This window comes from Actinospineispora eucalypti (assembly GCF_039543365.1).
Classification (GTDB): domain Bacteria; phylum Actinomycetota; class Actinomycetes; order Mycobacteriales; family Pseudonocardiaceae; genus Pseudonocardia; species Pseudonocardia eucalypti.
Window position 1 is genome coordinate 173,015 of record NZ_BAABJP010000052.1, and the last position, 57,671, is coordinate 230,685.

At 72.9% G+C, this 57,671-nt stretch carries 1 protein-coding gene (cut by both window edges); it reads left to right on the forward strand.

This entire window lies inside a single protein-coding gene on the forward strand: locus ABEB12_RS35890, encoding a rhomboid family intramembrane serine protease (protein WP_185063161.1). The 122,763-nt coding sequence extends 45,456 nt beyond the window's left edge and 19,636 nt beyond its right edge, so the window shows coding positions 45,457–103,127, spanning codon 15,153 (complete) through codon 34,376 (partial); the first codon wholly inside the window starts at nucleotide 1. The start codon and the stop codon both lie outside this window.

Here is a 57,671-nt window from a genome sequence, read left to right on the forward strand (position 1 = left end):
TACGGCGAGTACGCGGTGCTCGACCGTAGCGCGCTGTTCGTCGAGCGCGCCCCGGAGTTCCCGGCTGAGGTCGCCGAGTCCCGGTTGGCGCTGGTCGAGCGGTTGTTCTTCGAGTTGAGCCTGATCACCGATAACGAGCGGTCGATAGCCGACTGGCTCGACTGGATCGCCGCGCGGCTCGGCGAGGCCGGGATGGCTCTGGCCGAGGTTCCGGCTGGGGAACTGCACTCCCGGTTCACCGCCGCCACCGCCCAGCTCGCGCAGGCTCGAGCAGCCGACAGTGCTGGCTTGGGCGACTCCGGGCGCGGGGTGAACGGGCCGCTGGAGCTCTACCCGGACAGCGACCCGCTGACCCGTGAAGAGCGGCAGTGGGTGGAGGAGGCACTGCTCGAGCTGGAGCTCACCCCGTTGGGTGCCGGGCTAACCGGCGCGCCCGCCGATGTGCCGGTGGTCCGGTTCGACACCGAGGAGCTGGCCGCAAAGGTCGGCGCCCGTACCGCCACCAAGATCGCCGCCTACACGGTGAACGGGGTGGTGTACCTGCCCGAGACCGCGACCCGGCTCGACCCGGCGCTGCTGCGCGCCCTGGTCGCCTATGAGGTCACCCACCGGGTGCGCGGCCCGACCGACGAGGCAACCCGTGAACTGGAAGCGGCCGCGCTGCGCGCGCAGCTGATCCCCCTCTGGCGACCGGCGAGGGCGCCGCCGATCGGGCTGCCACTCACGGTGCTGGGTGAGCTGACCGTCGTCGAGGTGTTCGACGCGCAGAAGAGAGTCCGCGACCGCCGGGACAAGATCGTGCTGGCGCGTCTCGAGGACGGTCGGCTGGCGGTGCTGCGGCAGTGGGAGCGGTCGCCGAACGACGTGATCCTCTCCACCACTGGGACCGCGCTGTGGCGGGCCGGCGGCGGGCGGGCGCAGGCCTCCGAGCTGGCCATCGCCTCGCGCGAGGCGTACGGACCCGATGGGCGGTTGGTGCTCGCGGTCGGCGACCTGGTCGAGGCGGTGGAGCTGGGACCCCGTAGGCACCCGGGCGGGTTCGCGCGGTGGCGGGCCCGCCAGCAGATGCGCGACGTGCTCGCGCTGATCGCGCTGATCCACGACGGGGACGGGGTGAATCCGAGGAACATGCTGCTGGGTGAAGGCGGTGCGCTCATCCGCATCGACTTCGACTCGGCGCTGTGGCGCATCGACCGCACGTACCTGGCGAGCCTGCTGGAGTTCGTGCGGTGGTACCCGACGTTCCGGAAGGTGAGCCGGGCGCGGCTGCTTGCCCAGCTGGCCGACCTGGTCAGGCGGCGTGACGCGCTGCTCGCCGCGATGCCCAGCGACGAGCTGCACCTGTGGCTCGCGCTGCGTCTGGACTGGGCCAAGCGAGTCGTGGCGAAGAACCAGCTGCCCAGGCAGTTGGCCTCTCGGCTGGCCCGGTTCGGCCGCAACGGCGCCCCGCTGGGTCCGGCGCCGCCGACGGCCCCGGCCGTACCGACGACCGGGCTGGTGCGAACCGAGGTCACCCACCAGGAACTGATCGAGCTGGCGTTGTCCGGCGCCCCGCTGTGGCTGCGCGAATACCTGCCGGCGCTCGACGACCGGCCGGGCTCGGTTCCCGCCGGACTCTATGAGATCACCACGACGACGGATGGCGCACAGGAACCGCCCGGCTCGAGCACCGGCGGGGTGTCCGGCGCGCTGTCGGAGCGCCCTCGCCTGATCAACGGGCCGCGAGCTCCGTCACCGGACGACGCGACCGCCGAGCAGCCGACCCGAGGTTCTCCGTTGGTGCGCCTGGTCCGGTGGGGCGCGGTGACCTTCGGCCTGGCGGTGGGTGCACTGGTGCTGACCGCTGCGCCGGCAAATGCGTATGCATCCGGGGCGCATGCGGCGACGGCCAGTGGGGTGACTCTCGCGCTGGTCGGGGTGGCGGCCGTTGCGGTCGAGGTCTATGGCCTCCGCCGGCTGGTCAAGCGGGTGACGGGCATGTCACGGTCGGAGTGGGGGACCGGCGGCGCTCAGGACGAGGCCTCCATCGTCGAGCAGGAGGAAAGCCCGACACCGACCTCGGAGCCCCTGGACACCCATGACGACGCCGGTGGCGAGGCGCGGAACCGGAGCTGGACGCCACTGGTCGGGGGCGCGTTGGGCACGCATGAATGGCTCGGCGGCCACCTCTGGCTGGCGGCGTCGGCCGCGGTCGTGGTGCTGGTCGGCATCGCGCTGGTGAAGCTGGCGGGACCGGTGTGGCGGGCGCTGGTCGGCACCCCGGACGCGCCCAAGGCGCTGCGCATGGTCGGCCTGGGCCGGCGGGATCCGGGACTGCTGCGGAACGTGATGGCGTTCCGGGAGCGCGTGTGGACCACGGGCGTCGATCCGATCGAGGTCATCGCCGGCCTGGTCTGGTCGGCCCGGGGGAAGGGCGGGCCGCCCCGGGTGCTGGACGTGGGCATCACCGGGCACCTGATGGACGTGGGGCACACCCCGATGCACCGATGGTTCGAGGGCGAGCGCACGGTCCGGGAGTTCACCGAGTCCCAGGCGTATGTGGAGCTGGGCGCGCCCGGCTTCGGGTACTTCTTCTCGACCGGGTACCCGCACAAGCACGAGCGGATGTCAGGGGTGCCGCTGGTCGCGTACCTGGACCGGGACGCGGTGGTCATCACCGCCGCCGAGGCCCACGAGCGGCAGGCCCGCGACATCGAGACGGCGCAGCGGCGGGGCCTCGACGGGCTGGCCGAGTTGTTGCGCGACCTGCGCATCTGGATGGCGTGGCGCGATGTCGACGCGGTCGCGTTCGGCGACGGCCACACCCTGTTCGTGGGCAACCGCGCCGCGGTGCTCATCGAGGAACCGACCGAGATCTACGACTGGCCGCACTTCGAGGTCGAGCCGGAGATCCCCGCCCAGGCCACCGTGCGGTCGCCGTGGCGACGGGTGCTGACCGACTCGATGTTCACGCTGGTCATCGTCGCGCTGGCGATACTGATCAATGTCATCCCTGCGGTGGCGGCGACCACCGGCGAGGCGGTCAGCACGCACGGGCCGGGGGCCGGCGCGATGGGCGTGGCGGCGGTGTTCAGCCTGCGCAAGCTGTTGGCCGCGATCCGGCCCCGGACCAGCGTCGACGAGCTGGCCGAGCGGCTGCGCGCCGACGGCATCGAGGCCGATCCGGTGGAGATCAACGCAGCGCTGATCTTCCTCCGCCGCCTGGGTTTGATCAACGGCGACGTGCGGATCGGCTACGAGCGCAACGACGAGGGCAGGGCGCTGCTGTGGCTGCCCTCCGGTCGGGTCCGGCCTCGGGACCCGGATCTACACAACGCGATCATGATCGCGCAGAACGTGCTCGGGGACGAGCCGGTCATGCGGGCGAGGCAGGCGTTGGCCTCCGGGCGCACCGCCGAGGACGGACAGGCGCTCACCATGGTGGTCGACCTGTTGGCCACCCGGCCGCTGCTGCCGACGGGCACAGACCCGGATCGTGGGCTGGGTCGGCTCTTGGAGCTGCTCGCCGCCGAGCGCGGCGCGACGAGCGGTCTCCTGGCCGAGGCGCTCGGCCGGGACGAGGCAGCCGTGCGAACGGTGCTGGACATGCTGGTCGCCGAGCGCTGGGCATTCCACCGCGACGGCCGGTACTACCTCGCCGAGCGGCCCACCGAGCTGCTGGCCAAGCTGGCCGACCCGGAGCTTGCGGCGATCGCCCAGCTGTTCACCCTGTGGCCGGACTGGTCGGACGGCGGCAATATCGAGTTGGCGGTGATGTGGGCTGCCTTGGCCCGATTCACCCAACGGGCCGCGCCATCCCCGCCCCTGGCCGCGACCCCGACGACGACCGCCACGCGGCCCGCACCCACCGACGCCACCAGCGAACACGACCTGCCCCGACCCACCAACGTGCGTGATCTGCTTGCGGCGCTGGTGAACGGACCGGCCCTGATGCGCCAGCTGAGCTACACCATGTGGGACCGGGACAAGGAAGGGCTGCGTCGCAAGCTGCAGGCGCTCACCACGCTCCGCCTGGTGCGCACCGTCAAGCGCGACCGGTACTTCGTCTACCAGCTGACGGACCGGGGCCGTCGGCTGCTGGACACCGTGCCGGCCGATGCCGAGCCGATCGGCGACGCCGAAGCGATTGTCGCCGAACTGCTTGCCGGCTGGCCGGCTTCGGACATCCTCGTCGCGCACGAGAACGCGTTTGACCAGGTGCTCGGGCCGGCGGCGACCGACAGCGCCGAAACGCTCCCCGAGCCCGAGATCACCCTGGCCGTTCGCCGGGCCGAGCCCACGCGCCCCGGCATACGGCAGGTGCTGGAGGCCCTTCGCCTCCGGCCCATGCTGTTGCGCCAGCTGGTCGAGGCAGTGCGGGGGTGGCAGAGGAGCGCATTGCGTCCCCGGCTGGAGGCGCTCGCCGAGCTCAGCCTCGTGCACACCGTCAAGGGCAGCCAAGGCTTCACCCACGAGCTGACCGAACGCGGCCGGAGGCTGCTGGACATCATCCGCCCGGACACCGACCCGGCCACCGAAGCCGAAGCGATCGTCGCCGAACTGCTTGCCGGCCGGCCGCTGGCGGAGGCCCTGGTCGCGCACCGGTACGCGTTCGACCAGGTGCTCGATCCCGACGTGGCCCAGTCGTCCGGCCCGGCGGTAGCGCTCGTCAGCCTACAGCTGCCGATCTTGAACACGGTGGGTTCGGCAACCGGTGGGATCACTCGACAGGAGCTGGGCAGGCGGTTCCCGGATCTGTCCCCCGCCTCGCTCGATCACCGGGTGTGGCAGCTGCGCAGGGCAGGCCTGATCGTCCGCACGGTCGAGGACCTGCCGAGGGGCCGTTCGCGCGTCCGCTACCACGCCGCGGCGCGCCTGCCCGAGCTGCTGGGCTACCTGGAGCACCCCGGCACCTACCCGGCCGATCGTCCTCGGTGGGCGTTGGCCATGGTGCGGCGGTGGCTGGCGCCGGACGTGGCGTTCGCGCCGACCACGGTGCCGATGCACCAGATCGCGGCCGCGGTGCGCGAGGTGTTCGGCCTGGTCGACGAGTCGACGCCGGGGGACTGGGACCTGGTGCCGGCGAACTCGGTCCGGGCCGTGCTGGAGTCGCTCGTCGACTACCCCGACGGGTTGACTCCCAGCGAACTGGCCGCGCTCCTGCCGGCGATCAGCGAGCAGGCGCTTCAGGTGTGGCTGCCCGTGCTGGCCAGGCTGGGTCTGTTGTGGTTGACCTCCGACCGTTATCAGCTGCCGGACTCGGAGCACGTCCTGGACCTGCTGGCCGCGCTCGACGACCCCGCTGACTACCAGGGCGAAGACCTGGCGGTGTTGTGGGTGTTCGGCGCGCTGCTCATGGGACCGGTCACCGACACGTACCTGGTGAATGTCGGGGAAGACCTCGATCGCCTGCTCCAGCGGATCGGCAAGATCGCCGACGGCCCGCTGTCCGGCACGGCCCGGCTGGCGCCTCGCGCCTCGGTCGCGCACATGCTCGACGTGATTCCGGGGGCGGGGACCGACGGCATCGCCCGGCGCGGGCTGATCGACCTTCCGGGAGCGGCGCCGGCGAGACGGCTCAAGTCTCGCTTGCTGGTGCTGGCCAAGGTGGACGTGGACCTGATCCACGCCTCCGGCGGATACGCGCAGCGCTACACCACGACCCGTTTTGCCCAGCGGCTGGCCGAGGCGCTGGACGCGCTGGACGCGCACCTCAACCCGGTCACCTTCGCACGGCTGTGGCGGCTCGCCGGGATGCTTCGGGACGGCGATATGAGCCTGCGCGAGGAGCTGCACACGACGGACGCGTTCATCGCCCTCGTCACCGAGCTGGCCGGGATCCTCAACGCCGAGTTGGCTCCGCTGCCGGCCGGCGTGACCGCCGACTCGGTGTGGGCGCTGCTGCACCGCGTCGCGGCTGCCGACACCGGCTACGCCGCCGAGCGCGGCGGCAACGAAGCGGAGTGGCTCGACCTGCTGACCCGGGCGCGGCTGCTCACCCGCACGGTTGACGCGGACGGCACCCGCTATCACGCCACCGGGTCCACCCGGGAGCTGCTGAACGATCTCGCGAACCCGGCCGGGATCACCCACGACGCCTATCGGGCCGAGATCGAGCGGTTCGCCCTGGTGATCGGTCGGACCGCGACGCCCAGCGAGGTCGTTGCCGCGCTCGCGGGCTTGCGGAACCTGCCCGATCCCCGGCTCACCGGCTTGCTGGCCCCGTCCGCCAAGACGCCGATGAGGTTCTTGCGGACCTTCACCGGCAACGCTCGCGCTGGCATCACCGTCAAGGAACTGGCCGAGCAGCTGGCCGGGCGCCACGAGGCGGTGGTGAGTGGCCAGCTGGTCGTCGTGTGGCACCTGGAGCTCGCCACCCGGGAGAACGATGAAAGCGATCCGGGCGCACACGACTTCCGGCGCTTCCGCCTGCGCTACTTCCCCACCGAAGCGGCCGTCGACGTCGTGGCTGCCCTGGACAACCCGCGCACCATCGCCGATGGCGCGGTCCGGCGACTGCTCGGGCAGGCTCGCGCGCTGCTGAGCATCGAGCAGGCGTTCACCGTCTACAACGAGGGCAGCAACAACTTCGAGGACATCCTCCGAAGCGTCCTCGACGCACTCGGCCATCGCGAGCCTGACCACCAGGATGCGCCGACCCGATCCAGCATGCTCTCCGTGGGCCTGCTCGGCCTTGGCGTGGGTGGCGTGCATGTCGCGTCGTGGGTTGGGTGGCTGGTGCTCGGCGTGGCCGCCGCGGTTGGGCTCGGTTGGGTGCTGGTCGGGGGGCGCGCGGTCGCGCGGATTGCCGTGGTGCTCGGTGGGCCGGTCGCGTTGATGGTGCTGTTCGCCGCGCCCGCGGCCGCGGCGAACGTCGGCGCGGTCATCGCCTCCGTCCCGCCGATGGTGGTCTGGATCGGTGTGACGGTGGTCGGTGTCCTGCTGGGCTGGCTGAGTGTGCGGGCCTTCCGGTTGCTCAAGCGGGGCGTCCAGTGGCTGGCCGAGCGGGTGGTGCTCCGGTGGGCCGCGGCGACCACCTCGGCGTTCTTGCCAGCGGACACCGAGTACGACGGTTCGCTGGTCCTGCGGGACACCGGAGATCGGCGGCGGGCGGGGCCAAGGATCTTGTCGCTGGTCGGGTCGGTGCTGGTGGACGCCCTGTTCATCGTCGGCATGGCCGGGTTGACCTTGTCGAGGTACTTCGCTGGCGCGTCCCCGCTGGACGCCACCTCACCGAAGGTGTTCATGGGCGTACTGGTCGGCGGGGCGGGAGTAGCGGTGGTGGCGTTGACCGCGTACGCGGTTCGGGTCGCCGAGTCGGCCACTTCGCCGAGGGTGGCGCGGGTTCCGGTATGGGTCGCGATGGCGGCGGTGGGCGTGACCGGGCTGGCCGGGTTCGCGGCGGCGGCGCTGGTCAGCGGGATCTGGGTATACGTCAGCGCGCTCGTGGTCGCGGTGGTTGTGGCGGAGGGCGCGCTGCGTCTGGCCGGCCACGCCGCGCTGGCTGGCCTGCCGGCCCCGCCCGGCGCCGCCACCGTCCGCGATGATCCCGCCGACTCGCTCGAGGTCCCGGAGGCGGTGAAGGGCACCCCGCTCGCCAGCCAGTGGCCGCGCATCCAGGCTGCCCGCACCGCCCGTCAGGTGCTCGCCGTGATGGCGGTCGCCGTGCTCACCAGTTACGTGATCGCCAACTTCGCGGCGTTCGAGCGGTTCCACGCCATGTATCCGCCCGGTTCGCTGGTCGGTCACGGGGTGCCGAGGGCAGCGTTGATCGTGTTGAGCGGTGCCGTGGTACCCACGCTGGCCGGCCTGCTCCGAACCGTGGTGATCTCGGTGGGGCCGAGCTATGTGGCGCTCAGCGCGGAGCGGGTGTCCACACCTCGGCTGCTGGCACGGCTGCGGGTGGGCATCGGGGTGACCACCGTGTGGTTGGCCACCGTGTTCACCGGAACCGTGATCGGCTTCGGGCAGCTGCTCACCGGCATCCCCTGGGCGAGTGCCGCAATCGGGGCGGTCGGCCTGGTCGCCAACACGGTCGCCGCCGTGCTCTACCACGTGCACCACAACCTGATGGGGCGTGCCTTGTCCCGGCACGCGGTCGCCGTCACCCTGACCAGTTTCGGCACGGCGGCGGCCGGTGTGGCGGCGCTGGCCGGGGTGCCGCTGCTCGGGCTGTCCGTCGCGGCCGGCGCCGGTGTGCTGGCCATCGGCGTGGGGCTGACCACGATCGCCAGCCTGCCGGTCGAGCCGCGCCACCCGGTGCGCACCCTGGTCCGTCTGGTGCGTGCCCTGCCGGCGTTGCCGGTGATCCTGGCTCGGCGGCTTCTGGAGTTCCCCACGGCGCTCGCGGAGGGGATCATCCTCGTCGGGATCTACCTGCGGTTCGCGTTCACCAGCGAGGTGCGCTTGCCGTTGGTGTCGCGGTTGTTCGGTCACCCGCGGTTCCTGTCCGCCGTCTGGAACAGCGCGCGCTACGTCGTCCGCGGTGGATATCTCGTGGACACCGACCGCATCTGGCTGGACTGGCCGGCCATGCGGTTCTGGGACGTCCTCCCGGACGATCTGACCGACAGCCAGCGCCGGTCCGCGCTCGCCGCCATGCGGGAGGGGCTCACCCACCGCGAGACCGCCCGGCTGGTCGGCGTCAACCGCCGCACCCTGCGCCGTTGGATCGCCGAGGAGCAGGGGGACAAGCGCGGCGGATCGCGCCGGATGACCGTTGAGCAGCAACACGCTCTGCATTGGGCGAGGACGCTGGTGCGGGTCAACCTGTGGACGCTCGAGGCGCTCACGGCTGAGGACCCCGCTGAGCGTGCGGTCCAGCTCGGCCAGCGGATGGAGCTCGTACCCGGTCCGATCGCGGACGAGATGGCCGGGGTGCTCACCCGGCTGGCCGATGCGAAGCTGCCGGAGACCGCCGAGGTACGCCGCCTGACCGAGCTGGCCGAACGGCTGCGCGACGAGTACCAGCGGATGTACGACGCGCTGCCGCCGGTGCCGTCCCAGCGGGTGCTCGGGTCGGGCGCAAAGGCCCCGGCGCGCGTCACGGGCCAGGTGCCGCCGGATCCGGTGCTGGCGATCTTCCACTGGGATGCCGAACCGTGGCATTACCACGATGGGCCGGCAGACACGCTCGCCGGCACCGGCTACCGCACCGGCCGCGCCGCGCTGACCGCGGCGCTCCGCGAGGCCCAGTCGGACGCCGGTGGCGAGACGTCCCGCCGGGGCTGGCCGCCGGGGGTCGGCGGGGCACTCGCGGTGGTCGCGGCGGTGGTCATCGCCGTGACGATCGGCCGGCACCATCCTGAGCTCGCCGCCGCCGTGGTCCCGGCCGGGTTGTTCGGCAGGGGTGCGCCGGCGCGGCGTCTGGCGCTGGCGCTCGAGGGTCTGACCGGTGAGCAGCACGCGGCCGACACACGGTCCTTGAAGATCTCGCTGGGCAAGTACTTCGCCTGGTGGGAGGTTGCCGGGTATCAGCGCCGCATCGAATGGCTGGGGCACCGCGAAGGGCCGCTCTCGGCCAATGACCGGCGCTGGCTCGACGAGCGGCGCCAGGCGGAGCTGCGCGCGATCCTGCGGGCCGGCGACGAACCACCCGCCGAGGCGCCGGAGCGGGCGGTGTTGCTGGCGCACCGCAACCTCGCGCTGATCCGGCTGCTGCGCGGCGGAGAGCTCACCGACCCCCTCGGCGAATTCGACAACGACCTGCTCACCGCCGCCGTGCGTAACTACTGGCTGCTGAGCAAGCAGGCCGAGGATTACTGGGGTGGGCGCGGCTTCGGCGAGCCGGACCTGTTGTTCGATGCGCTCGCGGCCGGGCGCCGCCTGCTCGACCAGCAGGTCGCCTTCGTGGTGGATGACTACCGGGACGACTGGGAGCACGCGGTCGAGCAGTGGCAGGCGCGACAGACCGATCTCGTCCACAGGATCGTTGAGCTGGTCGAACGACTCGCCGACCTGGCCGAGCTGACCACCGGGCGGGTCGACGTGCCGGCGCGGCTGAACCTGGAGATCGAGGCGGCGCGGCTGGCCCGTGACGAACACATGCTGGTGCGCCACGAACTGGACTGGCTGGTCGGCACCGATCTCGACCGGCTGCGCCGGGAACGGCGACAGCAGACCTACATCGAGCTCAACGCGGCGCTCGCCGGCGAGTCGCTGGCCGCTCGCCCCCGGACTCCCGACCAGGTGGTCGCCGGGCTGATCGCGACAACCCGCCGGGAGCTGTTTGCCGCGCTCGACGCGGTGACCAGCCGATCCACTCCCGCGCTCGACGCGGTGCTGGCGGCCTACCGGCAGCTGCCCGGTGGGGGCGGCCACGACGGGGCGCTGGCTTGGTACTTCGACGAGGCTTGGGCGATGCCGCTGGCGTTGGCTCTGCTCGAAGCGGAGCCGGTCCGGGTGGTGCGGCCGGAGGAGTACGGCTGGTCGTCCGAGCGGGGGCCGCCGCCGGATGTGGTGTTGGTGTCCGCCGCCGACCTGGCCCGGCGGCTGGGGCCCGAGATCGGGCTCCATGTGGTGGCAAACGTGATGGCCTACACGGTGACGCTCGCCGGGCGCGTCTATGTGCTGGACACCTGGTGGGAGCGGCTCAGTCCCGCCCAGCGCTCGCGGGTGATCGACCACGAGCACGGGCACCTCACCGGCGAGATCACCGGCCACGCCGCGCACACCCGGCGGACGCTGTCCGCGCTGCGCGCCCTCGATTTCCTCGGTGAGTTGCCGCTCGGCGTGACCGCCGAGGTGATCGCCGACCGGGTCGCCACGTTGGAGCTGTGGAGCATGTCCGGTGAGCTGAGCCGGCGCGTGCCGCCTCGCTCGCCGTTGCTGGGTGTGCTCGACCGGGAGCTCGAGGTACTGGGCACCGAGGCCGGGGTCGAGCTGGTTTCCGTGGCCAGCTATCGACGCAAGGCCCGGGATCCGCTCGACGGCGTGATCGCGTTCAGCACGTCGACCGGCGACCGGTTGGTGAACGAGTCGCTGGTGGCCGAGACCGTCGACATGGTCGAGCTCGCCGGGTTGTTTTCGCCCGCGCTGCGCGACCACGTGCTGGCCGAGGTCCGGGACTTCTGGCACCGGGCGATCGGGCACGCGCCGGAGTCGGCTGAAGCGCACGAGCGGGAGCGGCTGGCCCTGCTTGCCGAGCTTCGGGAGCTGCGCGATGACCACCAGGCGCGGCTGGTCCGGCTGGTCGAGGACCTGCGGCTGGCCGTGCTCGGCCCGCCGGAGTGGCTGCTGGGCGTGTCAGAGGGACTGACCGACTCCGGCTTGGTTCCGGACGGGGACCCGGTGCGGGAGCTGCTGGCTCGCTGGTACGCCGAGGAGCGGGTGGCGCTGGTCCGCTCCGACCACTACATCGAGCCGAGGTTGGTCGCCATCCAGGACTTGCTGGCCTGGTGGTCCGCCAGCGGCGATGGCGGCTGGCTGGCCGTGCAGCTGGCCGCCGCCAGCGGGCTGGCCGAGCGCGTCGACACGGCGGCCATGGTGCTGAAGTCACAGCTCGGCCCGCTGGCCGACCGGAATGAGTCGGTGCGCGCGCTGGAGCGGTTGGCCCCGGTCGTCCGACTTCGTGCCGACCGGCTGTCGGAGCTGGTGGAGGCCCGCCAGTTCGGTACCGCCGCCGTGGACGCGCTGAGCCTGGCCGAGCGGGTCATGGTCGAGGGCTTCGAAACCGTCGGAGTGATCGGGCCGATCCAAGGCAGGGTCAGCCTCCAGGAGGCACTCGACCAGCTCGCAGACTGGGCGCAGCGGGTGGACGGCGCGCTGCGCATGATCCCGGACGTGGGCGGCGCCGGGCGCGCCGAGTCGATCCGTGACGGGTTGCTCGCGCTGCGAGACAAGATCGCCGACAAGCAGCGCTACTTCGGCCAGGACGGCGGCCACAGCGGCCCGCTGGCCTGGTACTTCGAGGCACGGTGGGAGCTGGCGCTGGAGGAGACGCTGCCTCGGCTGGACCCGGTGCGGGCGGTTCGGCCGGACGAGTATGGCTGGTCGTCCGAGCGCGGTCCGCCGCCGGACGTGGTGCTGGTCTCGGCCACCGAGGTGGCCTCGGCGCTAGGCGCCCGGGTCGCGGTGAGCGTGGTCGCGCACACGATCATCGAGCTCAGGCGCGTCTACGTGCTTGAGACTTGGTGGGAGGCGCTGCCCGTCGAGCAGCGGGCACTGATCATCGACCATGAGTACGGCAGCCACCTCACCGGTGAGATCACCGACCATGCCGCGCACACCCGGCGGACGCTGTCCGCGCTGCTCACCTCGCTGGAGGGGAGCCCGGAGTTCTGGCCGATCGCCGGGATGGTGCTTGAGATGACCACCGTCCTGGGCGCCGGGGAGCCGGGCAGCGCGCGCGACACCGCCCTGCGGCAGGTGATCGCAACCTTCGTGCGCGGCGGTCTTTCGCTCGAGGATGAGGAGCTGCCTCGAGCCGCCGATGCGCTCGATCGGGCACACGAGGCGATGGACCAGGCCGAACTCGCGCGGTCGGCCGGTCGGAACAACGAGGCGCTCGTGCTGTGGGCCACCTCGCTGGAGCACCGCGCGCAGGTCGACGACGCCCTCGCCGAAATGGCGGCCGCCGACGTCGCCTCCGCCGACCGGCGAGCGGAGGAGCTGGCCGCTGAGCTCGCCGCCACACCCCCCACCGACGGCCGGCGGCGGGCCTGGCTGCGCTACCAAGCCAGCACAGCCGCGCACGCCTCGGCGGTGGCCCACGCGACCGAGGCCGTCCACCGGGCGAAGAGCCTGCAACTGCGTTCGGACGCGGCCCCCATGCTGGCCCAGGCCGCGGCGCGGGACGCCGACGAGGCCGTGAGGCAGGCGGACAGTGCCCGGATCCGGGCGCTGTTCACCGGCCACGAGCCCGACCGCGCGGACGTCGGCTGGGCGGATATGACCGGCCAGCTGGCCGAGTGGCTGTACCAGCGGGCCGCCGAGCTGGTCGAGGAACGGGACCGCGCCGAGACCGCCGCGCATGAAGCGCGGGAACGCGTCGCCGTGGCCGGCCGGGCCGTGAACGCGGCCAAGGCACCGCTGGACGAGCTGGGCGGCGACAGCACGGTCCGCGACGACGGCCACGACGGGTACCGGCGGCACGCCTCGGTGGGCGCCGGGCTTGCCGGGCTGGGGCTGGCCACCGACGGCCCGCTCGTCTGGCTGCGTGACTGGCTGGCGACGCACCTGGCCGTGGCCGTCGCGGTGGCCGCCGCCGTCATCGCCGTGCTGGTGAACCGGACTCGCTGGCCGAGTAAGCCCGGCGAAGAGAGTGCCGAGCGGCGGCTGGTTCGGGAGGTGGCCGCCGAGCTGGCCGGGTTGCTCGAGCAGACACCCGGGCTGGACACCCATGAGCGCGACCGGCTGATCGGCGAGCTCGCCCAGGTGCACGACCGGATCACCCGCTACACCGTCTCGACGACAGACGAGTTGGACGACCCGTTGCTGTGGCAGGCGGGGCTGCTCGGTGAGCCTGGCGAGCCGCTGGAGCTGCGGCTGCCGAACGGCGGCGTCGAGCGCCTCGTCACGCTGTTCGGCGAGCTCGCCGCCTACCAGGGGGTCGCGTTCGACCGGTGGTCGCGTGCCCGCTGGGCGGTCGGCATGCTCATGTCGTCCGCGTTGGTCGACGTCCTGCACCGGCAATACGGCAAGGACGTGGCCTCGGCGTTCGCCGGGCTGGCCTACACCGGGCTGCTGGCCGCCCTGCCCAGTGCGCTGGTCCTGCCGGTGGACACCTGGCTGCGGATGCACGGCCGGGGGACGCCGACCAGCGCCTCGCGGGCCGGTGGCCAGGGCGCTCGGGACCCGCCGGGTGAGATGTTGCGGAGGTTCTCGGCCTGGTTGGACACCCAGCCGTTGTGGCTGGTGTATCCGGGCCTGTTCGCCGGCGTCCTGCTCACCGTGCTGGTCAAGACCGCCATGGTCGCCGGCGTGCTCGGGGTGACAGTCGCCCTCTCCGCGATGCTCGGGTACCAGGCGGCCGACGGGGCGGCCAAGCCGTGGCTGGCGCGGCTGGCCTGGCTGGGGCTCGCGGCCGCGCTCGGTGCGTTCGGGCTGCTCGCTCTGGTCGGGCCCGGCATCGCCGCGGTGTTCGGGTTCCGGCCCTTCGGGCCGGGCGCCGGTGGTGACGTGTCCAGCGGCGGGATGGACGCCGACGCCCGCGTCCGGTTCGAGTACCAGCTGCCCGAGCTGAAGCAGCGTGCCGGGACTCCCGGGTATCAACCGCTGCCGTTCGGCCTTACCGGGCTGTTGGTGAAGGTGCTGGACACCCAGCGGGCCCGCCCGCTGTTGCCGAGGCGGCTACGGGATCTGCCGGACCGGCTGCTGGGCTACGGCTGGTTGGGCCCCGAGGGCCCGGAGCTGGTGGTGTTCGGCCCGACCTGGGCGCTGTTGATGGAGCTGACCAGCGCGGGCCTGCTGGACGAGCAGTGGTGGCGGGAGTTTGTCGGCCATGAGCTGCGGCACGCCAAGGGGCCGTGGTCCGGCGCCGAGCACGACCGGCACGGCGAGCTGCTGCTGACCGTGGTCCGCGCGGCGACCGAGCTGTTGCTCGCGGCGGGATGGCTGGCCGGCGACCCGGCGGCCGAGCGGCTGGCGCGGGCGGCCGCCGCGCTGGCCCGTGCCGAGCTGGACCTGGCCGAGCTCACCCCCGACGAGCTTGCCGCGGCCGGCTTGCCGACCGACCTTGCTCGCCCGGTCACCGAACGCCTCGCGGCCGCCACCGCCCGGCTGGCCGAGGCGCGGACAGCCCACCCGGACCGGACGGAGCGGCTCGGTCCGCCGCTGGGGGCGGGCTTCGAGGGCGCGACCGCGCACCTGGCAAGCCTGCTGGCCTCGGTCGGTGTGCACGCCGCGATCGCGATCGACGATGCGGAGCTCGCGGCGATCGCCACGGACGCCGAGGACTGGCTGCCCGCCGTGCTGAACCCGGCCGACCGGCTCGGCTGGCTGTTGACCGCGCTGGGCCGGGGCGAGCTGGTCGGCCTCGAATGGACCACCGACGGCGAGCTGCTGGTGAAGATCGCGGACGAGCGTCCGGTCGCGCGCGCCGAGCCGCACACCACCGGGGTGCTCGAAGTCCGGCTGACCCAGCCGGAGACGGACCGCTACCAGCTCGTCGGCGTCCGGCCGCTGCCCGCGACGCTGCCGATCCGGCTGGCCAGCGGTGATCCGATCCGGGCACCGGTCACCTCCACCTGGGATGCCGCCGACCCCACCCGGGTGGAGTTCCTGGTCGCCGGGGATGGGGTAACCGCGGCGCTGGTCAGCGACCGGGGCGATCCGTCCCATGGCGTCAACCACAGCGCCGGCGCGTTCGGCTGGCTGCCCGGCGGCATCTTCGCCGGCACGCTGGCCGACGGCTCCGGCGCGCGACCCAACGAAGCCGCGCACAATGTCGCCGAGACCGGCACCGCGATCCAGCTCGGCTCACCGACGACGGCGCTGGCCGACCCCGCCTGGCTCGCCGGCTACGCCGCGCACGAAGCGAACCGGGCAGTGCTGGCCACCCAGCCGACCGGCGGCACGACCAGCACCTACCTGTCGGTGTTGATCACGCCGGTGGACGGCGGCGGGTGGCACGCCAGCACCGTCGCGTTCGGCGACAGCGTTCTGTACCGGGTCACCCCGGACGGGATCAGCCAGGTCGACGGGGAAGTCCCCGGCGAGCTGATGGGCACCCCGCTGCCGGTCGACGCCATCACCCCGCACGGCTTCCGGCTGGCCGAGGGCGAGTGGCTGCTCGCGGTGAACCGCGGTGTCACCCGCTACCTGGACCCTCGGCTGTTGCACCGGGTGATCACCAGCGCCGCCGACCCGATGTCCGCTGCCCGGGTCATCGTCGCGCTCGCCAAGGCCCGGGGCGGCGGCGATCACCCCACGGTCGCCGTCTACGCCCCGCGCCGCGACAACCATCGGCCGGAGCACTCCCGGCCGGCCCACCCCTCAGCCGGTGCCGGGCTTGCCGGGTTGGGCATGTCCGCCGACGGCCCGCTCGCCTGGCTTCGCGACCTGCTGGCCAGCCACCCCGTCGGGGCCGTCGCAATGGTGTTCGTCGCCGTCACCGGGCTGCTGGTGTGGATCATCATCGCGCGCGGTCCTCCGGCGTGGCTGGCGCGCCTGCTCGGCATCGGCCCGGCCGACCTGGCTGTGGCGGTCACGGCCGTGCTGCGGAACATCCCGGCCGACGGCACGGCCGACACGGAGCGGAAGCGTGCCTTCGCGGTCGGTGATGTGCTGGCCGAGCACCTGAGCCAGCTGCCGGGTCAGGAACGCACGCTGGCCGACCTGCTCGACGATCTGGGTGGTTCGGCGGAGACCGCAACCCTGGCGACCAGGGCGATCCGGCTGCATCCGCGGCTGCGGCCGTCGTTCGACGACACGGCGGTGTGGTACGTGCCGGTCGAGCCGGTGGGTGGGCCGGCCCCAACGGCCGGCGAGGCGCTGCCGGTGACCCTCCAGACGGCCGAACAGGCCGAGCGGATCTCCGCCGAGGACCCGCTCGGTGCCCGCCTGCTCGCGTTGGTCAACGGCTTCCCGGAGCGGGTATCCGGGCTTCCGCTGAACCAGGGCACCCGGGACGCGCTCGCGGCGTGGATCCCGACAGTGGCGGCCAACGCCGCATGGTCGGACACCGGGACGAGCTTCGTGCACGGCAGCGAGTTGCGGATCTCCCGGTCGCTGGTGGCCGACATCGCCGACGACATCGCCGCGGTGTTCGCCGAGCTCGACCACCCGATCACGGCCGAGCAGGCGTTCGATCTCGCGTTGCGGCTGGTCGGCTGGCACGAGCTGGGCCACGTGCTCGCGGGGGCATACCGGGTTGCCACCGGTGGTCGGTTGGGCGCGGACGCCCTCGCCGTCGGGCTGTCCGTTGCGCTGGGCATCCCCCTGGGTGGGCTGACCAACACGCCGCACCTGGAAGAGGAACGGATCGTCCACGGCCTGGCGATGCACCTGCTGGTCGAGCACATCCTGGCTACCCACCCGGAGCTCACCGAGTCCCAGCGGCGCCACCTGCCGGACGTACTGCGCTCGATCCACACCGACGCCCTGCACCGTTGGGCGGCGGAAAACCGGCACGGCGGCCCGACCGCCTCCAGCACCGGGCTACCCGGGTTCCTGTACTACCACCCGTCGCCGCTGGTGCTGGCCATCCTGGACTGGCTTGGCCGCGTCCCCAGGGACCCGTTCGAACCACTCGCCCTCGCCGACGCATCCGTGGTCGAACGCATCCCTGGGCTACGGCCCGAGCTGGAGTTCATCCACTGGGCGAGCCCGCTGCTCGCCAACCCCGCCTTCGAGCCCGACGACGCGTTCTGGTCACGGATGAGGGCCGCGTTCAGCACGCTGGCCGGGGTGCCGGAGGCGCCGATCGGCGGGCTGCGCGCCCGCCAGCTCGAGCTGCAGCTCGACCTGCTGGACCGGTTCGGCCGTGGCGCCACCCCGGCTGCCGTGACCCAGCTGCTCGGAGACACGCCGGCGCCGGCCTGGTTCGACGTTCATTACCTCGACCGACCCGGCATCGACGAGCGGCTGGTGGGCTACCGCGACGCCATCGAGCCGCTCCGTTCGGCGGGCCTGGACGCCGGCTGGCGGGACCTGGTGACCGCACTCGTCGAACTCACCCGCCGGCCGGATGCGCCCGACGCGGACGGCGTGCTCGCCGAGCTGATGCGGCGGGTCCGGGACACGGCGGACCGGGACGCGCGGGCGCGTCTCATCACCGACACCGCGGCCGCGCTGCGGGCGCTGGGTGAGGCCGACGGTCGCGACGGGTACGGGCGTCACGCCTCGGTCGGCGCCGGGTTTGCCGGGCTCGGGCTGGCCACCGACGGCCCGGCCGCGTGGCTGCGGGACTGGCTGGCGGCGCACGTTGCCGTGACCATCGCGGCGGTGGCGGTCGGAACGGTGGCCGCCGCCCTCGTTGCGGTGATGGTGAACCGGACCCGCTGGCTCGGCAGGCTCGACGGGGAAAGCGACGCCGGGCGACAGCTGGTCCGGGACCCGGCCGCCGTCTACGCCCCGCGCCGCGACAACAAGCGGCCGGAGCACTCCCGGGCCGCCCGCCACCCCGTCGTGGTGCGCGCCGTGCTGGGGTTGGTGGCCGTCGCGGTCGCCGCCGTCGCGTGGCTGGGCGGGGCGGCCGACCCGGCGAGCGCGGCTGTCCCGGACCGCCCGGTGGCGAGCGCGCCGGCCACGCACGGTGCTGAAGCCGGGTGGCGCCCGACCCGCGTGCGGATCATGGACGGCGACACGTTCGACGAGATCGCCGACTGGCTCGACATCGACCGGCGGGTGCTCAAGGTGGAGAACCCGCAGGTCACCGATGCCAACAAGATCCGGGCGGAGGACTGGCTGAAGCTGCCGGACGGCTGGTCCGGCACCCTGCCCATCGACCAGAACCCGTGGCGCACCGCCAAGCGGTTCGGCGTGCCGGGCGGCGCGCAGACCCTGCTGCGCTGGAACCCTCAGATCACCGACGTGCACGCGATCCCGGTGGGCGAGCCGGTCACCGTCGTCGAACCCGCACCGAGGCCGGAGCCGGGGCGGCCGGACGAGTCAGCCCCACCACCGCCCGGTTCGACGACTCGCCCGGCGCCGGGGCAGACGTCCACCATGCCACCGCCCAGCTCGACCTCGGCGGCACCGACCGGTACGCCAACCGCGGGCGCGCCGACCTCGGCGGCACCGACCTCGGGTGGTCCGGCCACGGCGCCGGTCGGCACCGGCGAGCAGCCAAGCGGCTCACCGTTCGGCTGGCTGGTCTGGGTCGTCCGGGCGGTCGTTGGTGCGGCCGTGCTGGCGCTGACCGGGCTCGCCGGCTGGTGGCGGCTGCGGGCCGCCGCCGTGGCCAGGGCGGCGGCCCGCGGCGCCACCGGCTCCCGGGGGGCGCCGGCGGCCCACCGGGCACTACCCCGGTTCCTGCCCCCCACCGGGCGAGGTGGGCTGCGGAGCAACCGGTGGGCGGTGTGGATCGCCAGCGGATTTGGCACCGGTGTGGCGGTGACCGGGATCTTCGCCGCCACCGTGCTCTCGCCGTCGCTGTATCCGGCTACCACCGCCGGGCTGCTGGCCGGTGCGTTGATTCTGCTGCCGCTGTGGTCCTACCTGCCCCGTCGCGCCGTGGCCGTGGGCTCGTTGCTGCTGGCCGGCACCGCCTACTTGATGCTGGGCGTCACCCCCGGCACCGGGCCGGTCGCGGCTGGAGCGGTGTTCCTGCTCGGGTTCACCGCGATCGTCTGGACGGTGATCCCGAACCTGACCGACGAGTGGACCGCGGCTCAGGTCGAGGCCCGGCGGGCCGCCCAGCGCGCCGAGGGCCGCACCCCACAGCGACTCGGCGCCGCCAGCATCGGGGCGCTGTCCATGCTGGGCACGCTCACGGTGCTCGCCGGGATGCTCAACCTGGACCGGTGGTTGATCGGTCACTCGCTGACCACCGCCGGGACTGTGTCCGGGGTGATCTCCGCCGGCGCGGCGGCCGCCCTGCTGCTGTTGCCCGGCGAACACCCGGACCGGGCTCGGCCCGCGCTCAAGGATCTGCTGTCCGGCCCGGTCGCCGGGCTACGCGCCAGTAAGGCCGACGGTGTCGACCCGGCCGAGGCCAAGGAGAACGCCCGGTTCGGCCGCGCCATCTCCCTGGCGTTGGGGTTCATCGCCATCGCCGTGGCGCTCTACGACGGCTACTGGCAGGTCGGGCTGCCGCGCGAATACCACGGCTGGGCACCGGTGTTGGACTACCGCTTCCTGGCTGGGGCGACGCTGCTGGTCGGTATCGCGGTCTTCGCCGATCTGCGCGCCGCCCGGGCCGCTCGCGCGGGCACCGAACAGTCCGCGACCACCGGCGGCGGCTCGTTGTTCCTTATGGGCGGGCTGATGGCTGGTGCCGGCGCGATCGCCGCGGGCAGCGCGTTCGCCACCCCCGAGCTCACCCTGGCCGGGATTACGCTGTCCGGGTTCCTCGCCGAGGCTGCGATCACTGGCATGATGCCGGCCCTCGGCGCGATCATCCGCAAGCGGCTGCCCGGACGGCTTCAGGCCCTGGCCTATGCCTCGGCGACATTCGTCAAGCAAATCTTCCAGCTGGCCGGCGCGGTGATCGGCAACGTGGTGGTCGGCCCGCTCGGCTGGCCCGGAGCGGCCGTGCTCATCGGCGCCGCCGCCGTGGGCGCGTTCGTCACCGGCCTGGCCATCAACAGGCGCTACGGCGACCGGGACGAGTCCAGGCGGCGGACGGGCGCGTTGGCCAGGGCGGCGCTGGAGAACGCCGGGCGGCTGCTGACCGGCTGGCAGCGCCGGATCGAGATGCGCGACTCCGCCACCTCGCCCCCGGCGCCGGCCGGTTGGTGGCGGCCGGGGCTTGTCGCGCTGGGGCTGACGATCGGGCACACCGCCGCGATCGCCGGTGCCGGCTGGTCCACCGTCGCCACCGCGATGTTGCTGGTGCTTCTCGCCTGGGGGCACTACGCGTTGCTTCGCTGGTTCGGCCGGGCCGGTCATGTCCGGGGGCCGCCGATGCGGCTGAACCTCGCCGTGATCGGTGTCGTGCTCGGGGCGTATCTCGACGCCACGGCCGCCGGCGCCCCGCTCGGGCACTGGGTGCTCTTCGCCGGCGGGCTGGTCACGCTGGTTACCGCCGTCCGGTGGGCGAGGAACTTCTGGACCACCCACTTCGGCACCCCGCACGACGAACACCACAGCGAACCCGACGGCGAGCACCAGCGGCTGCCCCGGCGGGCGCAGTGGTTGGCCAGCGCGGTGACCGTGACGACCGGGCTGGCGCTGCTGGCCGCGGTCGGGCTGCAGACGGCCGTGAAGAGCTGGCTCGGGCTGGACAGCGTCGCGGTCGATGGCGACATCCTGCACAACCTCGGCGACGTGCTGCCCGCGCTCCCGATGGTCATCGCCTTCTGGGCCAACACCCGGCTGGCCTCCAAGGTGGCGAGCTGGGTCATCATCGCGGCGATCACCGCCACCGCCGGCCTGGTGTTCCTCGAGTCCACCGAGCACCTGCTGCACCCGGCGCCACTGGCCGGGCTGGGCGTGACCCTGCCCATCGCGATCGGCCTCGTGATCAACCAGGGCATCGCCAAGATCCGCAAGTGGGCCGGCCAGCGGTGGGGCGTGCCCACCCTGGTGCACGAGGCCGAACACGCCACCGCCGACGCGCTGGCCAGCGCCGGCACCATCGCCGCCACAGGCATCGGGGTGGCCCTGTTGTCGCTTGCCGGGCTCACCGCCGGCGCACTGGCCACACTGCTCGACACCGTTGCCCGGTACGCCGACCCAATTATCGGCTTCGGCGTCGGTGCGTTGATCCTGCACGCCGCGTGGGAGATGGCCACCGAGCTGGCGCCCCGTCTCGGCACCGTCGCCGAGGCGGTCCGGTCGCGGGTGTTCGGGCTGTTCACCGCCCGTCGGGTGATCACCGTCGGCCTGCTCACCCTGGGCGGCCTGCTGGCGCCCGCGCTGCTCGGGGTCGCGCCGGTCGCGGCCGCCGGGACACCGGCCGCGCTGGTCGCGCACGGTGGCGGCTGGGTGCTGCTGGCGGCGGCGTCCATCGGTGGTGTGGCCGTGCTCCTCCGCCTCGCGCCAGCGGCGTGGCGCACTCTGCGGAAGCTCGGCCGGCGGACCGGTCGCGGGGCGGCCGCCAGGTTCACCGGTGCTGCACCGGATGAGTTGGCGCCGAACCTCACCACAAACTCCAGGGTCGGGTCGCTGAGCGTGGCGCCCGAGGTGCTCGAGGCGGTGGCGCGCTCGAGTCGGGTTTGGCTGGAGGCGGGCCGCACCGAGTTGACCGATGACGAACGAGTCGCGGTGATGCGTGCCCTGATCGGCCGGGTGGCGCGCAGCGCGGAGGGCGAGTTTGTCGGATTTGACGGGTTCGGTTTGCTCCAGGCAAGGGTGGCGCTTCCGAGGGGGTTGTGGGCACGGTTCGAGCGCGGTCGGACCATCAAGGAGAGAGTCCCGGGCATTGAGCTGGTGGTTGAGTCCGCTGGTGAGGGCGACTGGCGGGTGCGGAACATGTACCCGACCCGTAGCTCACCCGAGCGCATGCCCGTCTCTGCCGCGCGGGGCATGACGGCCACTATTTACAGCGGAGGGCGGCCGGTCGGCATCGGTTGGCCGGTCAGCGCGAACGATGTGTTGGTTCCCCGCGGTGTGCTCGAGGCGCCCGAACTGGCGGTTGAGCGGATAGCGGTCACCGGAGTGTTCGCGCCGAGTGCGGAGACGAGCAACGACGGCGCGCTCGCGGGGCTAGGGGTCGTGCACGCGCCCGGACTGCATGCCAAGCCTTCCGTCTCCGCGCGAGTTGTGGAGCCCGGTGACCGGGTCGTGGTGGTGAGCCAAGGCGGGTCGGGCGAGCGGGGGGCGGTGATCGCCCCGGTTGTGAGGGTCGGCTCGACTTCGATCGACCTGCTCGCCGCGCCGGGTCCGAACGCGGTGGGTGATCTCGTCGTCGACGAGCTGCGGCGCGTGGTCGGTGTGGTGGTGGGAGTTGACCGATCGACAGGCCTGGTGAAGGTACTGCCGCACCGAGAGCTCCGTTCGAGTGTGCGGACCGCTCGCGAACATGCCCGCGCGGCCGGCTTGATCTCCTGGGATGCAGAGCTCGAAGCGATCGGTGCCCGGCTGCGCGCGGCTCGCGGCGCACTCGAGAGCGGCACCGAGCCAGATCGCCGGTTCGCCGTCGAGCAACTCGCCCGGGCCGAAGCAGGTTTGGACTACGCCGCCGAAGAGCTGCGGTCTACGGGGCCCGGTGTGCTTGACCCAGCCGACTACGGAGCCAGATTCGATCAGCTGATCGCGGTGGCCAAGCAATGGTGGGCCTCGCTGAACGCCTCAGGTGACCTCCCGGACCGTGTCCACACACGTATGTACTACGTGGTCGATGAAGCGGCGGCACTCAACGCCGCCACCCAACGCCACGATGCCACCGGCTCGGACAGGGCCTCCCTCGTGTTCGACCTCATTGAGACCGCGCCTTACCTCGCAGACCCAACTCGCTGGGAGCTGCACCTGCTTTATGACTACAGCCCAGAGGGATTCGTGAACACGCTGCGGCTGATCACCGCAGACCCCGACCCCCTCAGCCTTGCTGACCTGGACTACCTGCTACGTCAGGTGAGACACAACCTCGAGCTCCTGCTTGACCAGCTGCCGGCCAGCCAGGCTCAGACACTGAGGCAGCTGACGCGTGGCTGGCGCGTCTGGGCCAACCCACCCACCGCGACCGGGACTTACCTCGAGGAGCTGCTGGCCGCTGGGGCACCGCGGTTTGCCGTTCCCGTGCTCGCGGTGACCAGTCACCTACTGCGGCTGACCGACGCGAGCCAGAACCTGCCTGCCACGGCATCCGTGCCGGTCTATCACCGCAGCTCGGACCCGGCGGCCGTGCGGGATGGATTCGACCCGCAACGCACACCCACCTGGGTGTCGCCGGACCTGGCGGCCGCCCACAGCTTCTCGGGGAACTATGAGGGTTGGCAAACGGGCGGGATCATCGTGTCCCTGATTCCGGCGGACCTCTACAGCGCCACGTTCACCGAGCATCGCTACACAGATCCCGCGTTCAACGCCCCGCTCACCGAGATCGTGCTCTCCACCCCCGAGCAGGTGGAACTGTTCAACACCTACCTGGTCAACCGCCCGACCGACCCGGCCAGCTACCTGCTGACTCCGCGCACCACTGCAACCAAGAACACCGCCGCATCCCGAATCGCCCGGGCGAGGCTAGGCACACCCGAAGCACACCAACTTCTCCTCGACAGCCCAGAGATCACCTGGATCCTCGACCGCAACGGTTCCGTCTGGATCGCCCCGCTGGGCACAAGCGAGACCGCCCTCGCGCAGGGTCGGCACTTGCTGGGAGCCGGCCAAGCCGGAATTGCCCCGAGCAGGCACGGTCTGGAGGGCCGGTGGCTGTCTGTCGATCCGCTTGACTACCACTCAGATCACCTCACCGAGCAGGAGCTGCAGACCCGAGCGCGCACCGCGTTCGCCAGGTCGCGGGTGTTCTTCCGCGGGGAAGTGCGTGACGGCGGGTCGGCCAGGCGGCACGGCATGGCCGGCGCGCCGCTGATCGGGCTGGGCATGGCGCAGGGTGTGCCGGACTGGGTGCAGGTGGCGGTATTGGTGGCCGCCGGAGTCGCGGTGGTGTTCGCCGCGATGTGGTGGCTGGTCAAGCGGGCCGGGGCGCGGGCGGCGGCGCGGGACGCGAGCGTGTCGCTGCGGGGACCGCCGTGGGCGTCCGGCTGGCTGTTGGCGCCGCTCGCCCAGTACCGGGTCAAGCGGTGGCTGGAACCGCTGATGTGGGCCGGCCTCGGGCCGCTGTCGGCCACCGGGTTGCCGACTGCATGGGCCGGTGCCAGCAGCACAATGGCATTGCCGCTGCACCGAGTGATGCGTGGCGACAAGCCCATTTCCGGTGCGTTGTCCAAGGAGCGGCTGACGGATGGCCAGGAGCGGGCGGTCGACAGGATGTTCGCCGAGGAGGACCTGCCCGAGCTGACCGACCAGCAGCGGAGCGCCCTCGGGCTGTCCGATCCGCGGCTGCGCCTGATCCCCGAGCCGGTGTTGGAGCGGCTGGCCGACGGCGTATACGGCGACCCGGTCGACGGGCTGGTGCTCTATACCTGGGTCGGGGAGGGCCGGCCGCGCGGCGCACTGATCGGCGTGTCCGAACGCGCGCTGTGGGAAACCGAGCGACTGCGCCCGGTGGTTGCCGGGGTGGCGGCGTTCTGGCAGGCGGCGTACCGGTACGAGCTGACCCACCGGATCGGCGGGACCACGGGGCAACAAGACACGGGGCAGGAAGACGCGCGGCGGGAGCTGATCGGGCAGCTGCGCCGGCTCGAGGTGGACTTCGCCGGCCAGCTGGTGCATGTGCTGTGGCTGGATGTCGACACCCGGCCCAGCGACGGCGGCGCGGTGGTGGATCTTCCCGGTCGGCTCGCCGGAGTCGAGCTCGACGCGCTGCAAGCCGCGCTGCTCGCCGGGTGGCTGGCCGAGGACCGGATGCTGGCCCTGGGGTCCGATCCGCTGGCCGGCACCGAGTGGGCCGAGCTGACCGCGGCGTTGCCGGAGATCCGCGAGCACGAGCTCAACGACATGGTCACCCTCCTGGTGCTGCTGCGTGACGCCCCACCGGGGCGGCTGCCCGCGCTCCTGGCCAGCCTGACCCAGCGGCTGGACGCCGCCAACGCGCAGGTCGCGGAAATTGACGGGATGCTCGGCATGCTGGAGCGGTTGATCGGCGCCAGCACAGCCAGTGGCCGGACCAGCACCGATGTCACCGTGCTCGACGGCGCCATCCCGTTCCTGGAGGCGCTGCGGCGACACGCGGAGCGTCTCCGGGACCGGTGGAGCGAGCTGGACGACGCGGTGCGCAGGCCCGCCGACCCGGAAGCGGCCGAACAACTGCGGGAGTCCACGCTGCTGGCCCACAGCCGGGCCACCCTGGCCGAACTTGCGGCTAACCCCGATGCGGCCGGGTTCGTGCGGCAGGCCGAGCTGCTGGCCACGCTCGACGAACTGAACCTCGATCCCGAGGACGCCGAGGCTCGCGACCAACTGCGGGCGGCAACGCTCCGGCGTTACCAGCGGTCAGACCTCGCGCGGGGCCGGTCCCCACCGGAGCAGGTCGCCGCGTTGCTGAGGGGAGCACCGGACCAGGGGGCATCACTGGACGCGCTGGGCCAGTTGTTGGTCCAGCGGCCCGAGGACTTGCGCGCGGCGCTCGAAGACAACACGGACGAGCTAGTCGTCGAGGGGGGCCGGGTCTACCTGGTCGATCTCGACTTGCCCCTGGATGGCGAATCGGCGCTGGCCGGACTGGAGTTCCGGCTCAACCGGGCCAAGCAACGCGCGCGCGGCGAGCTCACCGAGGACGAGCGCCAGGCCGCGATGCTCGAGGTCATGGCTCTGCTCGAGGAACTTGACCGGATCTTCGATGAGTTCGCCGACCCGAACGAGGACGACCTGGAAGCCGATTCGCTTGCCGACCAGATCGGGTATCTGCGGATCGCGGTCTACGACTACTACTGGCAACTCGACCCGACCGACCAGCCCATGAGCGGCCGCCGGATCGCCAAGGTCCTGGCGCTGCGGCCTGGCCAGCCCATGCAGCTGGAATGGTTGGCCGGGCTGGTTGCGGATAATGCCGAGGATCTGGCCGACTTCGTGTGGGCGACCCCCGGTTTCGGGTTGAGCTACGACCCCAACGAGACGTTCCCCGCGCCGCCGGACGCGACGGTGTGGCAGTCCGAATCCACGACCTCCAGCCCCGCCACTCCACTGGCTGGCGCGGCGGTGCTCGGGCACGACTGGTTCACCGCGTACCCGGTACTGACCGCGCTGGCGATGGTCGCGGTGGTTGCGCTGATGGTGCCCAGGTGGCGGGCGTGGTTGGCCCGGTTGCTGACCATGATCAGCGCCGCGGCCGCATTGCTGCTGGTGGTGGCCGTCACGCCGGCATTCGCCGACACCGGCGGTCTGCTTGGCGACACCACGATCGGGCCCGTCGGTTGGCTCATCGTCGGTCTGGTCGGCTTGGGCGTCTCTCAGGCCTCCGGCCTGTTGGCGAGGGTGACCTTCAAGAACCGGCCGGTTACCGAGTTGCGCAAGGTGTACCGGCGGTTGGTGCGCAGCGGCCGGCTAGACGGCGAAGCGATCGGCAAACGCGACTGGATTCGGCTGGTACTCGGGCACATTCGGTTCGGCCGGCTGCGCCCGGACCTGCGCTGGCCGGCGAAGTCGGACGCTGTGTTGGTGCGCCGGTTGAAGGCGGCGGCCACCTTCGGCCGTGACCTGTCGAAGCGCGAACGGGAGACGGGTGAGCTGGTGATTGGTGCGTCCAGTTTCGCGCCGCTGCGCGCGGAGGTCGGCCCGGAACGCGAGGAAGTGTGGCTCTGGGAGCTCGACAGCCGTCTCGGGTTGGTGCGCATCTTCAAGGAGCCCGGCGGCCTGGACGGCCCGCATGAGGAGCTGTCGCACGCCGCGAGGGGATTGTCCGAGATGGTTGGCCGGGCGGGGTCCTGGCTGCCGAGCAGTATGCCGGTGTGGGAGCGGCCCACCCGGCTGCTGGAGCTCATCGCGACCGCCTTGGAACTCGACCCGCTGGCGGTCTATCCGGTGGGCGAGGGCCAGGCGGTGCTGCGGGTCAGGCTCGACTCGGCGCCGGCCGGTTGGCCGCAGAAGTGGTTCACCAAGCTGCCGCGCGAGTTCGAGATCATTCTCGAAAACCTCCAACCGGGGGCGGTTCGGCTCATCGGGTTCCGCCCCGTTCCGGACGGCGCCCCGGCCGGGTTGGTCGCCGATGCCGAGGCGCTGGACGCCGCCGGGCGGAGCGTCGTCGACTTCAAGAATGACGACGGCGTGGTCGTCGCCACCGGGGTGGTGATGGTCGAGGGGACCGATGAGCGCCCGGCCGAAGTGGTGACGAACTACCACGTAGCGCTCTTTGCCGACCTGCTCACGGTCGACTCGCTGCCGGTGACCAACCCACGCAGCCTCACGCTCGGCGAGTACGGAGACCTCGCCGGGTTGGCCAGGCGCACCTTCCGGCATAGCGCCCGCTCGATGGACACAATGGGACTGCGGATACCAACCGTGGACATCGCCGTGGTCAGTGTGTGGGATCTGCGACGCCCCGCCGCCAAGGTGCGCACCGAACCGGTCGGGCGCAACCAGCGAGCCACCATGATCGGCAACCCGAGACAGCGGCGGTTGGTCGTCCCGGACTTCGTCTATCGCATCAAGGCCGACAGGTACCGGACGCTCGGCTTTAACGAAGGGGGAGCTTCCGGTTCGCCGCTGTTCGACGACGCCGGTGATGTCCTCGGAATCAACTTCTCCGACGGCTGGCGGGAGTCCGCCGCGATCGGGGCGCGGTTGGTCGGCCGGCTGGTCGAGCTGGTTGCCCGCGGTGACGCGGGGCATCCGGTGCCCGCCGACCCGGATGCCGAGTTCGGCGCCAACCGGACCGAGCGCGAAGACACCGGGCAGGCGCTCAACGGTGTTCGGGGCCGGTTGGCTCGCGCTTGGGGCTGGCGCCTGGCGGTGATCGCCGCCCTGACGGTGGTGCTGGTCATCTTGGCCGCGACGCCCGCGTTTGGTGCCGACGATCACCTGGTGACCGGGCACGGTTCGCCCGCCGGCTTGCTGGGTGCGGTGGCGTTCTTCAGCCTGGGCCAACTGCTCGCCCCGCTGCGGTCGCGGGTCCCGGTGGACCGGCTGGTTGCCGCGCTGAGCACCGAGGACGCGGCGGCGGACCGGGCGGAGATCGAGAACGCGCTGGCCACGCTGGTGGACCTGAAGCTGGTGGAGGGCAGCGCCGGCCTCGGCTATCGGTTGACCGCAGGTGGCCAAGCGCTGCTGAGACTGCCCACCGGCTCCGCCACGCTGTACGACTTCGCGATGAGCGACGCGGTGTCGCTGGCGCGGAACGTGCTCGGGCTCAAGCCGTCGTGGAACTCGGCCGACCCGATTGAGGCGCGCAACGCCGACAAGGCCGCGGACGCGCTGCTGCGGGTGATCAAGCTGCTGGCCACCCGGCCCTTCGAGTTGTCCTCGGCGCGTGTCGAGCGGCCGGACAGCAGCCCGCCCTCCTCGCTGCGCAGCCAGGTGTTTCGCCTGCTCACAGGGAAGGAGGGCGCCCGCGTCGACGAGCTCAGGGCACACCTCGGCACCGACACCGAGAAGGCGTTGGCACGGCTGGTCGAGCGGGGCTGGCTGGTCCGCGACGGCGACCGGTACCGGATGGCGGCCAAGCGTGTCGCGTTGCTGAACCGGCTCGACGAGAACCAGCGAGCCGGCATCGTGGAGGTGCTGCTCGAGCTTGCCGGGGTGCCGATCGCCCAGCACGCGGACGCCAAGCCGAAGTCCGGCCTGGGTCTGCTGCTCGAGGGCCTGGCCGCCGCCAATGGCGCCAGCCTCGCCGAGCTGGCCGACGCGCTGGGCCGGGAGCCGGCCGAGGTGCGGTCGGTGTTGGACGTGCTGGTCGACGAGGGCTGGGCGACCCACGTCGGTGACCGGTTCCGGTTGGCCGAACGCCCGGCGGAGCTGCTTTCCCAGCTGGGTGATCCGGCGCGGGTCGCGCTCGCGCGGCTGTTCGCCCGCTGGCCGGACTGGCCGGACCGCCAGGATGCCGACTTGGCGGTGATGTGGGCCGCGCTGCACCGGTTCACCACGGCCCCCGTGCCGGCTCCCTCGGCGGAGCCCACGGTGGTGGTCGCCATTTCGCCCGCCGCGTTGGTGCCGGTGCGGCGCGCCCCGGTCGTGCCGGTCGAGGCAGCGCCGGTGCTGAACGACCTGCTGCGCGCCCTGGACGCCGCCGAAGAGCCGCGGACCGCCCGCCAGCTGGAGGCCTTGCGGCAGGGTTGGACGCGTGACCAGCTGCGGACCCGGTTGGGCGCGCTCGCCAAGCTCGGCGTGGTGCTCACAGCGGGTAGCAACGGCACGGCCTACACCTACGAGCTCACCGAGTTCGGCAAGTCGCTGCTGGCCCTCGAGCCGACCAGCGAAGACGAAGCCACCGTGGCCGGACTGCTGGCCGGCTGGACCAGCGCGGAGCGACTGCTGCGGCACGAGGCCGTGTTCGCCCGGCTGCGCGGTGACACGTCGTCCAACGACCCGGTGACGTCACTGCCGGCGCTGAGTGGCCTGGCGATGGGGCACACCGCCATCGCTCCGTGGCTTGGCTGGGCGCTGCTGGGTGCGGCTGTGGCGTTCGGGCTGGGCCTGCTGTTGGTCCACGTGCGGTCGCCCGAGCGGGAGGGCCGGCCGATCCGGGGTTCCCCGATCGGCTCGCTGCGGTCCCGCCTGGCGCGGTGGATCGGGCGCACCGTCGGCCGGCCGAGCGCCGAGCGCGGCCACGGTGCCCGGCCGGGTGTTGCCGGCGCTGTTGCCGCCGCCGCTGTGGTGTTGCCGCCGGTCGCCGAGCGGATGCGGGAGGTCGCTGGCCGGGTCGAGGCGGGTGAGCTGGACCAGGCGTTCCTCGAGCTGAGCGAGGTCCGCGACGACCTGTTCGGCTACCGCAACGACGTGGCGCGCAGCCGGGAGGACAACTGGGCGGAGCTCGGTCACTCGCTCGAGCTGGAGATCGGGCGGATCGACGGCGACGTCAGCATGTTGGCGGCCGGTGCGTCCGGGATCGGCGCGAACCCGCTGCTGGGCGATGCACTCGCGGCCAACCTGCGGCAGCGGGCCGATGCGTTGTACGCGCTGGGTTCGCGGGGCCACGGCATCGTGTCGTCGGGGGTGCTTTCCCTCTCCCCGGGCGACCTGGTCGTGTGTCCCGGGGTGCGTTCGACCGGTGGCGGGATTGTGTCCTCCGGGGTGCTGGAGTCCGGTGCTGGGCGCAACCGTCGGTGGCTGCCGGCCGGCGCGGTGTTGGCCGTGTTCGTCGGTGGTGTGCTGGCGATGTGGTTGGGGCCGGTGGTGGTCTGGGTCGCCGGAATCGTCACCGCGGTCGCGGGGGTCGTCCAGGTCTGGGCACCGTCGAGGCCGGTGGCTCGGGTGGTTCTCTACCTGGCCGGTGGGGCGACCGTCGGCGCGCTGATCGGCCTTGCGCTGGTCGGTGCCGGGGTGACCGCGCCGTTCGGCCTGACCGGCATGGCGATGGTGCCCGGCTGGCGGCGGTGGCTGAATCGGCCTGCCCGGGTGACTGAATCACCGGTGACGATCGGTGGCATGCGGCTGTCCGCCGCCAACTCGCCGGACGACGCCGGCTGGCAGCGGATCGTCGCCGCCGCGCCCCGCCGGCACAACCGGTCCCCGGGATCCGTACAGAGCGAGCGGCTGACCGCGTTCCTGGCCCAGGCCGGCTATGCGCAGGTCGGGACCCGCGATGCGGAGGAGATCCTGGCCGAGAACGACCGCGTCAACTGGGTGCTGCGGGACGACGGCGGGTTGTGGGTGTCGCCGACGTCCGGCAAGATCAACGGTTTCTTCGTGCTGATCAAGCACACCTGGCCGTCCGGCGGGCAGCCGTTCGTGATCGCCGCCGGGGAGGCCAGCGTCCGCCGGACCGCGGACCGGCGCCTGGTGGGTCGGTGGCTGAACACTCGCAGCAGGCACTACCACGGCGGGCTGGGCAAGGAGGAGAACCGGGTCGCGTACGCGCTGGGTGAGGTGGCTTTCGCCCGGCACGGCATCGTGTTCGAGCCCGGAGTCCTCGGCCGGGGCGTTCGTGCCGTTCGGGTGTGGCTGATGCCGCGGTCCCCGGAGCGGGACGGGCGGCCGACCCGGGGCTCCCCGGACGAGCCGGGCGACGACGACCTCCACTCGGGCGGTCCGGGCCGTGAGTCGCACGAGGACGCCACGCCCGCGCATCGGGCCGCGCTGGCGTCCGGGCTGAGCCCCGAGGACGCCCGGTTCGTCCTGCTGCCCGGGGAGATCGCCGCGCTCGGTGGCTACACCCCGGAGGAAGTGGCCGGCTGGTACGGCATCGCCCTGATCGACGACCTACCCGGGCACAGCGCGGACCTGGGCGGACCCGATGACCTGCGCGGCTACAGCTACCGCGGCTGGACCTACCTGGACACGGCGACATTCGGGTCGCTGGATGACGCGGCCCTGGCCGAGTTGCTCGAGCACGAGCGGCTGCACATCCGCCACCCCGGAAAACCGGAGTCGTGGGTCGCCGCGCTGGCACCGCTGCCGAACCTGGCCGTGCCGGTCGCCTCCCACCGCCTGCCGCCCGACCAAACCCACCCCCGGCTGGTAATCGGTGTCGGCCGGGCCGGGTGGTCGCACCGCGACGAGACGCTGCACGACCACCCGGCCGCGGGATCGGATCTGCTCGGCCAGCCCTCGGCCATCGATCTGCCCACCGAGCGCTACCAGGAGATCCTGCTCGAGGAGCTGCCGCACACCGCGTTCACCGGACCGAGGATCGGCGCGCTCGCCGAACTGATGACCGCGCTGCGGCTGGGCGGTGTGCTGCGCATGGACCTCGGCGGCGCCCGCCAGAAGACCCGCCGGTACGTCGTCAGCCTGTTGACCCAGCTCGGCGCGGAGGTCACCCCGTTGCCAGGGACGGACCGGGTCGTCGCGGTGAAGACGGGCCGGCCGTCGCGCGCGGTGTTCCGTGCGACGTACCAGCAGGTCCTGCGGGACGCGCCGCCGGCGCCGGCCGGCGAGCTGGCCGAGGTGGTCGCCTTCGCCGAGCGACAGCTCCGGAACGAGGATGCGGCGCTGGTCGTCGGCATCGACTCGCTGGCCAGCCACCTGAGCGCCGAGTGGCGGCGGGTGGTGGACGAGCTGGTCGCCGAGCACGGCGGCGACCGGGCCGCCGACCCGGCGGTCCACGCGGAGTTCGCCGCCGACCCGCTGGCCTTCGTGCGCAGGCACGGCTGGGCCGGCCAGGTTGCCGGCTACCTGCTGGAGGAGTTGGTCGCGGCGTCGTTGTCCGAGTCGGTCGCGTTCGGCACCGAGTTGTTGCGGAACGTGCGGGTGCTGATCCTCACCGAATCCGGGACCCACCCCCAGCAAGTCATCGAGCTCGACCTCCTGCTGGCGAACCGCTTCGGCCTGATCAAGTGGATGACCGTCAAACTCGACAAGCCATCCGGGGAGAATCGGGAGAACACCATCCTGCGCCGTCTTCTTAGGGAGATCCCCACCGGCTCCCCGGCGAAGTTGCGGGTCTACCTCGCGAACTGGCGGCCCGAGCACCTGTCGAAGCAGCAGCGCGCCACGGCGCTCGACGTGCTGGTGTCCTGGCGGGGCTCCGGCGACCCGATCCCGCTGGCCGAGTTCCGCGCCCGCTACCTCAAGCGAGACACGGCCCGCCCTGGCGACATCGAGCGGGTGACCCCGAAGGGCAACAGGGCCGGGTCACACATCGAGCTCACCCGCGACGAGATCACCGACGACGTGGCGCTAGGCATCCACCGCTGGCTGCGTGGCGGAAGTCCGTCCGCGACGCTGCCGTTCGGGCTTCTCGGGGCGGGCGACGCGGTCCACGACCCGGTGCTTCGGGCCGCCGTCGCCGCGGCGGTGCTGCTGCTCGCAGTGATCATGATCCGCGGCCCGCCGGTCTGGTTGACCGCCCTCGCGCACCGGCTTGTGGCGCCGTTGGCCGGTCCGCTGCTCAGCCGGGCGGCGCCGGTGATCCGTTGGCTGTTTGGCCTCACCGGTCGCGTGTCGGGTCGGTCCGGCGCGCTCTCCGAGGGCGGGCAGCGGCTGGAGTCCGACCAGGTTACGGCGGTCAACGCCAGGCTGGGCGAAGCGTTCAAGACCGGGTTGACGCGCCCACTCACCGAACCGGAGCGCGACACGCTGGGCAGTGACGACCCCCGGCTGTGGCTGCTGCCCGCCGAGCTGCTCGAGCAGCTGCCGGTGGACGGGCTGGTGCTCTACACCTGGATCGGCGCCCCGGTGCCGGGCGGCGTGTTGATCGGGGTGGCCGAGCCGGTGCTGCGCGAGACCGAAGGCATGCGCCGGCTTGCCAGGATGTTCGGCCAGCCCGGCTTGGTTCAGGCCATCGACGAGGTGGTGCGCCTGTTCTGGGAGCTCGGGCGGGCCTTCGAAGAGCAGCACCGGGTGCGGGGCGTCACCGAGGGGGAGCGGGACAACTGGGCGGCCGCGATCGGGGCACTCAACGGGTTGCGCGCTCAGCACGTGACGTTGCTGTCCGGGATGGCCGAGCGGCTGCGGGCGGGTGTTGCGGAGCTCGACGCGCCGGGTGGGATCACCGACCTGATGCTGATCTCCCTGGACTCCGTCACCAAGCCGGTGCCGGAGCTGCTGGCCGGCATCACCGCCCGCGTCGACTACGCGCTCGACCTGGCAGCCGAGATCGACCGGGTGCTCGGGACGGCACCGGCCCAGGCCGACCGGGAGGTGATCGAGGCCCTCCTGGCGCTGCGCGACCAGGTGCGCCGGCCGGCGGCGCTGTGGCAGCGGCTCGGTGTGGCGGTGCGTGCCCCGGAGAGCGAACCGATGCTCGCGCTCCGGCGGCTCGCGCGGGTCCAGGTGGCGTTGAACGAGCTGGAAGAGCGGTCCGATGGCCCAGCCAAGGCGGTGTACGCGCTGGCCCACCGGATCGCGGCGGTCGAGCGTCGGCTGCGTGCGCTGTGGGATGACGACCCGAGGCTGCTTGTCCAGCTCGACCCGCTGAAGGCTCGGATTGCCGCGCTCTACCTTCGGTGGAACCCGCCGAAGGCCGGCGAGTCGCTCGCCGACCGGGTTGCCGCGCTGCTCGGGGTCATTCCGGCGCACGCGGCGGACCTGGATCGGCTGAGCTGGCTGCTCCTGGAGCCGCCGGCGGCGCTGAGCGGCGTGGCCACCGAGAACCCCGACCGGTTCGTGCTGCGTGACGGGGTGAAGCTGCACCTCCGCGACACCGGGCGCGACCGGGTGCGGGCGGAGTTGGAGCGGGTGTTGGCGCTGGTCACCGACCCGCACCGGTTGTTCGCGGACCTGTTCGAAGTGCCGCACCGGCTGGACGACCCGATGCCGGCGGGCACGGTGCGGCCAGAGGTCATCCGGTTGCTGTCCAACTGGTCGGTGGAGAACGCCGAGGCGGCGCGGCTGTTCCGCGACGAAGCCGGGCGCGCGCTGACTCGCACGCAGCTGGAGACGGTCGGGGCAGTGCTGGTGCTGGCCTGGCGCACGGACCTGGACGACCTGCGCGCGGCCGCCACCCAGGTGGAGGTCCTCCCCGAGGGCCAGCGGCGCTCCGACCTGATCGCCGCGCTGCACCGGCAGCGGCAGGCAGCGGCCGCGCTGCACGAGGAGCTCGAGAAACGCTTCTTCGAGCTGGTCCGTCCGGGGCCGCGGACCGCCGAGACCGAGTCGGTCCTCGCCTTCCTGGGACCGCTGCTGCGCCTCGTGCTCGACCGGGCGTACCGGTGGGAGGAACTCATCCGTGCCCTGGAGGCGCCGAGGGACCCGACGGCCGTGGTGCACACCGCCGCCGATCGGGTCGACCGGGTGGCAGGCTATCTGGACCGCACCGCGGCGGCGCTCGACCGCGGTCTCGACCGGGCGAGTCGGCTGGTCGAGATGCGCCGAGTGTTGGGGCAACTCGCCGAAATCCTGCTGGTCGCCGAGCTGGTGAAGCGCGACCTGCCGGCCCGCGCCAGGGTCGAGACGCTGCTGTCGCGGCTGCGGGCGCGCTACCGTGCCCTCGACCCGTCCGGCGCGGCGCTCGGCGACCGGCTGGCCACCTTGCTCGGCCTGGACCTGGGCCGCCCGGCCGCGGTGCTCGAGGCCCAGGAGCTGCTGGACACCGACCTGGGCGAGCTGGCCGTGGTCCTCGCGCAGGACCGGTTCGTCCTGGAGGACGGTCGGGTCCGGCTGGCCGGCGACCGGGACGACCGCGGTTCCGGGGACACCGGTGGGTCTCAGCGGCACGCCTCTGTCGGCGCCGGTCTGGCCGGGCTCGCGCTGGCCACCGATGGCCCGTTGGCCTCGGTCAGGGAGCCGCTGGCCGCCCATCCGGTGCTCCTGGCCGTCGCGGTGGTCGTCGCGGTCGTCGTGATCGCGGCGTGGCGGTGGGTGCGTGGTGTGCTCCGGCAGTTCGACCTGGCGAAGTGGCACCTCGGTCGGGCGCAGCGGCTGCACGGGGAGCCCGGGGAGATCATGGCGACCCGGTTCGAGGTGCGGAACGCTGCCGAGGCGATCGACCGGTTCGCCACCCAGCTCCGCACACCGCTCGGGATCCTGGTGCCGTCCCGGCGTGCCGCGCTGTCTTGGTTGGCTGAGGCAGAGCCACGTTTGGCGCGGCTGCGCGCATGGCTGCCACGCCGGCCGGAGGAGCACCTGTCGCTGCTTTGGAAAAAGTCGGAGACCGGGCATGCCCCGGCACCCGAGCACCTGCGCCTCTACGCCTGGGAGGGCCGGCTCTACTGGGCGAAGGACGACACCCCGTTCGACACCAACGCCGACGGCATGAAGATGGCCTACGGCTTCAACCTGATGCTCTACGTGGTCGACGAGTACGGAAACTTCTACGCCAACGCGTACCAGCACGCCGACTTCTTCGAGGCCTGGCCGCTGCGCCCGCGGTTGGCCGCCGCCGGCTGGATCGGCACCGTGCCAGGCGAGCCCGGGTTGCTCGTGCACCTCAACACGATGACCTTCCAGTACCCGCCGGCTGATCTGGAGCAACTGCGGCGGCTCGTGCAAGAGCTCGGCCTGGATCTGAGCCGGCTGGTGCGCGTCGACGCCAGGCCGGGACAGGTCGTCCTGCGCCCGCACGGCGAGACTCCGGAGGACTTCCACCCGGGACCCGGCGACGGCGGCGGGCTCGCCGACGGAGTTGCCAGTGGCGAGGTCCGGCGGCACATGCTGCCGTGGATGCCCCGGCTGCGCGACAACGCGTGGGATCTGGTCAGCGATCGAGGCCGCGAGGAGTTCCCCTACCTGCTCGAGGCTGATCCCGAGCTGATCGGCTTGGTGGGGATCAGCGACACGCAACCGCTGGGCGGCAAGCTGTACAGCTTCGGCTGGCGTCCGGCCGGCGCCGCCCCGCGCCAGGGCTTCATCCTCGTCCCCGATTGGGTCGCCCACCTGTTCAACTGGCTGATCGGCCATGACCGGCGGTTCCTCGCCCTGTGGAACGCCTTCCTGCGCCACGAATGGAACCGCCACATCGCCGGCGACGACCACACCGGCGAGGCGCACGACGCCGAGAACGACGAGCTGGTACGTCAACTGCACGAGGCGGTGGCGGCGGTCGTTCGGGCCGCCGCGGCGCGCCCCAAGCCGACTCCGCCACCCGCGCCGGCCCGGCCCTCGGCGGCCCGGCTGAGCGACGAGCACCGCAAGATCGTGGACAAGGTGCTGCGGCGGCTGACCAACCTGCTCGAGAACCCGGCGCACCGGGAGGCGTTCCGTGCCGACCCGGAGGGTTTCGCGCACCGGTACGCGGGCTCGATCACCGGCGAGGTTTTCGAGCGGTTGGCGCGGGCGGAGCTGGACAAGCTGGCCCGTACCGGGGGCTTGCGGCTGCTGGCGAACGTGCGGCTGGGCGCGCGCCTGGCCAGCGGCAAGGTCAGCAAGAAGACCGTCAAGCAGTTCGATTACCTGCTGCTCGGTGACTCCGGGCTGGTGCTGTACGTGAGCGTGAAGAAGAACCCGAAGGAGTTCCAGCGCAGCCGCGAGACGCTGTTCCTGTCCGAGCTGCTCACCCGGATCCCGGTGGGCGACGTGGCGGAGCTGCGCGGGTATCTGGCGAAGATCAACGCGCTCGAGCGCGTGGACCTGAACTCGGTGACCGACCTGGTGGTCACCTGGAACGGAGCGTCCGGCTGGGTTCCACTGGGCGAGTTCCGGGACGACCGGTTGAAGCGGACCGACGTCGCCGACGTGACGATCAAGAAGTACTCGACCGGCGGCGAGGACCCGCTGTTCCGTTTCCCGTTGACCCGCCAGGAGCTGGACCAGGAGATGGTGCTCGGCATCGAACGGCTGGTCGCGGTCATCGAGGCTCGCGATGCGGGGGAGCGCGGGGCGTCGTGGCACAGGGGCGCCGAGCGGAGCGCGATGCTCGGGCCGGTTGGGCTGTTGCCCGACGGCGTGCCGACCTCGGTTCGGGTGGCCGTCGCGCTGATCGGCTCGGGGATCCTGTTGTGGTCGATCATCGTGCGTGGCCCGCCGGCCTGGCTGACGGCGGTGTTGCACCGGCTCGGGGCCATCGCCCGCTACCTGTCGTGGCGGGTGGCCGTGGTGCTGGGCCTGGCCGCTGTGTTGCTGGTGATGTCTGGGGTGGCGGGTGTGGCGGCCGCAGCCGAGACCGCCTCGTTCCGGGTGCCGATGACGGTGCTCGTGGCGAGTGCCGTGGTCGTCGCGGTGTCCGTCGTTTCGGTGCTGGTCACCGCGCTGTCGCGGGGCCGGTCACGGGGTGTGCGGCGGCTGGTGCGGGAGGTGGCCACCGAGCTGTTCGGGCTGTTGGCTGACCCACACGGCCGGATGGACGAGCACACCGGGCGCTGGTTGGCCGGCCAGGTGGCCACCCTGCATGAGCGGCTCGAGGAACTGCCGGCCGAGCCGTCCGAGGCCGACCCGTTGGTGCCGCCGTCGGCGCGACTGTTCACCGGGCCGGACGGGTCGCTGCGGCTGGGGCTGCGGCCGGGGAACCCGCAACCCGACGGCCATCGCGCGCCCGATCCGGTGGCGGAGCTCGCCCGGCTGATCTCCGGGACTCGGCTGGGCCGGCGGGCCCGGGAACGGGTGGCCGTCGCGGTGTTGCTGGCCACGGCCGTGGTCAACTACACGCACCGCAAGCACGGCAGAAAAGTCGCGTCGGTGCAGACCCGGCGGCTCTACGGCGGGTTGCTCGCCACCCTGCCGGAGGCGGCGGCGATCCCGGTGGGCGCGCTGCTGCGGATGCTGACCGACCCGGGAGTGCGGGTGCGCATCCCCACCATCCGGCCGCGCGGCCGGTCGCCGCCGGCGGATGACCGGGGCACCGATCCGACGCGTCACCCGAGCAGGCTGGGCCGGCTGAGCGGCTGGCTGGCCGGCCAGCCGGTGTGGGCGCTGGCACCCGGCGCCGCGATCGGCGTGGTGCTGACCGCCGTCACCAACCACTCGATGCTCGTCGCGGTACTCGGGTCGTCCCTGGCCGGCGCGGCCGGGGCGTTGCAGGCCCACCGCGGCCGGACCGCCCAACTCTGGTTGCGCCGAGCACAGTGGGCCGCCCTCGGCATATGGCTGGGTGCGTTCCCCTTCACCGTGTTCCTGCCCGGTTCTCCCGGCGTGAACGGGGCGCTGGAGCTGTACCCGGACAGCGACCGGCTCCGACGGAAAGAGAAGCGGCGGCTGGTGGCGGCGCTGCCGGGTCTGCCGGTCACCGAGCTGGACCCGGCCCGGACCGGGGCGCCGGCCGGGGTGCGGGTGGTGTCCTACCGGGCCGACGCGCTGGCCCTCGCGGTGGGAGCCCGCACCGCCGGGAAGATCGCCGCCTACACCGTTGACGGCGTGGTGTACCTGCCGGACACCGCGCTGACCCGGCTGTCGCCAGAGCTGCTGCGCGAGCTGGTCGGCTACGAGGTCGCCCATCGGGTGCGCGGCCCCACGCCCAGGTCGGTCCGGCTGCGGGACGCCAGGGCGCTGCGGGCCCGGCTGCTGCCCAGCTGGCGCGCGGTCAGGGGACCACCACCGGGGTGGCCGATCGGGCTGCCGCTCACCGTGCTGGGCGAGCTGACCGTCATCAAGGTATTCGGCCTCGACATGGACAAACGGGTCCGGGACCGGCGCGACAAGATCGTGTTGGCACGCCGCGAAGACGACGGCGAGCTGGTGGTGCTGCGGCAGTGGGAAGGCAGCCCGAACGACGCGATCCTCTCCGCCGCCGGCGCGGCGGCGTGGCGGGCCGGCGGGGGGTTGGCACCGTCGTCCCGGCTCGCTATCGCCTCGCGCGAGGTGCGCCGGCGCGACTCGGGCCGGTATGAGAACAACGGCACGCTGGTGCTTGCGGTCGGCGACCTGGTCGAGGTGGTCGAGTTCGGAGCCGGTCGGCACCCGGGGTGGTTTGCCCGGTGGCGCACGCGGCAGCAGCTGCGCGACGTGCTCGCGCTGATCGCGCTGATCCACGATTGGGACGGGTTCAGCGCACACAACCAGCTGGTGGACCGGGGCGTGCTGAGCCGGATCGACTTCGGCGCGGCGCTGTTGAAGATCGACCAGAGCTACCTGGACAGCCTGCTGGAGTTCCTGGGCTGGAACCCACTGCGCATGGTGAGCCGAGCCCGGTTGCTCGCCCAACTGGCCGATCTGGTGGCCCGGCGCGACGCGCTGCTGGCCGCGATGCCCAACGACGAGCTGTACCGGCTGCTCGCCCTGCGCCTGGACTGGGCGCGGCAGGTGGTCGAGGCGGGCCGGTTGCCCAAGCGACTCGCCGCTCGGCTGGCCTGGTTCGGCGGTCGGCGCACCCCGCTGGCGCCGCCGGCGGCGCTGCCCGACGTTCCCGCCGGTGGGTTGGCCAGGACCACGGTCACCCACCACCAGCTGGTCGAGCTGGCGATCTCCGGTGCCCAGGTGTGGCTGCGTGCCTACCAGCCGGTTCCCGGCGAGCGGTCCACCGCTGTGCCCGCCGGCCGGTACGAGATCAGCACGGTGGTCGGCCCGGGAGTGAACGGTGCGCTGGAGCTGTACCCCGACACCGACCCGCTGACCGAAGACGACGAGTCGGCGCTGGTGGCGGCGCTGCCGGGGCTGGAGCTCACCGAACTGGGCGCGGCCCGGACCGGGGCGCCGGCCGGGGTGCGGGTGGTGTCCTACCGGGCCGAGGCGCTGGCCGACGTCGTGGGTGCCAGCATCGCCGGGAAGATCGCCGCTTACACCGTGGACGGTGTGGTGTACCTGCCGGACACCGTGGTCGACCAGACGTCCGACGGGCCGCTGCGGGCGCTCGTCCGCTACGAGATCACTCACCGGGTGCGCGGCCCGACCGGCGAGCAGGCCTGGGAAACGGACGCCGCCACGGTCCGCCGCGATCTGCGGGCGGACTGGGCCCGCGCCGACGGGGCGCGGGACGACGCCCTGCGGCGCATCGAGATCGGCTACCTGCTCGGCGTGGTCGAACTGCTGCTGCACGAGCTCGACGCCGCGCACTGGGACCCGCTCAACGAGGCCGCCCGGCTGGTGGGCGAGCAGGCCCGGGCGCAGCTGCTCGCCACGCTCACGCGGCTGGGTCCGCCGGATCAGGCGGTGGCGATGTTCCGGGACATCCTGGACTACCGCACGCTCGTCGAGGCCGGGCCGGCGGTGTTGACGGCCTGGCGGAACCAGCGGCGGAGTCCGGCCGCGCTGATCGCGGCCATGCCCTCGGACCGGCACTGGGCCGTGCTGACCTCGCTGCTGGCCTCGACCGGCGACCTCACCGATCCGGCCGTGACGATCGCGGAGGGGCACCGGCGGGCCGCGACGGACGCTGACTACCCGGACGGGCTGCGCTGGGCCTATGGCTATGACATCGCGTTCGCGGTGTTCGGCCGGCTCGTCGAGGACGGCGGCATCGGGTCGGCGGAGCGGTTCTTCGCCGACGACCCGGAACTGGTCGCGGCGCTGCGCTTCGCGTACCTGTTCCTCGAGGGCCAAGTTGAGGAGACCGAGTTCGCCGGGCTGCCCGAAGGCCCGGCGAAGGACTGGGCGCAGACGCAGCTGACCGAGGACCTCTGGCGGGGCGAGCAGGCGGCGCTGATCGCCCTTTCCGGGGCGGACCTGGTGGGTCTGACCGACGAGCGGATGGTCGGGCGGATGCAAGGGGCGCACGACGCCGGCGGGGGCGACCCGGCGACCGCGCGGGCCGAGCTGGCGTACTGGCTGGCGCACGGCGTGGCCTTCCGGGCTCGCCGGCCGGCCGTGCAGCGCCCGCTGAGCGACCTGACCAGCGACGGTTCCCCGTGGACCGACCCGGCGAGCTGGTCGGAGGCCGAGTGGCCGCGAGTGCGGGCGATGCTGCTGGCCGGCGCGTGGAGCCGGTTGGGGCCGAGGGACGCCCGGTTCTGGGCCGCCGCGATCGCCGCCGTGCGTGAGCTGGCCGAAGCCGGGGCCGACGACATCCGACCCGACTGGGCGGCGCCGCTGCTCCGCCAGCTCGCGGGAGCGCTCGCCGAGCCGGCCACTGGGCTGTTCGCTGGGCTGGCCGGCGACGGGGATGCGCGTCGGGAGCTGGCCGTCGGCGTGCTCGGCGCGCTGCGGCTAGACCTGCCGGTGGACGGTGTGCCCACCCAGCGGCTGGTCGACACGGTCACGCTGTGGGTGGACCCGGTGCTCGCGGGCTATCGGTCCGCCCTGGACTGGCTGCGCGAGGAGCTGCCGATGGGTGCCCCGGTGGCGGCGCGGGCATGGTTCGAGCTGGTCGGCGACCTGGTCCGGATGGCGCCGGCGCTGCGCACCCACCTGTTGACCGACGCCGCGGTCTTCCAGCTGGGCCTGCTGCCCGGGCAGCTGGCCGGGCTGGCCGATCCGGTCGCCATCGCGGTCGAGCTGGAGCGGGTCGTCGGCCTGCTGCGCGACCAGCTCCGCCGGTCGCTGGCCCTGCCCGCCGCCGACCCGGTGGACGCGGACGTCGCGGCGGTGCTGATCAACGACCGCCCCACCCACCCGGCGCTCGCTCGCCCGCTGGCTGGCTACGAAGCGGCCCTGCGCGCCGCGTCAGCGCAACCCCGTGGGCGGGAGCTGCCCGACCTGGTCACCAAGATCGCACTGGTCCGCGAGGTGCTCGGGCTCGAGCTGGATGAGGCGACGATCGCACTGATCACCCACCCGAAGGTGGTGTGGCTGGGCGCCTCAGGCGATGACGGTGAGCTGCTCGGCTTCACCGTGGTGTTCCGCACCGAACGGGGCCTGTCGGTGCTGTGGCCGCCACGCAACCTGACCGACCGGGACGTGCGCCCCGCGCTCCTGACCCAGTCACCTCAGCAGGCTGGTTCAGCTACCTTGACGCCGGACGGACACCGGTTCCTGCGCACCGCCGAAGGTGTGGTCACGCTGCCGCACACCGAGCCCGGAGACCGGGGAGACGGGGACGCCGGCACGACCCGGCCCGGAGATGACCAGCGGGCGCGGCTCCCCGCGTGGCTGGTGCTTATCGCGGTCGCCGTCGTGGTCGCCCGGTACGTCCCGGACCTGCATCTGGCGCTCGGGCTGGCCGCCGGGGTGATCGGTGCCAGCCTGTTGATCTACCTGACCGAGGAACCTGCCCGGACCCGGATGGCGATCACGATCGGGTTGATCGCGGGCAGCGGCGCCGGGTGGTTCGGGTACGGCGTCCCGGCCTTCGCCGTGGCGGCCGCGCTGGGCGTCGGCCTGTGGCTGGTCGACAGGTTCGCACGCCGGTTGGTGTCCCGAGCCGAGACACCGGGCGCACCGCGCGCACCGCCGCCGTGGCTGGTCCGTTCCGCACAGCGTTACCTGGACTGGCGCGGCCGGCAGCGCTGGCTGGGCTATCTGCTGCTCGCGTCGGCGGTCGGTGCCGTCATCGGCACCCAGATCCCGCACACCGACGGCGACACGTCTGGGTTGGCGGCGGCGGGCGTGTTCGGCGCGAACCCGGCGGCGGCCACCTTCCTGGCGGGGTGGCACGACGGCCCGCCGGGCGGCGGGTTGACCACCCGCCGGTACAGCCCGGACGAGCACCACCGGGCGATCGCGGTGCTGCGCGCGGTCCTGACCCGCAAGCCCGCCATGGAGTACACCGGGAAGATCACGCTGAGCTGGCCGCCGCTGCGGGCGCTGTTCGTGCGGGCCGGCCTGCCGAACTTCGGTGACGAGGCGATCTCGTACACGGTGTTCGACGGCCACGGCCGGGTCTGGTTCGTGCGGTTCGAGCACTTCGAGCGGCGCAGGCAGGCGCTGCCCCGCCGGGTGCGCGCCTACCTGGACAAACGAATCGAAGACCACGAGTCCGAGCACGCCGCCCGGCCGACCGCGCCGCACCCCGAGTCCGGCTGGCCCGGCCACGAGCCGGAGCGCCAGGAGATCGCCGGCCTGATCGCCGCCGCCTTCGCCGGCCGCCCGATCGCCACCCCCGGCTTCACCGACGGCTCACCGCTGCCCCCCGCGCTGGCGGATGCGCTCGCGGTACTCGCCCGGGCCGGTGAGGGGGCCACGCTCGCCGAGTTGCGTGGGTTGGCCTCGGTCGCGGGCTGGCAGCCGGACCCGCTGGTCAACCACGTGCTCGGGCTGAGTCGGTTGGGCCTGGTGACTTGGCAGGACAGCGAGACCGGTGAGCGGGTGTACCACGTGCCGGCCGAGACCCGGGCGCTGCTGCGCGACGCGGTGCACGTGGCCGACCAGGACAACCTCGAGTACCGCCGCCTGTTGGGCGTCCTGAACGGCTGGCTGGCGCTGTCGGTTGACCTCGACCAGGAGTTGTCGCGGCGGCTCTGGGCGCTGCTGGTGACCTTCGTGCGCCTGGACGGCGGCGCCCTGGCCGCGTTCGAGAGCGCCCAGCGCACCGCGCTGTGGCGGACGCTGGTGATCTTCGCCGGCGTCGAGGGAAGCCTCACCATTGGCGAGGTCGAGGCGGCGTCGGATGGGCTGGTGCACGACACCGTCGGTGGGCGCCTGAACCGGTTGGCCGAGTTGGGCATGCTGGAGCGGCACCGGCGTGGGGCAATGGTGGTCTATCGGTTGCGCGACGATGCCCGCCTGCTGGTGCGCCATCTCGCGCTGCGCGCGCTGCAACCGAACCTGGTCTACCGGCGCGCGCTGTCCACCCTGGCCGAGGCGCTGAGCCGGCGGGCCAGCTTGCTGCCTGGGGAGGACGCCACCGAGGCGGTGACCACGGCGCTGCGCGCCGTGCGCGAGCTCGACAGCGGGCCGCTGCTCGCGGTCGTGGCGGCACCGCGCAACTCGGTGCGGCACACGCTGAACGTGCTGGCCGACAGCCCGGACGGCCTGCTCGTCGCCGACCTGCATGCGGCTATTCCCGAGGTGAGCGTCAAAACCCTGGAGCTGCGGATCAACCGGCTGCGCCAGCTGCGACTGGTGATCCTCGGGCCGAACGGCCACCTGCTGACCGACGGAGCGCGTCGGTTGCTGGCCGCGCTGGATGACCCGTTCACCACCGAGGTCCTGTTCACCGAGCTGGCCGAGCTGTTGCTCAGCGATGCCACGCTGCTCCCCGAGGAGAAGGTCGGCCGCCGGGTCACCGAGCTTGTCGAGGCGATCCGCGCACTGCCGGATGGCCCGCTGCGCCTGGCGGTCGAGGTGGTGGGGGGCTCGGTGGCCGCCCCGATGCTCGACTCGCCCCGGGGGCATTCGCTGACCGCGCGGGGTGTGCGGTTGCTGGCCGCGCTGGACACCCGGGACCGCTACCTGGGCACGCTCGCGCTGGCCTGGTTCGACGAGGCGGCTCGCCTGGTCGCGGGCACCGAAGTCGCGAGCCTCGAACCGGGCCGGCCGGACACCGAACTGGTGCGCGTCGCCGTCGAGATCCTGTGGTTGCTGCCCGAGTACGCCACCGCGCGGCCGGGTTCGATGCGGGTCAGCCTGGACGTGGTGGCCGGGGGGCAGACCGCCCAGGGGGTGGCCGACGCGGGCGGCCTGCACAGACCGGTCGCCCAGGTGCGGCTGACCGTGTTGCGGGAGCTGGGCCTGGTCACTCGCGGCAAGACCCCCGGTGTTCGTGACTACGTCTACTGGCAGGCCGAGGACACGCCGGGCCTGCTCGCCGAGCTGGACCGGCCGGAGACCCACCTCGGTGCCCGGCTGGTGCTCGGGCTGCTCGCGCTCCGGCTGCACCGCAACGCACTGCTCGACCCCGGCTCACCAGCCGTCGGAGAACTCACCGCCGCGGTGGGGCACGTGCGCGCCCTGCCGGGCGGCCCGCTGTCGGCGCCGCGCATCCACCCGCAGGGCAACGCGGTGCTGGCCGTGTTCGCCGCGCTGCACGCCTCGCCGGACGGGTTGACCAGGGCCGAGATCCGCGCCGCGCAGCCCGCGCTGGCCGCCCGCACACTGCGCGACCTGCTGCCCGCGCTGGTCGAGTACGGCTTTGTCTGGCAGGCCAGCGCCGATCCCGGAAGCGGCTCCCGAGAGATCCGCTACACGTTGCCCGCCGAATTGCGCGACCTGGTCGGGGTGTTGCTGGGGCCGGCAACCGAACCGACCATCCGGAACCTGGCGGTGGCGCTGAACGTGCCCAGCCGGCTGCGGCTCGGTGAGCCATCCACGGTGGCGATCGAGATCGCGTTCGACGCGGTGATCGCCGAGTTCGGTGACCGGTTCTTCCCGAACGGGTTCCCGGTGGCCCCGAACTCGCTGCTGGGCACCCTAGTCGCCGCCGAGGGCGGACTGTCCGCCGCCGAGCTGGCCGAGCTGGCCGGCACCGCCAAGCCGCGGATGCTCAAGCAGTTGAGCGGTCTGGCCGGGCCCGAGCTCAAACTGGTCACCCAGGTGCGCGACCGCCGCCCCGGCGCCAGCCCTCGGGCGGTTGTCTTCCGGAGCACCGCCGCGGTGCCGGCCTTGCGCGCCGCGCTGGCACAGACGCCGCTGCATCCGCGCACCGACCGCGATCGGGCGCTGCGCGCCCTGGCCGCCGCGCTCAACCGGGTGACAACCCTCGTCCCCGGCACCGACGGTCACACCGCCGCGACCGTCGCCGTGGCGAAGGTCCGGGCGCTGCCGGACAGCCCCCTCCCCCCGCACGCGACGCCCGACGGAGTCAACAGCTTCGCGATACCCGGGCTGATTGGGCTTCAGCTGGGCCACTTCCACGGTCGGTGGGGAACTGGCGGAGTCGATGTGCCGCACGACTCGGCGACCCGGGTAATCGGCGCGGTGGTGGTCGCACAGGCACTCGCCTGGCTGGGTGGGGGCTGGTCGGTGGCCCGTTGGTCGTGGTGGCGCCCGGTGCTTCGGCGGTTCGTCCTGGGTGCGGTCATCGCGGTGGTGCTGATGCTGGTCACCGCCGCCTCCGCCGCGGCGGACCCGCTGGCCGGCGCGGTCGGTATCGGCGTCGGTCACGGCCCGCTGGTGCGCTGGGCGGCCGCGGCCGTGGTGGCTGCAGCGGGGGCGGTGCTGGTGTGGCGTGGGGTGCGGGTCTGGCGGGGCGCCCGAGGGCGGCAGGCGAGCACCCGGCTTCAGGCCGACCACACGGCCACCGCACCGGAGCGGCTGGCCGAAGCGGCCGAATGGATCGAGCGGGCGGACGCCCTGCCGCCCGACGCGTGGGAGCTCACGCTGGTCCTGCTGGATCAGGCCGAACACCAGCTGCGGCTGGACCAAGCCGGATGGTGGCTGGGCGCCGACGGCCGGCACACCGAGGAGCTGCGTGCCCGGCTGGTGGCGATCCGAGCCCGCGCCCTGGGCTACCGGCGGGCACTCGCTCCCGACCGTGCCATCCCGGTCGAGGAAGACTTGAACCAGCTGCCCGAGGACCCGAGGGTGCTGCTGGCCCGTCACCAGCGCCTTCGCGGGCTGCTGGCCGGGTTGGACCGGGCGCTGGAGCCGCTGGTCACCCGGTGGCTGCGCGGACGCGCCCGGATCACCGGTGGTGACCCGTTCGGTGCGCAGGTGCTGGCCGCGATCGAGGAGTACGAGCGGCTGCTCCGCGAGCGGCCCGGCGGCCCCGAGGTGCTGGCCGAGGCCCGCCCGCTGTTGGACTGGGTCCGAGGGAACAGCTACCGGGAGACCACCGGCACCGGCGCCGCGGTCAGCTACCCGTACAGCTACTCGGCGGAGAACCTGGCCGGGCTCGCTCTGACCATATCGATCGACACGGTGTACGTGGAGGCCCGCCGGCTGCGTCGGGTGCTCCGCGGCGCGGGCTTGCCGGCCGGCCTGGCGGACACGCTGCCGCTGGCCGTGCGCCGGGTGCTCTGGCACGAGCTCTCGCACGTGGCGCCACAGCTGGCGCACGAGCAGCGCTCGGACCGGGAGCACGCGCTCGCCGAGGCCAGCTTCGCCGCCAAGCTGTCCGGCCCGATGTATCCGGGGCTGGACCGGGCCGCCGCGGTGCGCATCGAGACCGAGGCGTTCGCAGAGGGCATGGCCAACGCGCTGCTGTTGATCCACATCGGTCGGGTCTACGACCTGACCCCGGCGCAGCTGCGCCGGGTGGAGGAGGCGCTGCGCCGCGTGAACGGCACCGACGCCGATGGCCGGCCTACCCGGAAGCTGCTCGCCCGCAGTCTCGGCTACCTGTACTACCACGACCAGGGCAAGACCTTCCGCATCCTCGCCCACGCGGCCCTGCCGGCGCCGTCGTCCGGTCACGCCGTGCCCCTGTTGATGCGGGCACCGATGGTCGGCCGGGTGGCGTTCGCCCTCGGCGGTGCCACCGGCCAGCTGTTCGGCGGGGGCCACGGGTTGGCCGTCCTGGCGGTGGTCGTGGCCGTGGAGTTGGGCCGGTGGCTGGCCGGGCGGCTGGTCGGCTGGGCCACCCGCCTGCTCGCCGAACCGGCCGCCGCGCGCGGCCCGCCGTGGCTGGCCCGGCTGGTCCTGCTGCTGGTCGAATGGCTGCGCGCGCGGCTTGAGCCATTCGTTCCGGCCGAGTTCTGGCGGGCGCTGCGCCTGGCCGGATATGGCGCCGCGCTCGGGGCGTTGTTCGCCGGTGGCCCCGGCGCCGCCCTGGCCGCGACCGTCGCTGTGCCCGTCGTGGTGGTCACCGGCGAGCACGGCTACGCCTCGGACACGTTCGGGCTGCTGTCCGGGGAGCGGGCGGGCACTCCGCTCGGCGGCCGGGCGTCGGTGGCCGGTGGGATCACCGTGCTGGCCGACGGGCGACCGAGGCCGTTCCCTCGGGGCAAGCAGCGGATCCGCAAGGCGATCCGCCGGCGGCTGGACCAGGCGCAGCGGCTCGCGCCGGATCACCCGTTCTACCGGCGCGCCGACCCGCTGGGTCGGTGGCGGGCACACGGCGTGCGCTACTACATGATGCCGGAGCTGCGCGGCTACCCCGGCCGGTTCGCCGGCCGGCGCGACCTGCGAGTCGTGCTGTACGTGGCGCCGGACGCCGACGGTGTGCCGTCGGTGTTCGTCGACCCGGTGGTGGCCGCCGAGCTGGTCACCCTGTCGGTGGCCGAGCGTGCGCTGCTGGCCGAGCGCGGGCTGGTGCTCATCCTGCACCCTCGGCGGCGGGAGAAGCGGGTGCAGGCCATGCCGCTGCCCGCGGCGCACGTGCTCGCCCGGCTGGTCAACGCCACGCCGCTGGGCTCGCGTGGGCTCGGGTTCGAGGTGCTGGCGGTGGGTCCGAGGAAGGGCGTGCGCAGCCGGGGGATCAGGCTGGTCAACGGTGGCCGGCCCAGGGTGGTGGCCGCGGAGTCCGAGGCCGGGCGGCCGGAGGTGCTGCGGCTGTGGAGCTACCCCGGGTGGCTGGTCGACGCCGTGGCCGCGTCCCGGCTGCCCGAGTCGTTGCTCGGCGCGGCACCCCGGGCACTGCCGGGTATCGCGGTCGCCGACGTGTCGCACCAGGACGGCTATCCGTGGCTCAACGCCGGCCACCCGGTGGAGGTCGCCGAAGAGGTCGAAGGCGATCCGGTGGGCCGCGAGGGCTACGGCCAGGACTACGCGGACCCGGCGATGCCCCGCCGGGTGGCCGACCAGCTCGCCGGATTCGTGCTGCGCGGCGGCTCCGACGCGGTGCGGCCGGACCAGCTGTTGCTCGGCTCGGATAACCGGCTCTACCCGATCGACCTCGAACAGTCCACGCTGATCAGCAGCAACCTGGGGAGTGCCCTGCGCGGGGTGTTGGTGCTGCACCCCTCTGTGGCGGCCGAGTTGACCGTGGACGGGCTGGCGGAGCAGCTCGAAAAACTGGCGCGGGGACGGGTGGAGCTGCTCGCCGAGCTGCCCAACCAGCGGCTGCGTGACCTGGTCGCCGACCAGCTGGACTGGATCGACCGCACCCTCGCTGCCGGTCCGTTCGACTCGGTCGACCAGCTGCTCATCGCCGTGCCGAGCCGGGCCACCGGCAGGGTCGACCTGGCCGAGGCCCGCCGGTGGGGCCTGGTGCCCCACGCCGCCGAGCTCCTCACCACCCTCGATCTGTTCCACCTGCGCCGCGCCGGCACCGAGGTCTCCGTGCACGACTTCATCCCCAACTCGGCGCTGCCCGCCACCCAACGCTCGGCCTACGGACGCTGGCTCGCCACCCCGCGAGTCGCCGGTGGGGGCACACCGAGTCGGCGTTCTCGGCACACCGAGCCGACGCCCCCAGCACCCCCCGCGGCCGGACCGAAGCCGGCCGGCGGACCCGAGGCACATCCGACCGAGCTGGCCGGCGGACCCGAGGCTCGGATCTACGCCGTGCCCGCGGTGGAGGCCCGAGCAGGGGGTGTGGTTGCGGTGCTCGCGGACGCCGTGGCGCCACAGGTTTCCGGAGGAGGGGTCGGCGGGTGGATCTCCGCCTCGGGGTCGATCCGTGCGGAGTCGGCGGGCAAGGGCTGGCTCCCGCCGGTGATTGTCTCGCTCGGGCCGGCCCAGATCGCGGCGATGTTCGGCATCGATGAGACCTTGGTGCGGCAGGCCGGACTGGTTCGGGTGGTGGCGGCGGCCGGCTACGGGTGGCTTGCCCAGGCGGCCGGTGGCCGCGACGACGTGCTGCTCTACCTGCGGGATGACCCGGTGCTCGAGCGGTCCGAGAAGTTGGACACCGGGCTGACCGCGCGGACCGGCTATATGGATCTTGCCGTGCTGGCGGCGGTGGCCAACTACGCCGACCGCGAGGCGGTCCGGTTGCTGGGTGAGTTCCTGTTCGGCTCCGGTCAAACCGAGACGGATGGTGTGGCAGTCTCGGCCGGCCTGGCCTCGGTGGTGCGGGACGGCCTGGCGACCGGCCGCGGCAACTACCGGTCGGACGACCGGGCGCTGGCCCTCGCGCTGTCGTTGCCCGGGATCGGGCTCGACGCATCGACGATCGCGGTCGCCCAGCAGGCAATGGTCCGGGTGACCGCGTCGGGGCGCGCACCGCGGTTGAGCGGGGACGCCGGGGGGATCCAGGTCTGGCAGCAGGTCGGGCTTGGGGTGGCGCTGGGCGACGGGGAAGTACTCTCGGCCAACCACGTGGTCACCGGCCGCCAGAGCGTCCTCGGCGAGGTGTGGGTCGACGGATATCCGGCGGAGCTGGACTGGGCCGATGTCGACCGGGCCTTGGATCTGGCCCGAGTGCGGGTACCGGACCTGCGCGCCGAGGCACCCGCCGCCGAGTTCACCACCACCGAGCTCACGACCGGGACGTTCGTGGCGATGTTCTTCGCCGAGCACGCCGACCGCGCCGGCCGGCCCGCCTGGTCCACCGTGGTTCTGGCGCCGGTCACGCGGAGCAACGCGGCGTTCCAGCACGCCACGTTGGCCGTGGATGCGCCGATCTGGCCACGTTTCTCCGGCGGGGTCGCCGTAACCACCGGCCCGACGGGCGCGCTCTGGGCCGGCGTCGTGGTTGAGCAAGGATTCGCCGAGTACATCTCGCCCTCCGGCGGACGGCTCGAGCTCGTCGAGTCCGGGCGGACGGTTGCCGGCTTGGTCCCCGGCCCGACGGCGGCCGAGTTCCTCGCCAGCCGGGCGGACCCGGACGAGGACAGCGCCAACGGGCCGGGACGCCAAGCGACGTTGCCGCTGGCCGGTCTCGCCATGGGCCACAACGCGGCCACCGACTGGGTCACCGCGCAGCCGACGTTCGCTGTCCTCGCGGTGATCGCGGTCGTGGTGCTTGGGGTGATCGTGGCACGCCGGATGCCCCTGGCGAGGTGGGCCGGGAGGATCGGGCCGGCGTTGTCGGCGCCGGCGCCGCTGCTGCGTTCGGACCGGTCCACCGGCGCACGGTCGCCGCCCGCCTCGTCCTCGCGGGCCTCGACGCCGCCCGCCGGCTACCGGTCGCGTGGCCGGTTCGGCCGGTTCCCGGCGCACCACCACCCGGCCTTGCGGCAGGCCGAGGAGCTGCTCATCGAGGGGCTCGAGCGGCGGGCCGCCGGCAGACTCGGTGGGTCTCGGCTCCGCGACCAGGCAAAGGCGCTGCTCCAGCCGCTGCTCGGTGAGCTGGCCGGGGCACGTCCGGAGGAGGCCGACCTGGTCTCACCCAGCTCAGCACTGGACCGCGCGATCGAGGCCGTACGGGACCGGCCCGAACTGGCCGAGGAGCTCGCCGACCTGCTCATCCAGCGGCAGGGATTGGGCACCGACCCGGGCGACGCGTTCGACATCAAGGACTGGGCCGACCTGGCCCCGGCGGTCCAGGCGGCGTTCGCCTTCGCGTACCGCACCCTGGTGGAAGCCGGCCCCGGCGTATGGCTGCACCGCGCCACCGGCCAGGTCCCGGTCGAGCTATTGACGGACCGGGCCTTCGAGAACCGCTATCGCGAGCGGGGCGGGCTGGGCAACACCCCGGATGCGTTCATCGATCCCGAGCTGAACGCAATGGTCTTCCGGCTGTCTTCCTTCCGGTTCAGCGATGCGGAGGCGGCGGTACTGACCCTGAGTGTGGTCAAGGCCGTGCGCCTGCTGGCGCACGAATGGCTGCACCTGGCCGATCGGACGCCGATCGAGAACGACGACACCCGGCCGCTGGAACGCAACGCTTTCTGGATCGAGCGGCTGGTGGAGCAGGCGCTGCTGGAGCGGCGCCAGCTGCTCCTGCTGGTGGATCTCCAGCACACCCAGCCGTTGTCCGAGAACGAGGCACGCCAGCTGGACCAAGACCTGACCGCGCAGTGGGTGCTGGCCGAGTTCTGGGACGCTTTGCTGCGCTCCTGGCGCCCCGATCAGGCTGCGCCGGAAGACCACGTTCTGCCAGCCAGCTACGGCCCACCGACCGGAAACAACGACGGCTCGATCCTGCGCAATGGGACCGGCCGGAGCGCCCTGATCGGGCTCATCGGCTGGGTGTGGTCGCGGGCGGCGAATCGGGCCGCCCTGGCCGGGCTGGCGAAACGGCTGTACCGGCGCAACGCGGCGTTCCGCGACGGGTTCGGCCGCTGGCACCTGCGGGGCTACCGGGCGGTGTCCGGGTTCGGCAGCGGGGTGTTGATCGCCGGTCTCTATGTGATGCGGGAGATGGCGCTGGCGGCGGGCCTGAGCGAGGGCGCGCTGTATCCGATGGCCCTGCTGGGCGCGGTTTTCGGGCTGCTGCCGAACGCGCTGATGAAGTTCGTGGCCCGGCGGGCCGGGGCGGTAGGCGCGCTGCTGGCGCTCGCCGGCACCTACGCGCTGTTCGGTGTGGTGTCCGATCCGATCTGGCTGCGGATCGTCGCGGTCGCCCTCGGCCTGGTCGCGGCCACCTGGATTCAGGTGATCAGCCAGGCCGAGGACTGGATCACCCAAGTGAGCAACCCGCATCGGCTCGACGCCAAACGGCCTGGTCATGAGGCCGAGTTGAAGTGGCCCTCGACGACTTTGACGTTGATGGGGTTGGCCATCTCGGTGGGCGCCGGAGTCACCGGCACCCTGCAGCACGCGGCCACCGGGTGGGGTGTGTCCGGGGTGGTGTGGGTCTCCGTGGCGATGATTGCGGTGACGGCCGCACTGATGTGGCTGTACACGCCGTCCCGGCTCGCCGAGGCGCGGCCCGCACTGACGGTGCGGGCGTACCTGAGAAAGATCTCGCTGACCCCGCTGAAGACGCTCCGGGATCCGATCGTGCTGGTGATGGGGCTGTTCTACTTCTTCTCGGCGGCGATGCTCGGGGCGTTCGACGGTACCTGGGCGGCCGAGCTGATGGCGGCCGGCGCTTCCCAGTTCGCGATCAGTCTGTTGATCAACGCCCTGACCTTCGGCGACGCCGCGATCATCCTGATCGCCGTGTTCGGCGACCGGGCGGCGACCAAGCGACGCCACCGCGCTGCCGGCGCCGGCACCGCGTCCACCCGCGTGCCGGAGCAGGACTTCCTGACCCGCAACGCCGCCGCGTTCACCCTGGCCATGGGTCTGTTCCTGGGCTCGGGGGCGCTGGCGGTGTGGTTCTCCGAGCTGGTGGGGCTCGCCGCCGTCGGCATCGTGTGGAACAACTTCGCCGGCGAGGCGGGGTCCACCGGTGCCCGCAGCGGCATCCGGGGCCTGGCGCAGCTACGGGTGAGCCAGCTCCTGGAGAACCGGCCGAACCCGCCGAGGCTGGGTGATGTCCTCATGACGTTGGCGAGCATGAAGGTGCTAGGGCAGTTCCTGGGTTCCCAGTTGTCCGGGTTCGCGGACGCGCACGGCGGGTGGGGCGGGGTGTCCGTGCAGATCGGCGTCACCGGGGCGTTGGCGGTGCTGGCGGCGACCATCGCCTATCTCTACCGGCCCCGGCCGCGCGCTCAGCACTGGACCGCCGAGAACGGCCACACCTACGCCCGGTACCTCGGCAAGGGCAGTGCCGGGCCGCTCGTGGTCGATACCGGGGCCGAGTGGCCGGGCGTGCAGTCACTGGCCCGGCTGTTCACGCTGTGGGACCTGGCCGGGGAGCCGATCGAGCGTTCCGGCCGGCGGCGCACGCACCGGGTCGAGCAAGACGGCCGGGTCTGGCTGTTCCAGTTGGCGGTCGACGAGCTCGTTCAGCTCGACACCTCGCCCGAGCCGGTCGTCGGAGCGCTCGCCCTCGAGGAGCCGAGGCCCGAGGCGGAGGGCGGTTCGCGGGCGGCGCGGCCGACCCGGGCTCGGCGGCTCGGGCGGGCGCTGGCCGTGCTGGGCACCTCGATCGGCCTGGCCATGGGTGGGGTCGCGCCATCCGGCTTCGGCCTCGCGGTGCTGGCGGCGGCGCTCACGGCGGAGGTGGGCCGGCTGGTGGCCCCTGGGGTGCTGCGCTGGGCCACCGGTCGGCTCGCCGAGCCGGCCGCCGCGCGCGGTCCGCCCTGGCTGGCGCGGCTGATCGTGCGGCTGGCCGGCTGGCTGCGCGCGCACGTGCCGGCCGGCGTGGCCCGGGTGGTGCTGGTCGCGCTGCGCGTGTCGGCGGTGGCCGCGGTGATGGGTCTGGGTGCCGCGCGTGCGTTCGCCGCCGAGCCGGGTCACCCGTTGCGCGCCGAGTCCGGCCCGGCCGAGGTCTGGACCGCCGTGGTGATCACGGTCGGGGCGGCGCTCGCGGTGGTCGTGCTGCGCGCGGTGCGCCGTGAGTGGCGGGTGGCCGCCACGCGCGATGCCGAACGCCCGCGCGCCTCCGTGGTGGGCCAGCTGGTGGTCATCCGGGGCGAGCTGGCGTTGCTCGAAGCGGCGCTCGCCAACCTCCAACGGCTGCGCTCGTCGGCGGTGTTCGGCGCGGCGGCGCTGCACCAGGACTGGGACCTGCGGGCCGATCTGGTTCGGGCGCTGGCCTGGGGCGGCGACATCCGCGCGATGCTGGCCGCTTTCCAGTCGCTCGGTGACGTGCCGCCATCGGAGCTCGGCTACGCCTCCCGGGCACTCATCCGGGCCGCTGACGACGTGGTGCGCGCGCTGACGGTGTACCGGGGCGAAGCCGCCGTGTGGTCGCTGCTGGACGGTCGGCCGAGCCCGGTTCACCGGGTGGCGGTGGCTGGTGCGTGGGCTCGCCGGCTGGCCGGTCTGGGTCGGGTGGCGGATGCGCTGCCGCTGGTCGATCTGGCCCGTGAGCTGGCCGGACTGGAACCGCCGGCCACGTCGGCCCGGCCGGAGCACCTGGACGAGCTGCGCCGTCGCGCCGAGTTCTACGGAGTCCCGCTACCGGCCGAGCCGCCACCGCCCGGGTTCGATCCCACCCTGCTCGGCCCGGTGGACACGGTCCTGCTCGGGCTGCTGCGCGGGTTGGCCCAACGGGAGGGCGGCTGGGCGAGTGTGCCGGATCGGCTGTCGGTCGACGACCCGGGGCGGCTGCGTGCGCTGTGGGCGGCCGCACAGGCCGCCGAGCGGGACGAGCCGGTGATTGCGCCGATCGAGGACCCGGCCTGGGCGGACCGGGCCGAGTGGCTGGCAGCCGCTTCGGCGGTGGCCCGGCGATCGGCCGGCGGGCGGGGCGCGGAGGTGATCCTGTTCGACCTGGGGCCGAGCAGCCACAACCAGCTGGCCCAGGTGTTGCTGGACCAGGCCGCGCGCCAGCTGGCGGTACTGCGGGAGCGGTTCGCTGGGCTGGGCTCGCGGAACTGGGACGTCACCGCGGTGACGCTGGCGGACGCGCTGGCCGCCGCCCCCGCCGAGTCGGCCGACGCGCACGTGCCTTACCTGGCCGCCGTGGCGGTCGGCTTCGCGGGCACCGAGGAGGCGGACACCGACGCCTACCGCGCGGCGCGGGACCGGGCGCTGCACCTGCTCTCGGCACGGGCGCCGGGTGACCGGCGCCTGGAGGTGCTGGACCTGCTGATCCGGGTGGCGCGGGACGAGCCGGACGCCGACACCGCCGCCGCGTTGTACGCCGCCGCGACCTCCGATGAAGAGGCGGCGTTCGTCCGGATCACCGAGCTGGGGTTGGCCGCCGGGCCGTTGCTGGAGCTGGCCGAGCTGTGGGCCGATCCGCTGCTGACCAGGCTGCGGGGCGAGCTGGCGGCAGCGCTGTCGATGGCCCTGCCCGCCGCGCGCACGGCGGCGGACGTCGAGCGGGTGACGCGGGCGTGGGCGGAGCTGGCCGTCTCGCTGGTCGAGCTCGCTCCTCGGCTGTACCGGTATGACCGGATCGACCAGGCCGCCTGGTACGTCGAGGCGGCGACCGGCATGCTGGCGGGTTCCGCGCCGGACGACGCGGTGGCGGTGTTCGGCGCGATGGCCTCGGCCGCCCGGCCGGTGCTGCTGGACGCCACCAGCTGGGCCGCGCACCTGCCGTGGCCGGCCACCGACCGGCGCGCCGAGCTGGACGGGGAGCCGGTCCTGGTTGGCGTGCTGCACGACCGGTACCGGCTGGAGGCGCTGGCGGAGCACACCGACCAGCCGTGGCTGTTCGACAGCGCGCCCTACCCACACCTGGCGGTGCTCGGGGTCTGGGAGGACGCCGGTGACAGGGGTGACCTGCTCGCGCACGTCGCGGTGTTGCGCACCTCGGCCGGGTTGCTGCAGGTCGGGCCCGTGCACACCTGGGACGAGCCCGAGACGGACATCATCGGGGTGCTGCGGGGCTACGCCGCCTGGTTTGCCCTCGAGCACGGGGTCCAGCTGGTGGTGCACCCGCCGTCGGGCCTGCGTGACCTAGTCCCGGAGAACGCCACGGCGGCCGCCGAGGACACCGTGCTGCTGCCCGTGGACGGGTTGAACCGGCTGGTCCTGCCCCGAACCGGCGCGCATCCGCTGCCGGGCTTGCTGTCGGTCCTCCGCTACCACCCGGCCCGGTTCGGGCAGCTACCCCGCAACGGGCCGCTGGCGATTCGGCTGGACACCGGTGAGCAGGTGATGCCCGACAACCGGGTTCGGGACCTGATCGAGCTGGGCCTCGACGAGCTGGGCAGCCGGCCGGTGGACGCCGAGGAGTACGCGCTGGTGCGAGCGGAGAGCGAGGACTGGCCGGACGGGCTCGAGGTGCGTGCCGTCAAGGGCGACCTGAACTCCTGGTTGGCCGCGCGGGGCGCGGTCGGCCTCGGCGTGCTGATGTACGCCCGGTTCGAGGGTGGCCGGGCGGTCATCTACGTGCCCGAGCCGGTGCTGCGCGGGCTGCGCTCGCTCGATCCCGGCCATCGCACCCTGCTGGCCGACCGGGAACTGGCCCGCGCGCTCGAGGTTGCCGAGCCGGCGTTGCTGAAGATGGATCTGCCGCCGGCCGAGGTGCTGATCGGGCTGGTCACCGGCGAGCGCGGCCGGTCCCCACAGGTGCGGACCCGGATCGACCAAGCCCTGCGCCGGATCGAGGAGGCGTTGATCGCCGCCGCCGCGGATCAGGGCTCGGTCGAGCTCGACCCCGCCTTTCTGACCCGGGGCGTGTGCCAGCAGTGTGGTGAATGGCTGGGCAGCTCGCCGAGCGACGACTTCTGCTCCGAGGGCTGCCGTACGCAGTGGTACGGCAGGCGGGTCGGCTCCGGCCGTCACCACCACCGTGGGTCGCTGTCGCGAGACCTGCCGAATCGGCGGTCGGTCGAGGACACCCGGACGGCCCTGTTCCCGATGGCTGTCGGCGTGACCACCGGCCATACCTCGAGCCTGCTGACGCTGGCCGTGATAGCCGGCGTCGCGGTGCTCGTACTTGCCAGGGTCGGGCTGCTGGCTAGCTCGTGGAAGTGGCTGCTGGAATGGCGCAACGGCCTCACCAGCGAACAAGTCGCCGGCAGGCTCCAGCTCGCGCCACACGTCGTGGCCACGGCGCTCGCCAGCGGCGAGATCTCCAACGAGGAGTTCACCGGGCGCAGGCGCAGGACCACCGGTGGCGTGGCGGATGGCCAGCTGCTGCCGATCGTGGACGCGGT